52 protein-coding genes, 1 tRNA gene, 2 pseudogenes and 1 riboswitch (1 of these 56 running past the window's edge) are annotated in these 57,671 nt (G+C 43.4%); of the genes and pseudogenes, 36 read left to right on the plus strand and 19 right to left on the minus strand.

Translation table 11 applies throughout. The annotated features are described in order from the left end of the window. From tnpA (A3GW_RS10725) to A3GW_RS0103080, 5 genes and pseudogenes are all read left to right on the plus strand, one after another. Positions 1-415: pseudogene (gene tnpA, locus A3GW_RS10725) on the plus strand (IS200/IS605 family transposase); the annotation flags it as partial. Positions 416-694: 279 nt separating this feature from the next. Then, positions 695-6,019, plus strand: a complete 5,325-nt coding sequence (locus A3GW_RS11210; protein WP_018367854.1) for a KxYKxGKxW signal peptide domain-containing protein — start codon at positions 695-697, stop codon at positions 6,017-6,019. Between the two features lie 368 nt (positions 6,020-6,387). Then, positions 6,388-7,254 carry an ABC transporter permease gene (locus A3GW_RS0103070; RefSeq protein WP_018367855.1) on the plus strand — a complete coding sequence of 289 codons (867 nt, stop codon included), beginning with the start codon at positions 6,388-6,390 and terminating at the stop codon, positions 7,252-7,254. Further along, the gene (locus tag A3GW_RS0103075; protein ID WP_018367856.1) at positions 7,251-8,009 is read left to right on the plus strand and encodes an ABC transporter ATP-binding protein; all 759 of its coding nucleotides are present in this window, start codon (positions 7,251-7,253) and stop codon (positions 8,007-8,009) included. The genes A3GW_RS0103070 and A3GW_RS0103075 overlap by 4 nt, the downstream gene beginning before the upstream one ends. A 107-nt stretch (positions 8,010-8,116) precedes the next feature. After that, positions 8,117-8,189: transfer RNA gene (locus A3GW_RS0103080), tRNA-Ala, on the plus strand. A gap of 104 nt (positions 8,190-8,293) precedes the next feature. On the opposite strand, the gene gatD is transcribed toward A3GW_RS0103080, so the two are convergent. Both gatD and murT read right to left on the minus strand, forming a co-directional pair. Beyond that, complete coding sequence (gene gatD / locus A3GW_RS0103085; RefSeq protein ID WP_018367857.1) at positions 8,294-9,079, minus strand: lipid II isoglutaminyl synthase subunit GatD; 786 nt, start codon at positions 9,077-9,079, stop codon at positions 8,294-8,296. Continuing rightward, entirely contained in the window at positions 9,079-10,422 is a 1,344-nt protein-coding gene (gene murT / locus A3GW_RS0103090; protein ID WP_018367858.1) for a lipid II isoglutaminyl synthase subunit MurT, read from the minus strand. Before murT ends, gatD begins: the two co-directional genes overlap by 1 nt. Positions 10,423-10,530: 108 nt before the next feature. After that, positions 10,531-10,743: riboswitch (FMN riboswitch) on the plus strand. 163 nt (positions 10,744-10,906) lie between these two features. On the opposite strand from murT, the gene A3GW_RS0103095 reads away from it, so the two are divergent. The 3 genes from A3GW_RS0103095 to A3GW_RS0103105 all read left to right on the plus strand — a co-directional run bounded on the left by A3GW_RS0103095 (position 10,907) and on the right by A3GW_RS0103105 (position 12,995). Continuing rightward, a complete protein-coding gene (locus tag A3GW_RS0103095; protein ID WP_040798415.1) occupies positions 10,907-11,479 on the plus strand; it encodes an ECF transporter S component in 573 nt (190 codons plus the stop codon). After that, positions 11,466-12,122: a phosphatase PAP2 family protein gene (locus tag A3GW_RS0103100; protein ID WP_018367860.1), complete on the plus strand. Its 657-nt coding sequence runs from the start codon at positions 11,466-11,468 to the stop codon at positions 12,120-12,122. Before A3GW_RS0103095 ends, A3GW_RS0103100 begins: the two co-directional genes overlap by 14 nt. A gap of 153 nt (positions 12,123-12,275) precedes the next feature. Then, the gene (locus A3GW_RS0103105; RefSeq protein WP_018367861.1) at positions 12,276-12,995 is read left to right on the plus strand and encodes a hypothetical protein; all 720 of its coding nucleotides are present in this window, start codon (positions 12,276-12,278) and stop codon (positions 12,993-12,995) included. 57 nt (positions 12,996-13,052) lie between these two features. Here the strand turns inward: A3GW_RS0103105 and A3GW_RS0103110 are convergent, their stop codons facing one another. Next, positions 13,053-14,135, minus strand: coding sequence for a DEAD/DEAH box helicase (locus A3GW_RS0103110; RefSeq protein WP_018367862.1), 1,083 nt, complete (start codon positions 14,133-14,135; stop codon positions 13,053-13,055). A gap of 123 nt (positions 14,136-14,258) precedes the next feature. Between A3GW_RS0103110 and udk the strand changes: the two genes are divergently transcribed. Beyond that, complete coding sequence (gene udk, locus A3GW_RS0103115) at positions 14,259-14,882, plus strand: uridine kinase (protein ID WP_018367863.1); 624 nt, start codon at positions 14,259-14,261, stop codon at positions 14,880-14,882. Positions 14,883-14,947: 65 nt separating this feature from the next. Here udk and A3GW_RS0103120 read toward each other — a convergent pair whose 3' ends face one another. Next, positions 14,948-15,883: an Rgg/GadR/MutR family transcriptional regulator gene (locus A3GW_RS0103120; protein ID WP_018367864.1), complete on the minus strand. Its 936-nt coding sequence runs from the start codon at positions 15,881-15,883 to the stop codon at positions 14,948-14,950. 337 nt (positions 15,884-16,220) lie between these two features. Between A3GW_RS0103120 and A3GW_RS0103125 the strand changes: the two genes are divergently transcribed. Beyond that, on the plus strand, positions 16,221-19,460 hold the full coding sequence (locus tag A3GW_RS0103125; protein ID WP_018367865.1) for an LPXTG cell wall anchor domain-containing protein: 3,240 nt from the start codon (positions 16,221-16,223) through the stop codon (positions 19,458-19,460). Positions 19,461-19,545: 85 nt separating this feature from the next. On the opposite strand, the gene A3GW_RS0103130 is transcribed toward A3GW_RS0103125, so the two are convergent. Further along, the gene (locus tag A3GW_RS0103130) at positions 19,546-20,178 is read right to left on the minus strand and encodes a copper homeostasis protein CutC (RefSeq protein ID WP_018367866.1); all 633 of its coding nucleotides are present in this window, start codon (positions 20,176-20,178) and stop codon (positions 19,546-19,548) included. Positions 20,179-20,289: 111 nt separating this feature from the next. Between A3GW_RS0103130 and A3GW_RS0103135 the strand changes: the two genes are divergently transcribed. The 14 genes from A3GW_RS0103135 to radC all read left to right on the plus strand — a co-directional run bounded on the left by A3GW_RS0103135 (position 20,290) and on the right by radC (position 32,304). Next, on the plus strand, positions 20,290-20,667 hold the full coding sequence (locus tag A3GW_RS0103135) for a RidA family protein (RefSeq protein ID WP_018367867.1): 378 nt from the start codon (positions 20,290-20,292) through the stop codon (positions 20,665-20,667). Positions 20,668-20,699: 32 nt separating this feature from the next. After that, positions 20,700-21,281 (plus strand): xanthine phosphoribosyltransferase, encoded by a 582-nt coding sequence (locus A3GW_RS0103140; RefSeq protein WP_018367868.1) that lies wholly within the window; start codon positions 20,700-20,702, stop codon positions 21,279-21,281. Positions 21,282-21,463: 182 nt separating this feature from the next. Beyond that, the gene (rpsU, locus tag A3GW_RS0103145) at positions 21,464-21,640 is read left to right on the plus strand and encodes a 30S ribosomal protein S21 (protein WP_018367869.1); all 177 of its coding nucleotides are present in this window, start codon (positions 21,464-21,466) and stop codon (positions 21,638-21,640) included. A 118-nt stretch (positions 21,641-21,758) separates the two neighbouring features. After that, complete coding sequence (locus tag A3GW_RS0103150; protein ID WP_026216565.1) at positions 21,759-23,027, plus strand: bifunctional folylpolyglutamate synthase/dihydrofolate synthase; 1,269 nt, start codon at positions 21,759-21,761, stop codon at positions 23,025-23,027. A 72-nt stretch (positions 23,028-23,099) separates the two neighbouring features. Beyond that, the gene (gene murB / locus A3GW_RS0103155; RefSeq protein ID WP_018367871.1) at positions 23,100-23,999 is read left to right on the plus strand and encodes a UDP-N-acetylmuramate dehydrogenase; all 900 of its coding nucleotides are present in this window, start codon (positions 23,100-23,102) and stop codon (positions 23,997-23,999) included. A gap of 54 nt (positions 24,000-24,053) precedes the next feature. Then, complete coding sequence (locus A3GW_RS0103160; RefSeq protein WP_018367872.1) at positions 24,054-25,208, plus strand: ABC transporter ATP-binding protein; 1,155 nt, start codon at positions 24,054-24,056, stop codon at positions 25,206-25,208. Further along, a complete protein-coding gene (locus A3GW_RS0103165; RefSeq protein ID WP_018367873.1) occupies positions 25,192-25,986 on the plus strand; it encodes an ABC transporter permease in 795 nt (264 codons plus the stop codon). Before A3GW_RS0103160 ends, A3GW_RS0103165 begins: the two co-directional genes overlap by 17 nt. Continuing rightward, positions 25,983-26,759, plus strand: a complete 777-nt coding sequence (locus A3GW_RS0103170; protein ID WP_018367874.1) for an ABC transporter permease — start codon at positions 25,983-25,985, stop codon at positions 26,757-26,759. Before A3GW_RS0103165 ends, A3GW_RS0103170 begins: the two co-directional genes overlap by 4 nt. Next, on the plus strand, positions 26,752-27,819 hold the full coding sequence (locus tag A3GW_RS0103175; RefSeq protein ID WP_018367875.1) for an ABC transporter substrate-binding protein: 1,068 nt from the start codon (positions 26,752-26,754) through the stop codon (positions 27,817-27,819). Before A3GW_RS0103170 ends, A3GW_RS0103175 begins: the two co-directional genes overlap by 8 nt. A 328-nt stretch (positions 27,820-28,147) precedes the next feature. Then, complete coding sequence (locus A3GW_RS0103180) at positions 28,148-29,077, plus strand: metal ABC transporter solute-binding protein, Zn/Mn family (RefSeq protein WP_018367876.1); 930 nt, start codon at positions 28,148-28,150, stop codon at positions 29,075-29,077. Then, entirely contained in the window at positions 29,074-29,502 is a 429-nt protein-coding gene (locus tag A3GW_RS0103185) for a pneumococcal-type histidine triad protein (protein ID WP_018367877.1), read from the plus strand. Before A3GW_RS0103180 ends, A3GW_RS0103185 begins: the two co-directional genes overlap by 4 nt. Before the next feature lie 123 nt (positions 29,503-29,625). Further along, a complete protein-coding gene (locus A3GW_RS0103190; RefSeq protein ID WP_018367878.1) occupies positions 29,626-30,450 on the plus strand; it encodes a Cof-type HAD-IIB family hydrolase in 825 nt (274 codons plus the stop codon). Positions 30,451-30,466: 16 nt separating this feature from the next. Then, a complete protein-coding gene (locus A3GW_RS0103195) occupies positions 30,467-31,579 on the plus strand; it encodes an AI-2E family transporter (RefSeq protein ID WP_018367879.1) in 1,113 nt (370 codons plus the stop codon). Positions 31,580-31,620: 41 nt separating this feature from the next. After that, the gene (gene radC, locus A3GW_RS0103200) at positions 31,621-32,304 is read left to right on the plus strand and encodes a RadC family protein (protein ID WP_018367880.1); all 684 of its coding nucleotides are present in this window, start codon (positions 31,621-31,623) and stop codon (positions 32,302-32,304) included. A gap of 229 nt (positions 32,305-32,533) precedes the next feature. On the opposite strand, the gene A3GW_RS0103205 is transcribed toward radC, so the two are convergent. After that, positions 32,534-33,232 carry a gamma-glutamyl-gamma-aminobutyrate hydrolase family protein gene (locus A3GW_RS0103205; protein WP_018367881.1) on the minus strand — a complete coding sequence of 233 codons (699 nt, stop codon included), beginning with the start codon at positions 33,230-33,232 and terminating at the stop codon, positions 32,534-32,536. Between the two features lie 167 nt (positions 33,233-33,399). Beyond that, entirely contained in the window at positions 33,400-34,041 is a 642-nt protein-coding gene (locus A3GW_RS0103210; protein WP_018367882.1) for a redox-sensing transcriptional repressor Rex, read from the minus strand. Positions 34,042-34,122: 81 nt separating this feature from the next. Between A3GW_RS0103210 and A3GW_RS10735 the strand changes: the two genes are divergently transcribed. Next, positions 34,123-34,527 (plus strand): ATP-binding cassette domain-containing protein, encoded by a 405-nt coding sequence (locus A3GW_RS10735; protein ID WP_051070793.1) that lies wholly within the window; start codon positions 34,123-34,125, stop codon positions 34,525-34,527. Between the two features lie 173 nt (positions 34,528-34,700). Here the strand turns inward: A3GW_RS10735 and A3GW_RS0103220 are convergent, their stop codons facing one another. The 6 genes from A3GW_RS0103220 to A3GW_RS0103245 form a co-directional block, all read right to left on the minus strand. Beyond that, the gene (locus tag A3GW_RS0103220) at positions 34,701-34,922 is read right to left on the minus strand and encodes a DUF4649 family protein (RefSeq protein ID WP_018367884.1); all 222 of its coding nucleotides are present in this window, start codon (positions 34,920-34,922) and stop codon (positions 34,701-34,703) included. Between the two features lie 12 nt (positions 34,923-34,934). Beyond that, positions 34,935-35,282, minus strand: coding sequence for a DUF1831 domain-containing protein (locus A3GW_RS12015; protein ID WP_018367885.1), 348 nt, complete (start codon positions 35,280-35,282; stop codon positions 34,935-34,937). 3 nt (positions 35,283-35,285) lie between these two features. Next, on the minus strand, positions 35,286-36,401 hold the full coding sequence (locus tag A3GW_RS0103230; RefSeq protein ID WP_018367886.1) for a cysteine desulfurase family protein: 1,116 nt from the start codon (positions 36,399-36,401) through the stop codon (positions 35,286-35,288). Position 36,402: 1 nt separating this feature from the next. Beyond that, positions 36,403-37,383, minus strand: a complete 981-nt coding sequence (locus tag A3GW_RS0103235) for a ribose-phosphate diphosphokinase (RefSeq protein ID WP_018367887.1) — start codon at positions 37,381-37,383, stop codon at positions 36,403-36,405. Between the two features lie 237 nt (positions 37,384-37,620). Further along, a complete protein-coding gene (locus A3GW_RS0103240; protein WP_018367888.1) occupies positions 37,621-38,178 on the minus strand; it encodes a GNAT family N-acetyltransferase in 558 nt (185 codons plus the stop codon). A 10-nt stretch (positions 38,179-38,188) separates the two neighbouring features. Beyond that, positions 38,189-38,761, minus strand: a complete 573-nt coding sequence (locus tag A3GW_RS0103245; RefSeq protein WP_018367889.1) for a CYTH domain-containing protein — start codon at positions 38,759-38,761, stop codon at positions 38,189-38,191. A gap of 96 nt (positions 38,762-38,857) precedes the next feature. Here A3GW_RS0103245 and A3GW_RS0103250 point away from each other — a divergent pair, with 96 nt between their 5' ends. Genes A3GW_RS0103250 through pta form a run of 4 tightly spaced genes read left to right on the plus strand, consistent with a single transcriptional unit; the run spans position 38,858 to position 42,252 of the window. Then, a complete protein-coding gene (locus A3GW_RS0103250) occupies positions 38,858-39,526 on the plus strand; it encodes a GTP pyrophosphokinase (protein WP_018367890.1) in 669 nt (222 codons plus the stop codon). Continuing rightward, complete coding sequence (locus A3GW_RS0103255) at positions 39,501-40,331, plus strand: NAD kinase (RefSeq protein ID WP_018367891.1); 831 nt, start codon at positions 39,501-39,503, stop codon at positions 40,329-40,331. Before A3GW_RS0103250 ends, A3GW_RS0103255 begins: the two co-directional genes overlap by 26 nt. Then, positions 40,328-41,239, plus strand: a complete 912-nt coding sequence (locus A3GW_RS0103260) for an RluA family pseudouridine synthase (RefSeq protein WP_018367892.1) — start codon at positions 40,328-40,330, stop codon at positions 41,237-41,239. The genes A3GW_RS0103255 and A3GW_RS0103260 overlap by 4 nt, the downstream gene beginning before the upstream one ends. 23 nt (positions 41,240-41,262) lie before the next feature. Further along, the gene (gene pta / locus A3GW_RS0103265) at positions 41,263-42,252 is read left to right on the plus strand and encodes a phosphate acetyltransferase (protein ID WP_018367893.1); all 990 of its coding nucleotides are present in this window, start codon (positions 41,263-41,265) and stop codon (positions 42,250-42,252) included. A gap of 41 nt (positions 42,253-42,293) precedes the next feature. On the opposite strand, the gene A3GW_RS0103270 is transcribed toward pta, so the two are convergent. Both A3GW_RS0103270 and A3GW_RS0103275 read right to left on the minus strand, forming a co-directional pair. Then, positions 42,294-43,904, minus strand: coding sequence for a hypothetical protein (locus tag A3GW_RS0103270; RefSeq protein ID WP_018367894.1), 1,611 nt, complete (start codon positions 43,902-43,904; stop codon positions 42,294-42,296). A gap of 1 nt (position 43,905) precedes the next feature. Further along, on the minus strand, positions 43,906-44,643 hold the full coding sequence (locus A3GW_RS0103275) for an ABC transporter ATP-binding protein (RefSeq protein WP_018367895.1): 738 nt from the start codon (positions 44,641-44,643) through the stop codon (positions 43,906-43,908). 126 nt (positions 44,644-44,769) lie between these two features. Between A3GW_RS0103275 and A3GW_RS0103280 the strand changes: the two genes are divergently transcribed. Next, positions 44,770-45,516 carry an SDR family NAD(P)-dependent oxidoreductase gene (locus tag A3GW_RS0103280; RefSeq protein ID WP_018367896.1) on the plus strand — a complete coding sequence of 249 codons (747 nt, stop codon included), beginning with the start codon at positions 44,770-44,772 and terminating at the stop codon, positions 45,514-45,516. Between the two features lie 40 nt (positions 45,517-45,556). On the opposite strand, the gene A3GW_RS0103285 is transcribed toward A3GW_RS0103280, so the two are convergent. After that, on the minus strand, positions 45,557-46,159 hold the full coding sequence (locus tag A3GW_RS0103285) for a DUF3862 domain-containing protein (RefSeq protein ID WP_018367897.1): 603 nt from the start codon (positions 46,157-46,159) through the stop codon (positions 45,557-45,559). 142 nt (positions 46,160-46,301) lie between these two features. On the opposite strand from A3GW_RS0103285, the gene rlmD reads away from it, so the two are divergent. The 4 genes and pseudogenes from rlmD to glgP all read left to right on the plus strand — a co-directional run bounded on the left by rlmD (position 46,302) and on the right by glgP (position 52,491). Further along, the gene (gene rlmD / locus A3GW_RS0103290) at positions 46,302-47,657 is read left to right on the plus strand and encodes a 23S rRNA (uracil(1939)-C(5))-methyltransferase RlmD (RefSeq protein ID WP_018367898.1); all 1,356 of its coding nucleotides are present in this window, start codon (positions 46,302-46,304) and stop codon (positions 47,655-47,657) included. A 397-nt stretch (positions 47,658-48,054) separates the two neighbouring features. Then, positions 48,055-48,467, plus strand: a pseudogene (gene tnpA / locus A3GW_RS10740) (IS200/IS605 family transposase). Between the two features lie 258 nt (positions 48,468-48,725). After that, positions 48,726-50,234 carry a 4-alpha-glucanotransferase gene (gene malQ / locus A3GW_RS0103300; RefSeq protein ID WP_018367899.1) on the plus strand — a complete coding sequence of 503 codons (1,509 nt, stop codon included), beginning with the start codon at positions 48,726-48,728 and terminating at the stop codon, positions 50,232-50,234. Further along, a complete protein-coding gene (glgP, locus tag A3GW_RS0103305; RefSeq protein WP_026216568.1) occupies positions 50,227-52,491 on the plus strand; it encodes a glycogen/starch/alpha-glucan family phosphorylase in 2,265 nt (754 codons plus the stop codon). The genes malQ and glgP overlap by 8 nt, the downstream gene beginning before the upstream one ends. 228 nt (positions 52,492-52,719) lie before the next feature. Here the strand turns inward: glgP and A3GW_RS0103310 are convergent, their stop codons facing one another. Beyond that, the gene (locus A3GW_RS0103310) at positions 52,720-53,427 is read right to left on the minus strand and encodes a UTRA domain-containing protein (protein WP_018367901.1); all 708 of its coding nucleotides are present in this window, start codon (positions 53,425-53,427) and stop codon (positions 52,720-52,722) included. Between the two features lie 198 nt (positions 53,428-53,625). Between A3GW_RS0103310 and A3GW_RS0103315 the strand changes: the two genes are divergently transcribed. After that, positions 53,626-54,417 carry an endonuclease/exonuclease/phosphatase family protein gene (locus A3GW_RS0103315; protein WP_018367902.1) on the plus strand — a complete coding sequence of 264 codons (792 nt, stop codon included), beginning with the start codon at positions 53,626-53,628 and terminating at the stop codon, positions 54,415-54,417. A gap of 33 nt (positions 54,418-54,450) precedes the next feature. Continuing rightward, positions 54,451-56,619: a PTS transporter subunit IIBC gene (locus A3GW_RS0103320; RefSeq protein ID WP_018367903.1), complete on the plus strand. Its 2,169-nt coding sequence runs from the start codon at positions 54,451-54,453 to the stop codon at positions 56,617-56,619. An 82-nt stretch (positions 56,620-56,701) separates the two neighbouring features. On the opposite strand, the gene A3GW_RS10745 is transcribed toward A3GW_RS0103320, so the two are convergent. Both A3GW_RS10745 and A3GW_RS0103330 read right to left on the minus strand, forming a co-directional pair. After that, on the minus strand, positions 56,702-57,316 hold the full coding sequence (locus A3GW_RS10745; RefSeq protein WP_233275307.1) for a DUF2812 domain-containing protein: 615 nt from the start codon (positions 57,314-57,316) through the stop codon (positions 56,702-56,704). A gap of 132 nt (positions 57,317-57,448) precedes the next feature. Further along, positions 57,449-57,671, minus strand: the 3' portion of a protein-coding gene (locus A3GW_RS0103330; RefSeq protein ID WP_018367904.1) for a DUF5960 family protein. Its footprint extends 71 nt past the window's final position; the window shows 223 of its 294 coding nt (coding positions 72-294); the start codon falls outside the window, past its right edge; it ends in the stop codon at positions 57,449-57,451.

A 57,671-nucleotide genomic window follows, 5' to 3' on the forward strand; every position in this document is an offset into this window, starting at 1 on the left:
AGCGAAGCAGTCTAGGCGAGATATTCCACCGTTTATGTAGCTATAAAGGTGTTGAAATTATAGAAGGACATTTAATGCCAGATCATGTTCACATGCTAGTTAGTATTCCACCAAGAATCAGCGTTTCCAGTTTCATGGGCTATTTAAAAGGTAAGAGTGCTCTTATGATGTTTGATAAACACGCCAATTTGAAATATAAATTTGGCAATCGCCATTTTTGGGCAGAGGGTTATTATGTAAGCACAGTAGAACTTAACGAAGCCACGATTAAAAAATATATACAGGAGCAAAGAAATTATCCAGTGGATGATTTCTTCATGAGCTTAGAAATAAGAAGGCGAATTAACATGACATCGCACTTGATAAATTGAGTGTGAAAGAATACGAAGATCCCTTTAGGGATAATGGCAAGTAATACTAACACCTCTTTAAGAGGCGAGTGACGAGTCAAAAGCGGTTAGGCTTGAACAACGTGAAAGCCAGCGTCTTTAGGCGCTGGCTGGTGATATGGGCTTATAGCCCCTGTTCAAACCACCCGTTAGACGGGTGGTTATGATTGTTTTCGCAATTTCAGAAAAATATCAGAAAGAAATTGGAAACATTTTTATTGTTAAAATCTTATCAAAATGCTTGACTTTTAGGGCAAACGATTGCATAATGAGAAGTGAACTATAAATTAAAGGAGTTTTCTTTTATGGCACAAGAGACAAGAACCAAAGGATTCAGAATGTGGAAATCTGGCAAGCGCTGGTTATTTGCGATAGGGGCTTCAACGGCTATTTTTTTAGGCACAGGAGTGCAAGCGGTTGCTCAAGGCCCTGACGAACTCAACCAGCAGACGGACCAATTGCCACAACACATCACTGCGACGGATACTGTCAGCAATCTTGTGATTGAGCCAGAGACCAATTCATCAAAACACGGTGAGGTTTTGGATGCTCATTTGGCAGAAGAAGATGATGAGGTTGACCATATTATCGGAGATGATAGCCAAATTCCCAGTGAATTTTTACGCAGTGCTAGTCCAGTGACAGCTGTCCCAAGTTCCGTTGATGTCACAACAGCAAAGCCCGTGACGATCTATTATAAGCCAACACAGGATGAGGGGGATTACTATGCCTATGTCTGGGGCGATGGACTTGAACAAAATCAACAGGGCAAAGACGCACAGATGATAAAAGAGGGGGAACAGTATAAACTAACTGTTACTCCCAAAAAAGAGGCGACTTTCTTTAACTACATTATCAAGAAAGGTCAGGGCTGGAATAACAATAAAAAAACAGGCGATATGACCGCCACGGTTAATCCCTACACGGAGACAACTATTTACGTTGGCGATGATTTTTACTCTCAGATTTCTAACCTACAAACAGAAGCTTTTGATAAAACGTTTGGTTATGAGGACAAACGCGTTAGCGAAACAGCTCCAGATAAGTTTGAAACTGTCGGTAGTTTAGGTCGTCTAGGAGCGACATTACATGATGATGGGACTGCTACAATCAACCTTTGGGCACCGACAGCTAAGGAGGTTAAGCTCAATCTTTATAAAAAACTTGAACCAGGTGTACAAGCGGACAAAGAAATTCAGATGAAACGGGGTGAAGACGTCAATCCTGACGACCATACTAAAAATACCATTGGCGTTTGGCATTATAAGATTACTAAAGACATTCTGGATAGCCTGAACCTGACAACAGCTAAAAATCTGGCTTATGACTATACTCTCAGTCTTCCAAATGCCCACTTTATCCAAGTGGAAGAACAAGATGTGCAGATTAACGGTGAAAAGAAACGAATCAAAGTTTACCGTAACTCTGCAACGGAGAAAGTTCTCAATTACCATCATAAAGATGCTAACCAGACTGTTCTAGGTCAAAACCGTGAGGCAACTCGTGAAGAAGTAGCTGCTTTTTATGCCGGTGATGAGATAATTAGGGAAAATGGTAATATTAAAGTTTCTAAGCACGAGCATAAGATTGTCACTACACAAGACCCGTACTCAGTAGCTGTTATCCAAGGCGGTACACGGTCAGTCATTCTTGATCCAAGTAAGGTCGGTGATAAGGTAATAATCACTAAGAACAAACGTGCCAAAACAAATTCAGAAGTGAGTGTTCTGGAAGTAAATATCCGTGATTTTTCAATTGATCCATCTTCAGGAGTAGCGGAAAAAGACCGAGGGAACTATCTCGGATTTGTTCAGGAGGGGACAACAACGCCAGACGGTGCAACCATGACTGGTCTTGACTACCTCAAATATCGTGGAACCAACTACTTGCAAATGATGCCGCTTAACGATTTTGAGACGGTTCCAGAGTTGGATAAAGAGGATCCTGAAAATATCAAAATTTCTGAAAAAGAACCTGATGGTGTTCACAACAACCAGCAAAACTGGGGCTATGATCCGAAGAACTATAATGTGCCAGAGGGCTCTTACGCGACTGATCCAAAAGACCCTGAAAATCGCATCAAAGAACTCAAGCAGATGATGCAAAAACTCCATGATGCCGGCCTTAACGTCACTTTAGATGTGGTTTACAATCACCTCTATCATGGGCAAAAAAATGTCTTTGAACAAACGGTTCCAGGTTATTTCTATGCCATCAACCAGCCAGCTAATGTCATGAACAACGACATTTTTGTGGGCAATGCGGTGCGTTCTAACTCTGAGATGATGAGGCGTTATATCGTCAATTCAACAGCTTTTTGGGCAGCTGAATATGGCATGGATGGCTTCCGATTTGATGCCATGAGTGACCTTGATGTCAAGACCCTGAACGATGTCCGTGACGCTTTGAATAAGGTTGGTGAGAATATTGTCACTTACGGCGAAGGTTGGGACAGTATGGGTAAATACTTGCCTGAGGGTCAGGCAGGTAGTGATGCCCATGGTAAGAAAATCCCGACATACGGCTTCTTTGATGCAACCAGCCGAAACGCCATTGTTGGGCATGCTCATAATGAGCATTTGGATGCGGCAGGATTTGTGAATCAAGGACTCAACCCTTATATCAATAACACGCATGATGTGGCAACAAGTCTATTGGGAGGAAATCGACATAAGTACGCCAGCGCTTCTCAACAGCTCAATTATGTTGAATGTCATGATGGCATGACCTTGAGCGATATCTTGAAACGTTATAATGTCGTTGATCTTCGAGATGAAAACATGCATCTGAACCGTGTCGAGCTAGCCACAGCTATGAGTGCCTTGGCACAAGGGATTCACTTCTCACAACACGGTCAAGAGTTCTTGAGAACTAAGATGGACTCAGTAAACACTTATAATTCTGGTGACGAATACAACAAGATTGATTGGACTTTAGTGAAAAAACATGCAGATGCAGTAAACTTTTCTAAGGCAATCACTCAACTGCGTTTGGCAGAACCATTATTCCAATTATCCGAATACAAGGATATTGATGAAAAAATGGTTGTAACGAATGCTCAAAATAGTTCAGGTGTCATCACCTATGAGCTTCGTCCTGATGGTAAAGGTGAGAATATTAATGGCAAGTACCTTGTTATCTTTAATAATAATAAGGGTGATGGCGAGTCTTCACTAACTCTCGGTGGTGATGAATGGTACTATGGCGGTAAACAGGATATGGAGAACCACAAGAACCTTGAAGGCAACCGCGGTGTCATCAATTCAACCAACGATTTCAGTAAAGCCTTTATCGTTGCGACAAATGCTAAAAATCTTTATGAAAAAATCGGTCAAACGGTTGGTGAGAAAAAATTGACGGTAGATCCGCTGTCTGCAACGGTACTCTTTATCCCAGCACCTGCCAAAGCTGTGGAGTTGAAAGATGCTGAGCGCGTGATTACTTATGTTGACCGTAAAGGCAATAAAGTTGCAGATGAACACCGTCAGGCAGTAACTTATTTGACCGTTGAGGAAACAGCACCGGAGCTAAAATTTGGCTTTGAAAAATCTCAGATTCCAGTGACCACAACTGATTTGGGACATAAGGAAAACATTGTCAACAAAGTATCTAGTGAGACGCCAAAGGTCAAACGTGTCTATGTAGCAACAGATGCTTCAGGACGTGCCATTAAGGCAAATACTGAATTAAATCAGGTTCAAATCGGTGACGATGGCAAGCCAGTTGATACCGACCAAATCAAATGGAAGCTGATGACACCTGTTGCTTTTGTGGGGCAAGCACCTGAAGGTTTTAAAGACCAGACTACCTACACAACTGATAAACAAAAATGGCTCTCTCAAGCTTGGGATAACGTAGCGGAAGTTCGTCATCCGAAGGTAGAAAATCACCATGTTCAATCTGTTAGTCCAACTGAATCAGGTGACAAAGAAAAAGTGAATACTGGGTCTGTTCAACTTGGTCAAGCGACGGCAACGGTCACAGTGACCTATGCTAAGGAAAGCGTAGCTAGAATTATTTCTGAAAATGACCCTGAGAAAAAATTGCCTGTAAATGCAGCTGCAGCTAATAGTGAGTATATGGTCAAAGGCTTAGAGGGCGATGCGATTGCATTTGCAGTGACTGATGATGCCTTGAAGCGAGAAGGTTACACTTATACAGTTAATGGCAAAGCTAATTTAACAGAGGCGCTGGCTGATCTGGCGGGTGTCTTTGGTGAAGAGGAGAAAGTCTTTAGAGTCGTTTATGAGGAAAAACCTATCCCAGCCTTGATTATTCAAGATATCGCTACAATTACCATTCCAGCGATGAAGATTGAAGATACCGCAACGACCACAATCCCAGCAATGAGAATCGAGGACACGGCCACGACGACCATCCCAGCAATGAAAATTGAGGATACGGCAAAAACCATAATCCCAGCGTTGAAGATTGAAGATACGGCAAAAACTACAATTCCAGCCATGAAGATTGAGGATATGGCAACAACCACAATCCCAGCCTTGATTATTCAAGATATCGCCACGACGACGATCCCAGCCATGAAGATTGAGAATACAGCTAAGACCACAATTCCAGCGATGAAGATTGAGGACACGGCCACGACGACCATCCCAGCAATGAAGATTGAGGATACAGCTAAGACCACAATCCCAGCAATGAAGATTGAGGATACGGCAACAACCACAATCCCAGCGATGAGAATTGAGGATACGGCCACGACGACGATCCCAGCAATGAAGATTGAGGATACGGCAACAACCACAATCCCAGCGATGAGAATTGAGGATACAGCTAAGACCACAATTCCAGCCATGAAGATTGAGGATACGGCAAAAACCACAATCCCAGCCATGAAGATTGAGGATACGGCAACAACCACAATCCCAGCGATGAAAATTGAGGATACAGCTAAGACCACAGTCCCAGCAATGAGAATCGAGGACACGGCCACGACGACCATTCCAGCCATGAAGATTGAGGATATTGATAAAGATGGGCAAAAACCTCTAGCAGACCCATTTGAACGTCGACTTGTCGATACACGAACAGGTGTTACCGTTATCCTTGACAGACGTGAATCTTCTGATATTGTTGCCTTACGTGTTGTCCCCAAGATTCTATCTCCTCAGGAAACACCAGAGAGTCTAGTAGAACAGGATTATGATTTGTACGATATCGATCTTGTGAATAGAGAGGGTAAAGTTGTCAAAATGGCCTATTCTGCTAGAGTTCTCTTGCCGGTAGACCCTGATAAAATGGTTAAACAAGTTCTTTATCTACCGGAAACATCTCCTGTAAGAGCCCTTGATTTTACACTTGTTGAGTCAGGTCGATTTGTGGAGATTATAGCGAAAAGCTTTAGTCAATATGCTGTCATTTATCATTCTCAAATAGTATTAAATAATCAAGAAGATGATGAAGCTCGTAGCATCCAAGAACCAACAGAACAGATTATTGTGCCAGCTTTAGCTCGTCCAACAGCAATAACTGTTGCCGATAGCACTGGTGTAGCATCGACATTGCCAAGCACGGGAGACAATGACTCTGCAATTTCTCAGCTAATTGCTGGTGTTGCTTTAACAATACTTGGCTTGGTTGGAGTTTCTCGTCAAAAGCGAGAGAAGTAAAGAATTGCTAAAGAGATGACTTTAGCTGAGTATGAGAGGAGACGAAATACCGTCTTCTCTTTTGCTATACTCAAAGTTTTGAGGAGTCTGGGGTTAATTTAGCTATTATAATCACAATCTTTGACTGATATAATATCTGTTAACGTGGTATCAACGTATCAGCTGCCTAAGATATTTTTTAATGAGCTAGCTAGAGCGTTTTAATCAGAGGTTTTGTGAGTTTGTTTCGGAGTCTCTAATCGATTTACCAGTGGTCTCATGCGGTTTTTGAGGTAGCATCTAATCAGTTATTATTGTGATTTTGCTTTTCTGGTCAGATTGTGATACACTGATGGTAGAATTTATTCGTTAAACAAGAAAGGTAAATAATGATTATTTCAGCAGTTTCTCAAGGGCTTTTATGGGCTGTTCTAGGTTTGGGTATTTTTATGACCTACCGTATTTTGAACTTTCCTGATATGACGACAGAGGGCTCCTTTCCGCTGGGAGGTGCAGTTGCTGTAACGCTCTTGGTGCAAGGTGTTCACCCATTATTAGCCACGTTTGTGGCAGTGCTAGCGGGCTGCTTAGCTGGTCTGGTGACGGGGTTGCTCTATACTAAAGGTAAAATCCCCACCATCTTGGCTGGGATTTTAACCATGACAGCTATTCATTCCGTGATGCTGTTTATCATGGGCAGGGCTAACCTCGGTCTTCTGGATGTAGAGACGCTTCAGTCAGCTCTGCCATTTTCCCAAAGCATCAACCTCCTCATCATGGGGCTTATCGTTGTGGCCTTGGTTATTGCTGCTCTCATCTTTTTCCTCCATACTCAGCTGGGCCAAGCCTATGTGGCGACGGGAGATAATAAAGAGATGGCGCGGAGTTTTGGGATAAACACTGACCGTATGGAAGTACTGGGCTTGGTGTTATCAAATGGCGTGATTGCGCTGGCTGGAGCGCTGATTAGTCAACAGGATGGCTATGCTGATGTGGGTAAGGGAACTGGTGTCATTGTTATTGGGCTAGCTTCCATTATTATCGGTGAAGTGCTCTTGGCTGGTAATCTGACCCTACTTGAGCGACTTTTAACGATTGTTGTAGGGTCAATCTTCTATCAGTTGTTGATTGCCCTAATTATTACCCTGGGCTTTAATACCAGTTACCTGAAATTCTTCTCGGCGCTGGTTCTGGCTATCAGCCTGATGGTGCCTGAATGGCGCAAGCTGGTGCTGAAAGGAGGACGTGTCAAATGACAACAATTCTATCCCTGAAACAAGCCACCGTGGCTGTGGATAATGGACTTAACCAGAAAAAAATTATTCTCAATCAGGTTGATTTGGATATTGACGAGCAGGATTTTATCACCATTTTGGGAGGTAATGGCGCTGGAAAGTCGACCTTGTTTAACGTGTTGTCTGGGACCTTGCCCTTGACCAGCGGTCAGATGTTGGTCAGAGGAGAAGATGTGACGCGACTTCCTGCTTATGAGCGGGCACGTTACTTGTCTCGGGTCTTTCAAGATCCAAAGCTGGGGACTGCCCCTCGGATGACAGTTGCTGAGAATTTGCTGATTGCCCTAAATCGTGGTGAGAAAAGGCAGCTTGTCCCGAGGCAACTTGACCAGCAACGCGAAAATTTCCAATCGCTGCTCGCTCAGGTTGGCAATGGCTTGGAGAACCATCTGGACACGGCAACAGGGCTCCTATCAGGTGGTCAACGACAGGCACTCAGCCTTTTGATGGCGACCCTCAAACGACCCGACCTCTTGCTCTTGGATGAACATACGGCAGCCCTTGATCCAAAAACTAGTCAGTCCTTGATGAGATTGACGCAACGCTTTATCGATGAGGGCAACTTGACCGCACTCATGATTACCCATCAGATGGCAGATGCTTTAACCTATGGCAACCGTCTCTTGGTCATGAAGGACGGGAAAATTATCAAAGACTTGCGTGCAGAAGAAAAGAACCGTATGACAATGGCAGACTATTATCAGTTGTTTGATTAGAACAGACTTGATGATGGCAATTAACTAAAAAATGACTGAAACTATTGACAGTTACCATTATATTTGATAGAATAAATGAGTTAGATGTCCGAAAGCATTTATTCGATGGGGCCTTAGCTCAGCTGGGAGAGCGTTTGGCTGGCAGCCAAAAGGTCAGGGGTTCGATCCCCCTAGGTTCCATGATAGACTGGGTGACCCAGTTTTTTTATGGTTTCATTAGGTTGCTTGGCTCATAAAAACGCCTAACATCAGGTTATTACAACCAATGATGTTAGGCGTTTTTGCTAGTTTTTATCAACCTTACGTTTCATGTCTTCGTATTCTTCTGGTCGTTCGAGACTGAGAATATCCTCATAACTGGCTAGTTGAATATCTTGACCGTAGCGGTTTTTAAGAGCAGTGACGACAAGACGATAGGCCAGGTTGGTGTTGCGAGAGAGGATGGGACCGTGGAAGTAGGAGCCGTAGACATTCTTGTACTGAACACCTTCCCCATCATGTTCATCATTGTTTCCGATACCGTAGAGGACCTTGCCAAGTGGTTTTTGATCATCGGCTAAAAAGGTTCGCCCCTGATGATTTTCAAAGCCATAGTAAATCTCATCAAAGTCTTCGTTATAAATCTTAATATCGCCGATGTAGCGGTTGTCGGTCTGGTTGAGGGTGTAGTGTCCCATGACCCCAACGCCATCAATTTTGACACCATTAGCTTGGATATAGTATTGCCCTAGAAGCTGGAAACCACCGCAGATAGCCACGACCACCTTGTTTTCTTGGATAAAGGCGTCAAGCGCTTCTTTTTTCAGGGGTAAATCCTTAGACACGATGGACTGTTCGTAGTCTTGACCACCACCGAAGAGGGCGATGTCATAGTGGTCCTTGTCAAAAGGATCTCCCAGCGACACGATGTCCGCCGTCACCTTAGCCCCCAGCTTTTCACCGATGTATTTGAGCATGAGGATATTGCCATAGTCCCCGTAGGTATTCATCAGATCCCCGTAGAGGTGGGCGATGTTGAGCTCGTAGGTGTAGTCACGAGTGTCGGGAGAGCTTGTTGAGGTGTAAACCATTAGTCTTTCTCCTTTCTGACCGCTTGTTTTTGGGCTAATAGCTCGCGCAGCTCCAGCATGGCGGTATAGGTCGCAAGGATATAGGCCTGCTGACTATCCTGCCTTTCGATGGCGCTGAGCAGGTCTTCTAGCGTTTTTCTAGCAGTGATTTTCTCTGCTGGGTAGCCAGTTACCCGTAAGCGCCTAGCGATTTCTGGGTACCGAACGCCACCAGCATTTATTTCAGTGATGGGCATCTGGTTAATCTGTTCAAAATCGGCATCCCAAATCCAGCTAGTATCAATCCCATCGGCATAATTGGCGTTAAGCAAGACAGATAGGCTAAAGGTATAAGGAGCTAGTTTAATCATCTCCAGCGCCTGACTAGCCCCAACAGGGTTTTTAATCAAAACAAGGGTGCAGTCTTTATCACCGATTTTAAAGGTTTCTTGGCGACCGAAAACAGCTCGTGATTTATCAAAGCCAGTCTTGATAACCTCAGGGGATATGCCTAGATGCTCTGCTATGGCAACGGCCGCTAGGGCGTTGTAGATGTTGTAGAGCCCGCCGACATTGATGGTGTAGTTTTGCCCATCGATGATAAAGCTAGAGGAGACATGAGTCAGATCGGTTAGCTCGGTCAGGGCATAATCCAGTGCTGGTCGCTCAAAATCGCAGTTAGGACAGGTATAGTCGCCCAAGTTAGCGTAGGTGTTGAGACGGTAGTTGATAATGCTGTCACAGTGCGGACAGAGAATGCCTTCAGTGTTAAAATGTGCCCGCTTTGGCTCTGTTTTTGTCGTGTCAAAACCGTAGTATTTGATAGGGTTGTTGATAGGACGAGAGTTGAAGAGTGGGCTGTCACCATTCGCCAGAACTCTTGCTTGAGGAGCTTTAGCGATGCCATCCAAAATCATCTGATAAGTGGTGTAAATTTCGCCATACCGATCCATCTGATCACGAAAGATATTGGTCATGACAATCAGGCTTGGGGTGATGTGGTCAGTGATTTTTGATAAACTTGCTTCGTCAATTTCCAGTACCGCAATTTTCCGACCAGAAGCACTCGGTCTAGCCGTTAAAAAAGTTGACGTGATGCCGGTAATCATATTGGCACCGCTTGGATTGGTCACCACTTGTCCAAATGCTTCCTTAAGGATACCAACCGTCAAGGCAGTGGTCAGGGTTTTGCCGTTGGTGCCTGTAATGACGATAATCTCATAGTCTTTGGCGAGGTGTTTAAGAATGTTGGGGTCTAATTGCAGAGCAATTTTACCAGGCAGGGTAGAGCCACGACCTAGCTTACTCAGCATAAAGTGAGCTGCTTGTCCAGCAGTCTTTGCAAATACAGTTTTCATGTTCATGTGTTTTATTGTACCATAAAGCACCAGAGCTGTCATGCGGAGAAGATAGGATTAAACTACTAATTAGTTCTAAATGCTTGCCAAGTTCTCTTTTTTCTGTTATGCTTAAATAGTCTTCAGGGCAGGGTGTAATTCCCGACCGGCGGTGACTGGTGAGTAGACTGCCTTCTAAACCGTATTTTGACCTTTCTGGTTGTGCGATTGGTGTACACAGAGGTGTTAAACGTTTAGGGAACAGTCAATCATCAGAAGTCCGTGAGCGCAAGCTGATGTGGTGCGATTCCACAACCGACAGTATAGTCTGGATGGGAGAAGACAAGGAGTTTTGTTTGAAGCAGGGCTGTATAAGCTTTACCTTTTTGGTGAATCTGTGTCAATTTTTTTGATATTGGATACATCAATTAGGAGAGCAGATGTTGTTCTGTATCGACACCGACCTCTTTGTGACTTCTTTCAATTGTCAAAAATTGGAGGAATTTTTTATATGTTAAACACACGACGTCTGACGTTCATTGCGATTTTAGGGGCACTGTCTTTTGTGCTTATGTTTTTCAGCTTTCCGATTATCCCAGGGGCGGATTTTTTGAAAGTTGAACTGAGCGTGTTACCGGTCTTGCTAGGCTTATTTCTAATGGATGTGAAAGCGGCTTACCAGATACTGATTTTACGCACCGTGCTAAAGCTCTTACTCAATAATCATGGTGTTAATGATGTTATCGGTCTACCGATGAACATCGTCGCTCTTGGGCTATTTGTGACTTGCTTTGCCGTCTTCGCCCGTCGTCGTCAGTCGACCAAATCCCTGCTATTAGCAGGGGGTATTGGGACGCTTAGTCTGACAGCCGCCATGCTCTTTTTAAACTATGTGTATGCCATGCCTCTTTATGCGACCTTTGCAAATTTTGATATCGCCAAGCATATCGGAACAAGCACTTATTTAGTTGGAATGGTCTTACCCTTTAATCTGGTTCAAGGTGCCTTGTTCACCTTAGCGACGGTCATCATATTACTGCCCCACAAACGCTTATTTAGAAGGATAATGGATGATGCTCAATAAAACGACGTATTATGCGAAAGCCTCGTTTGCCCTGTTAATTGTGGTATTTCTGGGCTATGTGGTTAAATTCTACCCCAATCAGCTGGTTGAGGCGGACAGTGCGATACAAGGTGCTGTGCGTGGCAATCTGCCTCAGATTTTAACCAGCTTTTTCTCTTATGTGACCGTTCTTGGTAATACCCTAACTCAGGTTATTTTGGTTAGCGTACTGACAGCCATACTTTATTTTTGGAAGAACTGGCGCGCTGAGGCGATTTGGGTCTTGGCTAGCGGTCTATCGGCAGGCATTTTAATTCCGACATTGAAACTTATCTATGCACGTCCACGTCCTAGCTTGTCGCATTTGGTAGCGGCAAGTGGCTATTCCTTTCCGAGTGGTCATGCAACAGGGGCAATGCTGATCTTTGGCAGTCTGCTTGTTATCATCTCGCAACGTATGCCCAAGGGATGGTTCAAGATCTTGGTGCAAACAGGTCTGATGATTTTGATTGTTCTTGTTGGTTTATCAAGAATTTACCTAGGTGTGCACTACCCTAGTGATGTGCTAGCCGGTTTTGTGCTTGGCTTTGGGGTGCTTCATCTGCTCTATCCGACCTATATGACATGGCGCTTCAAGTGGCGTTTTACCGGTCAATCACGCTAAGCCGATAAGCTAAACGATTGAAAAGATAGAGACTGATATTTTAATCACTGTGTTAAACGATGAGATTTGGACAGATTTAGCCAAATCTCTTTTCTTTTGATTCGTTTTCAAGATAATGGTATAATAAAAGAAAACGGTATCAGGAGGTGTCGCATGAAAAAATATGTATGGGCAATCGAACTTGCTCTTATCGTAGGTATCTTGTGGTGGTTTAGTTTACCAAAGGCTACTGACATAGCTTTGCGCTTGGAGCGAGATCGTGCGGAACAGTTTTATCCAGTAGCCTATGCCGATTGGGTAGAGCTAAATGGTCATCAGTTTTATCTAATTAGCCCGTTTGGAGAGCATTCACCAACAAATAACTTACAGGTGATACTGAGTGCAATCTCTACACAAGAGGAGCTGCCGTCGAACCAGATTAAGGTGATTCGTGGGGATTATCAGGAGACCGAGCTGGCTGGTATCCGCTACCTCGTTTTCAATGAGAGTGTTTATGACATCGGAGGTTCAACCCCGCGTCTTATCAGCAGTCACCCTATTAGCAAACAGCACCATATTGAAAAAAATCAGGGTCTTTTTACCCTGACTGATTTATTCAAGGGCTATCAGACTTATGTGACTGACGCTGTAGCTAAAGCATTAGAAAACCATCCCAGAAAAGACGAGTTATTAACCAAGCAGTTTGACTGGTCTCCTCTGGAAAAGTATGAGAAAAATGGGATTCAAACAGATGGCTATACCATCAGAAACGGCTATAAGGTGTTTGATATCGGTGTTAGCCTTCCCTTGTCGGCATTTCACGATGTCATTGACCCATCTTATCTCAAGGGGAATGACTTACTTGATTATCAGACCTTACAAAACAGGCAATAAACGATAAGAAAAGGCAGACTAGCCTGATTGTAAAGCCATCAAGGCAGTCTGTCTTTTTTAAGCCTTATACAATTTTTGGTCTTTGAGGATAAGCTCGCTAACTGAGGCAAATTTTTTCAGTTGCTTTAGTTCTTCTTGGTGGCTAATCAAGGTGATGACTAGACCTTCCTTACCCATGCGACCGGTACGCCCAGCACGGTGAGTATAGGCCTCCTTATCCCGAGGAACCTCGTAGTTGATAACCAGCTCAAGCCCTTCGATATCAATTCCTCTGGCAACCAAGTCAGTCGCCAACAAGAGAGCGATGTCATGCTGTTTAAACTTGTCTAAGATGACCTTTCTGAACTTGACATTAACGTCACTGGCAAGGGAAACAGCTGAGCTACCGAGATAGGTTAGTCGCTCCTCGCAAGCCCCTAAATCGGATAAGCTGTTAAAGAACACCAAGCCACGGCAGTCTGGAATATTAGCAAATTTGCGCAAAATATCAAGCCGATCGCGCTTATCAAGCATCATGTAGTGGTGGCTGATGGTGTCCAGCTGCTGATGAGATAAATCAATAATCACAGTGCCTTTTGCCAATGCCGTTTTTTCGATAGCTTGCGTGGCAGAGACATAAATCATCTGATGGTCGCGCGGGGCGTAGGTGATGATTTTTTTGACAAACTGATACTGGCTGTCTTGCAAGAGGTCATCAAACTCATCTAGGATAATGGTGTTGATTGACATCATTTTTATTTTTTTCAGCTTAATCAACTCAAAGATTCGACCTGCCGTACCGATGAGAATCTCCGGTCCTTTTTTTAATCGTTCAATTTGTCGTTTTTGGCTGGAACCAGATAAAAATAGCTGAGCGGTCAATCCTAATGGTTCTGCCCAGGTTTTGGTGACTTCAAAAATCTGCCCGGCTAGTTCAGAGTTGGGTGCCAAAATCAGCAACTGTTGACTTTTTTTAGGGCTTAGTCTCAGTAAACTTGGTAAGAGATAGGCTAGGGTCTTGCCTGTTCCTGTCGGACTCACCGCTAGTAAATGTTGACCGTCTTTAATGGGGGTAAAGACAGCTTCTTGGATGGGGGTTAGTTGGTGAAACTGAAGTTCAGCCAACTGGTCTTGCCAAACCTTTGGGAAATTCGATAACATGATGCTCTACTTTCTTTTGTCAGTTGCCCTCATTATACCATAAAAAACCTAGCTAGGGGCTAGCGACTTTTGTTAAAATAAGGTAAAATAGGTTTAGACGACTAGAAGGACGAAGGAGACAAGATGCGACAAAAACCTATTATTATCGGTGTGACAGGTGGATCTGGTGGTGGAAAAACAAGCGTTTCTCGTGCGATTTTAGCTAATTTTCCAGATGCCAAAATCGCCATGATTGAACATGATTCCTACTATAAAGACCAGGCCCACTTAACCTTTGAAGAGCGGGTGAAAACCAACTATGACCACCCCTTAGCCTTTGATACGGACTTGATGATTGAGCACCTAAAAGAGTTAATCGCTGGTCGTCCGGTCGACATCCCGATTTACGACTACACCATGCACACAAGGAGTGACAAATCCTATCGTCAAGAGCCACAAGATGTTTTTATTGTTGAAGGGATCTTGGTGTTAGAAGACAAGCGACTGCGCGATGTCATGGACATTAAACTGTTTGTGGACACAGATGACGACATTCGGATTATCCGTCGGATTAAGCGCGATATGGAGGAGCGTGGGCGCAGCCTTGACAGTATCATCGAGCAGTACACGACAGTGGTCAAACCCATGTATCATCAGTTTATCGAGCCAACCAAGCGCTACGCCGACATCGTCATCCCAGAAGGCGTGAGCAACCTGGTGGCAATCGACTTGATTAACACAAAAATCGCAACGATTTTAGGAGAGTAATAATAGCGGTATCGCCCCTGATTGTCAATCAATCGAGGACGCTACCGCTTTTTGTGTGGCAAGTATTAGTAAGGATCAAAAGGAATGCCTGTTTTGTTAAGAGAGTGAACCACTTCAACATAATTATTCATATACTTTATGGCGTAGGGGCTATAGTAGACCTCGCCAAATAGTTTCAGAGTATTTACAATGGTTTTGGCCAGTTCTAATCCCTCTATCTTATTTTGGCGGATGAGGTGAGAGGCTTTGAACATGGCTAGGAAAAATTTTTCATCCCAAAAATTGATGTATTTATCGTCTCGAAACATATTCTCCATCCTAGCGATTAGCTGGTCGGCATATTGGAAGGATTTTTTTCTTGATAGGTAGCCAACAGTATAGTTAGCAATGATGAAACGAGATGCCCAGTTGTCCTTGACTTTAGGGGGATTAGCTTCAAAATCATCCAAGAATTTATGAATATGAAAATGAACAAACTCGGGTTCAAACAGTCTCAGGCATTGATAAAATAGACTCTCTTCCAGCACTCCCCAAGTTTCAACTTTTTCAAAATGCTCAAAAATAAGTGAAAACCTAGTTTCTTCTTTATTGATAGGTACTAGATTTCCCTTTCGAGAAGAAATGGCCAATTCAGTGGCTAGTCCGATTAGTTTTGACAGTTTAGGATTTTCAGGAATATCAATCTCCAGCTGTTCAATAACATCTGCTAAGGTATGATAATGACCAGTATTCTGAATATTATTCATCTCAGTTGCCTGTTTACTCAATAAGTCCATGACTGTACACCCATCATAGAGCGTCAGCAAGTCTTCCCAGTCTGCACCAATGGCGAGCAATAAACGATTAAGATTATCGACGCTTGTAGACGTTTCTTCCTTTTCAAACCGCCGTAAAGCTGCCGGTGTCATAATTGCACCATTGCGACAGGCTTCTTTGATGCTATAACCACGCTTTTCTCGGAGTACCTTAAAAGCTGATCCAAAGGTATGCTTTTGTTCCATAAAACCTCCAAATTTTAGTCCATACAAATCCGAAATAAGTTTACTTGCCATCAAAAAGAGAGTGCTTTCATTTGCCATCAGTATATCATAATTTTTAAAAAATCACTAATAAAGATACAAAAGTTTCTTTTGCCATTGAAAACAATGGTTGTAAGCGATATTTTCAATGTTGAGGAAAAGATAGTATCCTTTTTTACAAATTGATTATATTTAGATGTAAAATGAGGTGAAGGTGAATCTGGGAAGTTCTCTGATTTGTAACGGTCATAGTTGTCGCCAACAGACAATGAAAGAGGCTGTCAGTCATCTCAATAACTATCATCATGGAGGTAGAGGAATGAAGAAAAAACATTTTCTCTTTACATCAATGGCCATCGCAGCGATTTTGTCTGCTAATGTGGCTCAGGCAGAGGAGCTAGCCAAGTCCTCTAACGATGCGGACAAGGAGCTGGTGATTAGTGATGCTCAACCAAAGGCTTCTGAGGCAGAAACTGGAACGACAAGAGCTAAGGCGGTCGCAGGGCCAGCTAGCACTCAACAAGACCAAGAGGATAAGCAAAATCCTCAGCCAGATCAGGCAAGTCACTTACCAGAAGGGGCAGCCCCGCATTCCGTAGCGACGAGCAGTACATCTCCAGCATCGATTGTACTGGTAACGGAGACGGCTGCTAAGCCTAAGGTTAGCGAAGTAGTGACATCACAGACAGAGTTTTTTACACCTGATGTTAATGGGACATCTGTTGACGTTTCGACACCCTATCTTCGTTTAGAAAAACTGGATCATCCAGTCGTGGTGACCCAGCACCTGATTAACGAGGAAACAGGTAAGGTCAGCGCATCGTCTACTGTTGCCCAAAATGGGGTCGTTAATCCAAACCTTGACGCAGACAAACAGGATTTGAGACCGTATGTATCATTTCAGTATAAGGATTTAGCTGTTGGGCGGTATCGGTCAGAGTTTACCTTTACTGATTTGGAGGACAGGGTGCTGGGCATTGACAGTGCCAGTCAGGATAAACTGGCTAGCTACCCTATCATTGAGGTGAAAGCCTTAGAGTTTGTTGAGCCGACCCTCCTCAGTGTCACAGCGGATAAGGCTAGTGTTAAAAAGGGTGAAACGGTCACCTACACCTTCACCTTTGACCGCTCAGCTTTTAAGTCTGATAAGTCTATCAAGATGAATTATAAAGTTGATCAAGGAGACAATCAGGCCCACTCTTATTCTCATTATGATCATATCTACAGCGATGGTCGAATGACGGTCTCTGTTACAGGCTGGCTTCCAGGAGATATTAGTCTCTCCTTTGCTGAATCGGACAGCTACAGTATCTTTGATAATCAGAGCGATGACTATAAGCAAGTGGCGAGCATTAGTCAAGAGATGAAAGATAAGATTAAGACCTTACTGCCAAAAGTCGTCGTCCTTGATGAAGAGCAAGAAAAAAACACAGGTGTCAAAAAAATCAGCCTCCTACATGTCAAGGCAGACGGCACTGAGCTTGTTTTACCACCGCACAGGGATCGCACAGATGATTTCCGTCCTAACTACCAGCTCATCACCCTAGCAGTAGGGGATAAGCTGGTCTACGATATTGAGCTCGAAGACGGTAAGGCTGGTGGAACGGCTTCAGCTAATTTTTATTTCGGAGGTGCACCTAAAAAAACCGAAGACGGCAACTATGAAAAAAATTATGATGTGAGCTACTTTACTGCTTATGAGCACATTGAAAAAACCACACCTAACTTCCGCTTAGAGCTGCCAATTACTGCCAATTACTACGGCACGCTAAATAGTGGCTATATTGACATTTATAGCAACGACAAGCGTTTGGATGATGCCTACGAAAAACTCGACGCTTACAGTGGCTATCTCTTTAGTGTCGACAACCCTAAACCAAGTGTCAGCTTTACTGCTGTCGCCCCTGAACGTGAGGTCTACTACCTAGGAGAGTTCCCAACCTTAACCGCTAAACTCTCAGAAACTATCGACCTGAATCAAGTTGATGCTATCGAGCTTTGGCTAGCAGGTAACACAACCAGTTATAGCGATGTCCGCCTATCCCCTGTCACAGTGTATAAGGACATCACGGATGCTGATGGCAAGCGGATAGATGGGGAGTGGGTGCTGTCCGATGAGCGTCTCTTCTCAACTACTGATTACCAAAATAAGAAAGTCGGTATAGTTTCCTATACCAAGGCTGTTGTTCGTTTCAAAGACGATAGTAAAGTTGAGGTTGAGTCCTTCCCAGGACTGAACTATCGGATCAGCGATGAGAAAAAGTACATCGAGAGTGGCGCGGGTGCTTTCTTAGTATCAGGTCAAGATAAAGCTCACACCCTGTCATCCAGCCCCATCTGGACAGAACTGGGACGAGTTCCAGAAGCCTTGCAGAACCGAGCTCTGAGAACTCATAAGGTTTTACTACATGATTCAGCAGGTCGCCTTGTGAAGCCGACAGAGACTGACTTGATATTCTATGACTATGACTTGACATCGGAGAGTGATGTTTACTACTATCTGCCCCTCTCTGGTCAGCTGACCAAACTCACTCCTAAGCCTTATCATAACAAACGGTATTCTGTGCCTGTCACTGAGACAACAGGGGTCTATGTCATTGCTGACAAAAAAGGAGCAGAGACGATCAATACCCATAACCAAAGTAAAATTTTAACCCAGTCTGATACAGATATCTATGTCCGTGTGACGGAGAGTGACATTAACGCTGTTGCCTCAATCAAGGCAGAAAAGGTTACAGAGACTAGTATTTTAGAAAAATTACCTGAAGAAATCAAGCCTCAAGACATCGATCTCTTTGATATCAAGACTTTAGATAAGGACGGGAAATTCGTCCAAATTAAGGCAGAAGCAACGGTAACACTGCCTGTAATCCCTGGACGGAAAGTGACGAAGATTATTTACTTCTTGCCTGAAACAGGAGCAGTAGAAGAGCTAGCTCATGAGTGGCATCAAGAGCTCAATCAAGTTATCTTTAAAGTTAGTCATTTTTCAAACTATGGTGTCGTTTATGAAGCACAAGCGAGTCAGCCAGAACCAGAAACACCATCTCCTAAGCCAGAAGAGACAACACCACAACCAGGAGTAGTTCCACCTAAACCAGATGGGACAACACCACAACCAGGAGTAGTCCCACCTAAACCAGATGGGACGACACCAAAACCAGACGTAGTATCCCCTCAACCAGGAACACCTACCTCAAGACCAGAAGTGACGACTGTTCTGTCAAAAGAGCGTCACAAGCTCTTGCTGACTGTTGATCAGTCCCAGCTCACTGACCAGCAGAAAGGTCAATTAGCAGAGCAAATCGCTTTTGCTGAGACTGAGCAAGAACTGGCAAAAATCAAGGTAGAAGTTGAGAAATTAGTGGCACAAGGCACAACCTCACCAGTCGATGGCAAGCTGAAGGCTCTCTCATCAGAGGCACCTCGTCCTAGCACCTCAGAGGCTAAGACAGGTCTGCCAAAAACTGGAGAACAGTCTCACTTTGTGACTGTGGCAACTGGTATCGGTTTGCTCTTGAGCAGTTTAGGTTTGGCTAATCGTCGGAAACGTTGCTAAGCGACCTAATAAGTTAGCTTAAACTAGTGAAATGACCTTGCCTCTTTGAAGAAGCAAGGTCATTTTGGTATGCTTTGTTGGCTGGTTACAACAAACCAGTGCCGTGGACTTGGTTGGTGCCTGTCTGTGCGAGCAAGTCAGCATAGTTGGTTTTGTTGACACCGCCACCGAGGAGAATCTCGATGCGACCGTCAGCGTGGCTAATCAAGGTCTTGATATGATCGATGTTGTCAAAAATGTTGCGACGTTTTTCTGAACCATGAAGGAGAAGGCGCTTGAAACCGAGCTCAATCAGCTGGTCGAGGGCTGTTGTCTGCTCTGCTATTGGTACCAAATCAAAAGCCATATGAAAGACCATGTCTACCCCTTGGCAAGCGGGCAAGAGTTGCTCGATAGCCTCTGTGTCGATGCGGTTATCCGGCGTCAGACAGCCAAAGACTAGAGCGTCGCTCTCTAGCTCAACCGCGCGGAGGATATCCTCCTCCATGATACGGAGCTCGATGTCGTTATAGACAAAGTCACCGCCGCGAGGGCGAATCATGGTTGCGACAGTAATCTGGTTGTCGTGGAGGAAACGAGCAGCTTCCTTGATGACACCGTAGCTGGGAGTTGTTCCCCCAACAGCTAGGTTATCACAGAGCTCAACACGGGTGATGTCCGTTCCGACCAGGCGGTGGAGGTCAGTTAGGTTTTCGGCGCAAAATTCTTTTGTAATCATCTTAGTCTCCTTATTTTTAGTGATAATTCATTATAACATAAGGCGTTAACGGTTGCAATTTTCGGCTATTTTTTGTAGAATGAAGACAGAAAACAGGAAAGTGAGATAACGATGAGAACGATTAACACCCCTCATGCACCAGCAGCTATCGGTCCTTATGCCCAGGCTAAGGTCGTCGGCAATTTGCTCTTTACCAGCGGTCAGATTCCCTTGTCAGCAGAGACAGGAGAGATTGTCGGCACAACCATCGAAGAACAGACCCAACAGGTTCTAAAGAACCTGGAAGCCATTTTGACTGAGGCGGGGACAAGTTTTAATAAGGTTGTCAAGACCACTTGTTTCTTGGCAGATATGGCTGATTTTGTGGCGTTTAACAGTGTTTATGAGACGGCTTTTACAGCAGAAGTACCCGCTCGCTCTGCCGTTGAGGTCGCTCGTTTACCGCGTGATGTCAAGATTGAGATTGAAGTGATTGCAGAGATTGGGTAAACTCTAAAAGGCTACGAGCAGAGGAGGGGATGATGAAATTATTAGAAGAACGTATTTTAGCGGATGGTCGTGTTTTAGGGGAAAACATTTTGAAGGTTGATAGCTTTTTGACCCACCAAGTGGACTACCAGCTGATGAAGGCCATCGGTCAGGTCTTTGCGACTGCCTATGCTGAGTGTGGGATTACAAAGGTGGTGACCATCGAAGCCTCAGGGATTTGCCCTGCCCTCTACACTGCTGAGGCGCTGGGTGTTCCCATGATTTTTGCTAAAAAGCATAAGAACATCACCATGACTGAGGGCATCTTAACGGCTGACGTTTATTCCTTCACCAAGCAGGTGACCAGCACTGTCTCGATTGCAGGTCGGCTCTTATCCGCCGAGGATAAGGTCTTGATTATCGATGATTTTTTGGCAAATGGCCAAGCTGCCAAGGGGCTTGTCGACATCATCAGTCAGGCTCAAGCTAGCATAGCTGGTGTCGGCATCGTTATCGAGAAATCCTTCCAAACAGGCCGCCAAGTGCTGGAAGATTTAGGTGTTCAGGTGACATCTCTGGCTCGGATTGAGCGATTTGAGGACGGTCAGGTGGTCTTTGGACCAGCAGATGCTTAGGGATGCATGATGATACTAGATGCAAGAGTTAGAGATAGTCATGTGGCATGCTTGGTAGAAATTTTTGGCCTCATCTAGACTCTTTATAAAAAAGTCTACAAATCTCTTGACAGCTCTGCTATTTTTCGGTAGAATAGCTAAGAACGTGAAAATGTTACATTATCTTGAGGAGGTGAAAAAATATGTCAAAAACAGTTGTCCGTAAGAATGAGTCACTTGACGACGCACTCCGTCGTTTCAAACGTGCGGTTGTGAAAGCTGGTACTCTTCAAGAGGTGCGTAAACGTGAGCACTATGAGAAACCGTCTGTGAAACGCAAACGCAAATCAGAAGCTGCTCGTAAACGTAAGAAATTCTAATGTTTAGCGAGCGCAAACAATGACTGTGATAGAGGCTGGGACTTAAGTCCTCGCCTCTATCTTGTTTTTTAGCGCTGGATGATTTGGGTTTATAGAGACTTAAAAAGGAAGAGGAATGATCAATTTTCAAGAGGCTTTTGAGTGGTTGAAAACGAGCTTAAGTTTTGGGATAACGCCAGGTTTAGAGCGTGTCCAGTGGCTATTAGAGCAACTCGGCAACCCTCAACATCAGCTAGCTGCCATCCATGTGGTTGGGACAAATGGCAAGGGTTCAACGGTTAACTATCTAAGACATATCTTTCAGGAGGCAGGGTATACTGTCGGCACCTTCACCTCGCCGTCTATCATGGATTTTAGAGAGCGAATAGCGGTTAATGGTCATATGATCAGTCGTGAGGATTTTGCTAAAGCAGTTGAGCTCCTTCAGCCAGTAGTGTCTCGTTTGGAAAGCGAGACGGACTTTGGTCCTGTGACGGAGTTTGAGCTAATAACCCTAATCATGTTTATTTACTTTGCTCGCTTACATCCAGTGGATTTAGTGGTGATTGAGGCGGGCTTGGGTGGTCGGTATGACTCGACCAATGTGTTTACCCCGCTGGCAGTTATTTGTACCTCTATTGGTCTTGACCATCAGAATTTTCTAGGAGATACTCATCTGGCGATTGCTGGCGAGAAAATTGGTGTGCTAAAGAAGGGAGTACCTCTGATTTTCGCTGAAAGTCGTTCGGAGGTGCGCCAGCTTTTTTACCAAACCGCTAATGATTTGAGTAGTCCTGTCTATGAAAAGGGCAAGCATTTTGACCTCACAGAGACTGACACAGGCCTTACCTTTTCTGACGAAGAGGGGCAATTAACAAATCTCCTATTGGCCATGCCAGGTCAACACCAGGTATCAAATGCTAGTCTAGCGCTGATGACCAGCCGCCTGTTGGCAAAGACTTACCCAAATCTTACTGATGAGCACATCAAAAATGCTCTGGCCAAGAGCTTTTGGTTGGGACGGACGGAATTTATCTTCCCAAACCTCATGATTGATGGCGCCCATAATGATGAAAGCATCAAGGCTCTAGTCGATGTCTTACAGCAAGATTATGCTGACAAGACGATTCATATTCTCTTTGCGGCCATAGATACCAAGCCTGCTCACTCTATGTTGCAGCAGCTACAGGGATTTGCTGACCTGACCGTCACGACATTTGATTATCCCAAGGCCTATGCCCTAGAGGCTTACCCTGAAGCCTATCCCCGTGTAGCGTCTTTTGAAAAATGGCTAGCGCGGTTGGAGGAAGCAAGAGAAGAAGATCTTTTTGTCATTACAGGCTCACTTTATTTTATTGGTCAAGTGAGACGACATCTTTTATCACCTCAAGGCTCGTCAAATGCTTGAGCTTTTGGTATAATAGATAAGATTGCTCTATTTGTGCAATTAGTTTGACACGGAAAAGAATAATAACGACACATGAAACAACACATCATAGACACCTTAGCAGGTATCGATATTCGGTTTGACGAGCCACTGAAACCCTATACCTACACAAAAGTCGGTGGTCCGGTTGACTACCTTGCATTTCCTAGAAACAAATTTGAGTTGGAACGCCTCGTTCGCTTTGCCAATCAGGAAAACATTCCTTGGATGGTTTTGGGAAATTCAAGCAATATCATCGTTCGCGATGGGGGTATTCGTGGATTTGTCATTATGTTTGATAAATTCAATACAGTGACGGTTAATGGCTATGTTATTGAAGCAGAAGCAGGAGCCAACTTGATTGAAACGACCAAAGTTGCTCAGTTTCACAGTTTGACTGGCTTCGAGTTTGCCTGTGGCATTCCTGGCAGCATCGGTGGGGCGGTTTTCATGAACGCAGGTGCTTACGGGGGTGAGATTGCTCATATCCTCTCATCTGTCAAGGTGATGACCAAATCAGGTGAGATAAAAACCCTTGATGCTAAGGATATGCGTTTTGGCTATCGCCAGTCGCTTATTCAGGAAACGGGCGATATCGTTATCTCTGCTAAGTTCGCCCTAAAACCAGGTGATTACACATTGATTAGTCAAGAGATGGCGCGATTAACCCATTTACGCGAACTCAAGCAGCCACTGGAGTTTCCGTCCTGTGGGTCTGTCTTTAAGCGACCAGTCGGACATTTTGCAGGTCAGCTCATCATGGAAGCTAATCTCAAAGGGCACCGTATCGGTGGTGTTGAAGTCTCAACCAAACATGCAGGATTTATGGTTAATGTGGCTGATGGCACTGCCCAAGATTATGAACAGTTAATTGCCCATGTGCAGGCTGTCGTGAAAGAACGAACAGGCATTGCGCTTGAGACAGAAGTACGAGTGATTGGAGAAAAGGGATAATCCTCTTGAGTGGATTAGTCCGATAGAAATAAGACAAAGTGAGGAAAACAGGCAGTGACACAACCGATTATCGCCTTTAAGAATGTCACCAAGACATTCGAGGACAGTGGTACGCAGGTGCTGAAAAATATTAATTTTGAACTAGAAGAAGGGAAGTTCTATACCCTTTTGGGGGCTTCTGGTTCAGGAAAATCAACCATACTGAACATCATTGCAGGACTTCTTGACGCGACTAGCGGTGATGTCTATTTGGATGGCAAGCGGATTAACGATGTCCCAATCAACAAGCGGGATGTCCACACCGTTTTCCAAAACTATGCCCTCTTCCCCCACATGAACGTCTATGAAAATGTGGCTTTTCCGCTCAAGCTGAAAAAGGTGGACAAGGATGAGATTGACCGCCGTGTGGCAGAAGCCCTGAAAATGGTGCGTCTGGAGGGCTATGATAAGCGACCTATTCAGAAATTGTCTGGCGGTCAGCGCCAGCGGGTAGCCATCGCCCGTGCCATTATCAATCAACCGCGGGTGGTGCTCCTAGATGAGCCCCTATCAGCTCTTGATTTGAAATTGCGGACGGAGATGCAGTATGAGCTCCGTGAGCTCCAGCAGCGTCTAGGCATCACCTTTGTGTTTGTCACCCATGATCAGGAAGAGGCGCTTGCCATGAGTGACTGGATTTTTATTATGAACGAAGGCGAGATTGTCCAATCAGGAACGCCAGTTGACATCTACGACGAGCCCATCAACAACTTTGTGGCAACTTTCATCGGCGAATCCAATATCTTGCCTGCTACCATGATTAAGGACTATTTGGTGGAATTTAACGGCAAGCAATTTGAAGCTGTGGACGGAGGGATGCGCCCTAATGAACCTGTTGAGGTGGTCATCCGTCCAGAGGATTTGCAGATTACCCTGCCAGAAGAGGGCAAGTTGCAGGTTAAGGTTGATACCCAGCTCTTTCGAGGGGTTCACTATGAAATTATCGCCTATGATGACCTCGGTAACGAATGGATGATTCATTCGACCAGAAAGGCTATTGTCGGGGAGGTCATTGGGCTAGACTTTGAGCCAGAAGACATCCACATCATGCGTCTCAACGAGACAGAAGAAGAGTTTGATGCTCGTATCGAGGAGTATGTCGAGGTCGAGGAGGTTGAGGACGGTCTCATCAATGCTATTGAGGAGGAACGTCATGAAGAAAACCTCTAGTTTCCTGGCTGTGCCTTACTACCTTTGGCTGGTTCTCTTTGTTGTTGCGCCTGTTGCCTTGATTTTTTGGCAGTCACTCTTTGATGTGCAAGGGAACTTTGGACTTGCCAACTATCAGACCTTTTTCAGCAGTAACACCTACCTGCGGATGAGTTTTAACTCGGTCTTCTACGCTGGTGTCATCACCCTGATTACCCTAGTCATCGCCTATCCTTTAGCTTACCTCTTGACCAAGCTCAAGCACAAGCAACTCTGGCTCATGCTGGTTATCTTGCCGACTTGGGTTAATCTCTTGCTAAAAGCTTACGCTTTTATGGGGATTTTCGGTCAGCAGGGAGGAATTAACAGCTTTTTGAGCTTTATTGGGATTGGTCCCCAGCAGATCTTGTTTACGGATTTTTCCTTCATTTTTGTGGCTAGCTATATCGAGCTGCCCTTTATGATTTTGCCGATTTTTAACGCCTTAGACGACCTTGACCAGAACTTGGTCAATGCCAGTCGAGATCTTGGCGCTAACGAGGTGCAGACCTTTAGCAAGATCATCTTTCCCTTATCGCTTAATGGCGTCCGATCAGGGGTTCAATCGGTTTTTATCCCAAGTCTGAGCTTGTTTATGTTGACCCGCCTGATTGGTGGTAACCGAGTGATTACGCTGGGAACGGCTATTGAACAACACTTCTTGACCACGCAGAACAAGGGGATGGGTTCAACCATCGGAGTCGTTCTGATTGTGGCTATGATTTTGACCATGTGGGTGACAAAGGAGAGACGGAAATGAAAAAATTAGCAAATCTTTATCTGGGTTTAGTCTTTGTCACTCTCTATGCCCCTATTGTTTACTTGATTGTTTATTCTTTCAATGCTGGGGGGGACATGAATGCCTTTTCTGGGCTGACCTTGGAGCACTACGGTACCATGTTTGGCGACAGTCGGCTCATGTTGATTTTGGTGGAGACCTTTTTCCTGGCTTTTCTGAGTGCTCTCTTAGCGACGGTGATTGGCACCTTTGGGGCTATCACCATCTACCAGCTGCGACAGTCGTCGCAAAATGCTCTTCTGGCTGCTAATAACGTGCTCATGGTTGCGCCTGATGTCATGATTGGAGCGAGTTTTCTCTTGCTCTTTACCTTTTTAGGGTTTCAGCTGGGGATGGTCTCTGTCTTGCTGAGCCATGTGGCCTTTTCGATTCCTATCGTGGTGCTCATGGTTCTGCCGCGTTTGAAAGAAATGAATGCTGACATGATTAACGCTGCCTATGACCTTGGGGCAAGCCGTTTTCAGATGATGAAAGAAGTCATGTTGCCTTATTTGACCCCAGGGATTATAGCCGGCTACTTTATGGCCTTTACTTACTCGCTGGATGATTTTGCGGTGACCTTCTTTTTGACAGGAAATGGGTTTTCGACCTTGGCTGTGGAGATTTACTCTCGGGCGCGTAAGGGGATTTCACTTGAAATCAATGCCCTGTCAACCATCGTCTTTCTCTTTAGCATCTTGCTGGTGATTGGCTACTACTTTATCTCTCAAGAGAAGGAGGACAAGCATGCGTAGATTATATGCCTTTTTAGGGGGTGTTATCGCCATCGTCGCTCTGCTATTTTCCATCAGTCTCGTGATGAAAAAGACCAATGATACAGGCGGCAATAAGCTAGTGGTCTATAACTGGGGGGACTACATCGACCCTGAGTTGTTGGAGCAGTTTACTGAAGAGACAGGCATCCAGGTGCAGTATGAGACCTTTGACAGTAACGAAGCCATGTACACTAAGATCAAGCAGGGTGGGACAACCTATGATATCGCGGTGCCGAGTGACTACATGATTGACAAGATGCGGCGCGAGGACCTTTTGGTCAAGCTGGATAAGTCTAAACTGGAGGGGCTAGAGCACATCGGTCAGGAGTTTTTGGGCAAGAGTTTCGATGAAAGTAATGACTACTCCATTCCTTATTTTTGGGGAACGGTAGGGATTATTTACAATACTAGCCTGATTGATGAGGAAATCGCTCACTGGGAGGATCTCTGGAATCCTGACTTTGAAAACAGCATTATTCTGGTGGACGGGGCGCGTGAGGTCATGGGCTTCGGGCTGAACAGCATGGGCCATAGTCTTAATTCAAAGAACATGGCAGAGCTGACAGCTGTTGCTGAGCGGCTCAACCAGCTGACACCAAACATCAAGGCCATCGTGGCTGATGAGCTCAAGGGGTATATGATTCAGGGGGATGCAGCTATTGGCGTGACCTTCTCAGGAGAGGCCAGTGAGATGCTGGATGCCAACGAGGACTTGGTTTATGTGGTCCCAAGCGAAGGCTCCAACCTCTGGTTTGATAATCTTGTTATCCCTAAAACGGTCAAACACGAAGAAGAAGCCTATGCCTTTATCAATTTCATGTTGCGACCAGAAGTGGCCGCCCAGAATGCGGAGTATATCGGTTACGCCACACCAAATACCAAGGCAAAGGCACTTTTGCCTGCTGAGATTACTGAGGACGAGGCCTTTTACCCTAGTCAGGAAACCGTTGAAAAGCTAGAAGTTTACGATAACCTTGGTCAGAAATGGCTGGGCATCTATAACGATTTGTTCCTACAATTTAAGATGTATCGGAAATAGGACTAGCAGCAAAACCAATTTTATCTAGCTGCTGAAATCTATTAACAGCCTAAGGTTAAGATCGCATCGAACACTTGATTAAGTTTATTAAGGGTGATCCGTTTAGAACGAGATTTGTGACGACATTGCTAGCTAGCCTTGTCGTCACCAGTTTAACCTGTAGCCCTTTCCCTATCCAAAAAAGAACAGGATTACTAAACAGCAGCTCAACAAGATTGAGATGGTTAGCCATCACCATCCTCTAGTTGGGCTGTTTTTCTGATTGACATTTGTTTGGGGAGCTGGTACACTATTCTTAACTGGTAGTTTACTGATTAAGGAGAAGATGATGGCATCCCGCGTGCGCTGGTTTTTTTATTTGGTTAGTTTAATTGCTTTAGTTGGTTGCAGTGCTCAGCCAGATCAGAATATTGAGAAAAAAGGGCTAAAGATTGTCACTAGTTTTTACCCCATGTACGCCTTGGTCAGTGAAGTATCTGGGGACATTAACGATGTTCGCATGATTAACTCAGCAGCAGGTATCCACGATTTTGAGCCTTCTGTGAGTGACGTCCGAGCCATTTATGATGCCGATGTTTTTATTTACCACTCCCACATTTTAGAGAGTTGGGCTGGTCGATTGGACCCCAATTTGAAAGGTTCCTCGGTTCGTGTGTTAGAGGTATCCAAAACCTTGCCACTAGAGCGGGTTGAGGGTTTAGAAAAGTTTGTTGTTAAGGAAGGGATGGATGACAGTAGCCTCTATGATCCACATACTTGGTTAGACCCTGTCTTGGTTGGTCAGGAAGCCCTGGCCATAGCAGAGCAACTCAGTCAGATTGATCCCAGCAATCGTCTCGTTTATGAAGAAAATGCTCAGGCTCTCAAAGATAAGGCTGATGTTCTGGCTGAGACATTCCAGCAGCGATTTGAGAGTAGTCGACAAAAAACCTTTGTTACCCAGCACACGGCGTTCTCCTATACTGCCAGACGCTTTGGTTTGAAACAACTTGGTATCACGGGCGTGTCTGCTCAAGAGCCTAGTCCTCGTCAGCTGGCGGAGATCAAAGAATTCATCACAACCTACGGGGTTAAGACGATTTTTGTTGAACAAGGAGTTTCGGACAAATTAGCAAAATCCTTGGCAACCTCAACAGCAGTTCAATTTAAGGAGTTGAACACCTTGGAAGCAGATCCTAAGAATGATTTGACGTTTTTAGAGAATTTAGAGGCTAATTTGACGATTTTAGCAGATGTTTTAGCGACGGAGGAAGAATGAAATATAATTTGTTTAAGTTTTTACCATTGGTTTGCTTGCTGGTGTTGACAGCTTGTTCTCAAGAGTCAGCTAATCATCGTGTCTCCTATGTTGAATCAACAGCAACCAGCTCAGCTATTTCCCAGGAGAAGGACAGTCAGTTAAGTCCAGAAGACGTGGCAGAAGCTGAAGGGAATCACGCAGAGCAGATTGTGGTGCAGGTGACAGATGAGGGGTATGTCACAAGTCACGGTGACCACTACCACTTTTACAATGGTAAGGTAGGTTTTGAAGCGTTGATTAGTAAAGATTTAGTACTAAATGATCCTGCCTATGTCTTAAAGCAAGAGGATATCGTTAGTGACGTGGCTGATGGGCATATCATCAAGGTTGGTGATCAGTATTACCTTTACCTAACTCAGGAAACACCAATACATGTACGATGAGCCAAGCAGATAAATATTAGTGTTTATGGTGTGCCAACTGGCACGCTTTTTTCACTTGTGTGGTATAATGTTAGTTAACTAAATAGCTATGTTAGTTGTATGAGTTGAAAAGAAGGATAGAGTATGGTTAAGGTAATTGCAACAGATATGGATGGCACATTTTTAGATCATAGGGGACTTTATGATCGTGAACGATTTGAAACAGTCTTAAAAGAGCTAGATCATCAAGACATCCGATTTGTTGTGGCTAGTGGGAATAATATGGGACGTTTGTCCTTGATGTTTGAGGGTTTTTTAGATAGGATTGCCTTTGTTGCAGACAATGGGTGTCATGTGATTGATCGTGGTGAAGAGCTGGTGCGCAGGACAATGGACAGGCAGTTAGTTGCTGATTTTCTAGCTTATTATCAGGACAAGCAGTCTGATTATTGCATTTCTATCACCACTGCAAACGGTCTTTATCTGTTGGAAAATGCTCATTTTCCGTTTAATCATTTCGCTATCGAAGCTGAACAAATGGCGCTCTTTTTATCTCGCATCAAACGTTTGACCAGTTTTTCTGAGTTGCCTGATGAACCGATCTTAAAACTGGGTATGATGTTACCAGAAGAACAGTGTGATGACATCATTACGGGCTTTAACACTCATTTCTCAGGAAATTTGACTGCCACAACCAGCGGATATGGATCAGTTGACGTTATCGAAACAGGTTTACACAAGGCTTGGGGTCTGCAACATCTCTTGGATAAATGGGGTGTTTCAGCAGAAGACCTCATGGCATTTGGTGATGGGGGCAATGATATTGAAATGCTTCAACTGGCTCATCATTCCTATGCAATGGACAATGCTCCAGATGCAGTGAAAGAAGCAGCTCATTTTCTAGCGCCAAATCATCGTGATCATGGCGTTCTGAGCGTTATTGAACGAGAAGTGCTCACTAAAATTTAAGTGTGAAGGAGATGCTATGAATTTTAATAAATCAGTTGTGCTAACTGTTTTTCTATCTTTTTTATCTTGCTTTTTGCTATGGACCTATTGGTCAAGTGCGGCAGGCTTAGTTGATACAGGCTTCAAGGCTGCACAGCCCTTCTTGCTAGGAGCTGGTATTGCTTATATTGTCAATATTGTCATGAAAGCCTATGAGAAATTATGGCAGATTCTTTTTAAACAAAAAGCCCCTAAGTGGCGACAGTCGGTCTCTCTTTTACTGTCTTATCTCAGTTTCATCTTACTCGTGTTCATCATTTTTAGCGTGGTTTTGCCCGATTTGATTTCAAGTATTAAGACCTTACTAACAGTGGATATTGACCATATTAGAGAGGTGATTGCTGATCTGCAGGAGAAACCGTGGGTGCAAGAGTTGCTTGAAAAAACGGGTGCGAATACGGATTTGAGCCAGCAGATTGCTAATTATAGTCAGCAACTCCTGAATCAGGTCTTAAACATTTTAACCAGCATGTTGACGTCTGCTACCTCCATTGCGAACACTGTCATGACTGTTTTTATCAGTTTAATTTTTTCCATCTATGTTCTGGCAAGTAAAGAGAGTTTGGGACGCCAGTTTTCCTTGCTGATTGATACCTTCACCGGAAAATTTGCTAAGACCATTTACTATTTGATTGGCATCTTTGACCAGCGGTTTCGTGGCTTTTTTGTCAGTCAGAGCTTAGAAGCGGTGATTTTGGGGAGTTTGACCTTTATAGGCATGAGTCTCTTGAAACTCCCTTATGCAGGGACGATTAGCCTTCTGATTGCCTTTACAGCGATTATCCCGGTTGTTGGTGCTTATATTGGAGTAACCATCGGGACCATCCTGATTTTGACCCAGTCTGTTCAACAGGCGATTATCTTTGTTATTTTTGTAGTCTTGCTCCAACAATTCGAGGGCAACCTTATCTACCCACGTGTGGTGGGCGAGTCAATCGGTCTACCTGCCATTTGGGTGCTGGTTGCGATCACTATCGGTGGTGCTGTTGCAGGGATTTTAGGTATGCTAGTTGCTGTTCCGGTCGCAGCTAGTTGTTATCAAATCTTGAAAGATTACATTCATAAAAAAAATAAGACCACCTTGTCTTAAAATCAGTCCTCCATTGCGAATAATCGTGTGGAGGAATTTTTATGTATTCTGTTGAATTTGCGCAGGCCCCTTTACTACCCAGAGAGCGATTGTTAGCTTACGGTGCTGAACAGCTGAGCAATCAAGAGTTGCTAGCTATCTTGCTGCGAACAGGCACACGAGGCGAACCTGTTTTTAATATTGCTAATCAAATCCTGGCGCGCTTGACCAATCTGGCTGATCTAAAAACCTTATCTGTTCAAGAATTACAAGCCTTGCCAGGCATCGGGCAAGTCAAAGCGATTGAGTTCAAGGCGATTATCGAGCTTGCTAGCCGCATCAAAGATGCTGAATTTACTCGCCTAGATCGTGTTCTCAGCAGTCAAGGGTTAGCTAAGAAAATGATGGCAGAGCTAGGAGATAAGAAGCAGGAGCATTTAGTAGCTCTTTATCTGGACAGTCAAAATAAGATTATCCATCGCGAGACCGTTTTTATTGGTGGTGTGAGGCGTTCCGTTGCTGAACCGAGGGAAATTCTCTACCATGCTTGCCGTAGCATGGCGACGTCAGTCATTGTTATTCACAATCACCCATCCGGTGTCTGCAGACCTAGTCCTGAGGACAAACAATTCACCCAAAAATTAAAACGCTGCTGTGATGATTTGGGGGTTATTCTGCTAGATCATCTGATTGTGGGTAAACGACAGTATTATAGCTTTAGAGAAGAAGGAGATGTTTTAAACTAAACAAGAAACCTTTTGAACCTAATTAGTCTTATCGTGATACCCTTTCAAAGTGGCTGGTGTTCTTCAACTGTCAAGTCTCATCCCTAAAATCTGGAAGGGGATCAGACGTAATAGCCAGTAAAAGCAGCCAATAAGGCTGTTAAGTCATGGTCCTTACGCTTTTTTATCTTGACTAATCTAACTGCCATTGAAAAAAATGTGACTGAATAGATAATCCAGTCACAGGTATTTATAATTGGTTAACGACGTAATCAAACAACCGCTCGTCTTCTTGGCTGACCTCGTGCAGCAACTCGGGGTGCCACTGGACGCCTAGGAAACGGAAATTCGGCAGGCTAGACTCGACAGCTTCGATAGTTTGGTCATCCACAGCACGTGCCACCACGCGTAAGCCATCAGCGAGCCTGTTAATGGCTTGACGATGATAAGAATTGATGTGCGCACGTTGCCCATAGACCTTGCCCAGCAAAGAATCCTGTTCAATCGCAATCTGGTGTGTCTTGACATGAGGCAAGTCACTTTGCCAGTGGCTAGCAATATCTTGATGGAGATTGCCACCAAGAGCGACATTGACCAGTTGAGTACCACGGCAAACCGTAAACAGAGGTTTCTGGTGTTGTCTGGCTAACGCGATGATTTTCAACTCGCAGAGGTCACGTTCCAAACTGTAGTCATTTTCAAAGGCATCTTTTTCTTGCCCGTAGAATTTAGGGTCAATATTTTGCCCACCAATGAGAATGAGTTTATCAACCAACTGCACATAAGTTGATAGAAGATCGTCTTGTGTGGTCATTGGAAAGACGAGAGGAATACCGCCAACTTTTTCAACCCCTTTAGCAAACCCTGTTGGGACATAGGTCCACGGAATATTATCAAGTGCGGTGTTGAGGCGTTGATTGGCAAAAATACCGATGAGAGGTTTTGTCATAAATTATCCTTATCTTGTGAGTTATTTGTCCAGTATAGCATAAGAGTTGACGTCTGTAAAATAGCGATTTATGATAACAGTGATAGGAAAATATAAACTAAAAAGGAGTAGGACGCTCTTATCAGCCTTGGGGTGATAGGCGTCACACTCCTTTTGTCAGGAGAGGCTTAACTCTCTTTTTGACGGTTCATAAAGTAGAGCAAGGTTTGAAGTTCGCTCGTTAAGTCCACATACTGGACAATCACGTCATCAGGGACATCGAGATTAACTGGTGAGAAAGACAGGATGCCTTTAATACCAGCATCGACTAAAATATCTGCAATTTCTTGTGACTTCACACTTGGAACAGTCAAAATAGCAGTCTCAATATCTGTGCCCATCAGATGTTTTTTGATGTCTGAAATCCCGTAAATCGGAACATGGTCACCAATGGTTCCTCCGACCATTGGATTCTCGTCGGTATCAAATGCCATGGTAATTTTCATCTTGTTGCGGTCATGGAAACGGTAGTGCAAGAGAGCCCTACCGATATTTCCAACACCGACAATCAACACGTTTGTCACGGCCTTGTCGTTGAGAATATCTGCAAAGAAATCGGTCAATTTTTTGACATCATAGCCAAAACCACGGCGCCCCAGTTCACCAAAGTAAGAGAAATCACGGCGAACAGTCGCAGAGTCAATCCCCATAGCTTCGGCAATTTGCTTAGAGTTGGCGCGTTCGATTTTTTCAGCATTAAATCGTTTGAAAATACGGTAATACAGAGACAGTCGTTTAGCTGTCGCATTTGGAATCGTCTTATCTGACATCACAAGCTCCTTAAACATAATCTATGTCCTATTATAAATAAAGTTTGTGAAAAAAGCAACGTTAAAATTCACAAAGTTGTATTGGTAATTGAACATGTCGAATGTTTACCTTATCTGACCTTGCTAGAGAACTTGAAACTCTTAAAACACCTCTCTCCCAAGATTACAGACGAGAGCATCGACTACTGGATTGATTATTATGGTCTAGGAAAATTTAAGACAATCGCTTATAAAAATCTCTCCTTGGGAACCAAGCAAAAGCTAGCGCTTATTCAAGCTTTTATCCATCAGCCAAAGATTTTGCTCTTAGATGAGCTGATGAACGCTTTGGATGAGCAAAGTGTAGCCTTGACAAAGGACCTTATCCGTTCTTATGGACAAGCAGCTGACCGATTGGTCATTATGACTTCCCATATCTCAGAAAATATTTCTGACTTATGTCACGTTACTTATTTACTTCGAAATGGCAAACTTTATAGACAGTAAAAATAAGCGATATAGAACTAGGTCAGCTAAAAAAACGTCGTTGTCAAAGCCTTGCACGGTCTAGTAGGACAGTCTAAATCTTAAAAGATGGAAGCATAGGGTACTGTGTTTTGTTTAAATATCGAATAGGATTAATGTTAAATAGGCTGGGACAAAAAGTCCCAGCCTATTTACTAATTATATTGACTTCTGTCCAGTTTCATCAGGTAGAAGTAGAGGTCGCCAAATTGACCAGTATAGTCGATGTCATGACCGTTTAAGGTAACTTTGGTGACCTTGTAATGGTCAGCTAATGGTGCAGAGCAGGTCAATTGAGAACGCTCATAGTCCTCATAGCTGTCATATTTGAGCTCAAAGGGTTGTTGTGACGAGTTGAGGTAAGTAATAACTAACATGTTGTCACCTTTCTATTGTTCTGTTTTAGTAAAAATACCACGTTCCACTAAGCTATCCATCAAAAAGTAGAACTTGTCTTGATGCATTTTGTGCTCAGGATTTTTGAAAATATTAACCAAACGAAGACCAGAACGGTCAGTGATGTTCAGCTTGGCTCCGGTCAAATCAGCATTGATGATGAGCTTGAGCGGAAAACCATTACCTGAATTGGGCAACTCCTCCAACAAACGGGTGAGTTCATAATTGCCGACTTTGGTTTGGGTAAAGGTTGTGTCTCGTAAGGTATAGGGCTTGACCGCTGGGTTGATGGTATAGCGGTACTTGCAATCTTTTAATGAAATAGTTTGTTCAAAAGCCATAAGTTATCCAATTACTTTCTTTAAGGTAGTGGCAAAAGCGGTTATCTCTTCTAAGGTGGTGTGATGAGACAGGCTGATGCGGATTGACTGTGTGATTTTTGGGGACTTGTCACCGTATAGGGCGATTAAGACATGGCTGGGTTCGACATTCCCAGCAGTGCAGGCTGAGCCACTTGAGATGGCAAAACCTGCCAAATCCATTTGGGTGAGCAGCAGGGCGTTGTTAGCTCCATCAATTGATAAGTTAATCACGTGTGGCAAGGCCTCGTCAGGACTGTTTAACGTGATGCGCGGATGATTCAGTTGTTGCAATAATTCCTGTTTGAGATGGTGAACAGTAGCTAGATGTTGCTCTAGTTGTTCCGTGCAAGCTGCTAGGGCAGCAACCATCCCTGAGATGCCGATTAAGTTTTCAGTTGAGGCTCTGCGACCGGCTTCTTGATTGCCACCGTGTAGGAGTTTGTCAAATGCCTTTGTTTTAGCATAGAGAAAACCGACACCCTTTGGCCCATAAAATTTATGAGCAGAAGCAGAGAGGAAGTCAATCGGTAAATGATTTAGGGAAATCGGTAGTTTACCAACGACTTGAACAGCATCCACATGAAAAACGGCTTGATGGTTGGCTAAAAGGTTGCCTATTTCACGGATAGGATTGAGATGCCCAGTTTCATTATTGGCCCACATGATGCTGACTAAAATGGTATCAGGTCGTAAGGCTTCCTCAACCTGTTGAGGAGAAATCGTACCGTCCTCAGATGGTGGTAAGAGCGTTACGTCAAAGTCAAAACGTTCCTGTAGATAAGCCAAGACATCAAGTACAGCATGGTGCTCCATCTGACTGGAAATGATATGTTTACCTTTGTTTTGATTAGCTAAAGCATAGCCTTTGAGGGCGAGGTTATTGCTTTCTGTTCCACCAGAGGTGAAAATAAACGCATCAGCATTAGCGCCAAGCAACTGTGCAAGTAACTGCCGGCTTTCCCTTAGTAATTTGCTTGCCTGTCGTCCAAGAGCGTGTAAGCTAGATGGGTTGCCAAAAGTTTCAGACATGGTGGTCGTCATCGCTTGGATGGCAGCTTCTGACAAGGGGCTGGTTGCGGCATAATCTAGATAAATCATCTTAGTAATCCGTATCCTCATCGTCATGGTAGACAAAGAGAGGGCTGAGTGGTTGACGTTCGTGGATGCGGATAATGGCATCGGCAATGAGCTCACTAGCCGTCAAATAAGTGATGTGTTCTGGCACTTTTTCTTTTGTCTTAACAGAGTCGGTCACTAAGATTTCTTTAATCGGAGCAGCATTAAGAATTTCAGCTGCACCGCCAGCAAACAAGCCATGGCTAGCCACAGCGTAAATTTCTGTCGCTCCACCACGTTCGACAATTTTGGCAGCTTCCGCAAAGGTCTTACCAGTATTCAAAATATCGTCAATCAAAATAGCTTGCTTACCAGCAACATCTCCGATGATATAGCCTTCTTCACGCATCGCATCATCTTGAGCATAGTCGATAATGGCTAAAGGTGCTTCAAGAACTTCAGCCAGTGCCCTTGCCCTACGGATACCAGAGTTTTTAGGACTTACCACGACCACCTCATCGCCCCTTAGCCCCATATCGATGTAGTGTTTGGCAAATAGCGGAGCAGTTAGGAGGTTATCTACTGGCACATCAAAAAATCCTTGGATTTGCACGGCGTGCAAATCAAGTGTTAAGACGCGATCGACACCAGCCTTAACCAGCATATTAGCAACAAGCTTGGCAGTAATCGGTTCACGGTCTTTGGCGATACGGTCTTGACGAGAGTAGCCAAAGTATGGCAAAACCACGTTAATCGAATTGGCACTGGCTCGCTTGCAGGCATCAATCATAATCAAGAGTTCCCAGAGGTAGTCATTGACAGGACTGTTGGTCGACTGGATGATGTAAATATCGTCTCCGCGGACACTTTCTTCAATGTTAATCATGATTTCCCCATCGGAAAATTGACGCGAAGATAATTTCCCCAAGGGAATCCCTGCTGCGGTAGCAATTTTTTCAGCAATCTCAGGGTTTGAGGTCAGGGAGAAAAGTTTTAATTGTTTATCAGCATAGCGCTCTGCCATAGTCAACTCCTTTTGTTTCGATTAGTTTTATTTTACCAAAAAAATCTGATTTTGTCTTATCTTTTCTTGGGAGAAGATGACAAACACACGAAGAAAAAGACTTGCACCACAGGTGACCTGGCAAGCCTTTTACTAGAACATATTTAGAAAAATTCATGATATTTGGCAGACAAACGTATTGCGTAAGCACTTGTGATATCACGTTGTCCTGTTAGGAGCAGGAGCTTGTGCTGTATCTCAAGACCTCTGAACGTCTTCTGCAAGGATAGCATACAGCGCCAGTGTGACAAGCACTCCTTTGACTAACCGTACTTGTCGCATCACACCTTCATGCGTCATCCCTAGTTTCTCCATCACGCGCCCAGAAGCAGGATTGCGCACATCATGAACAGCCTGGATGCGGTTAAGCCCCATCTCATTAAAACCAAAGGCAAGCAGGTCTTGTCCAGCTTCTGTAACGTAGCCCTTGTTCCACCAGTGTTTACCGATACAATAGCCGAGCTCTGCCATGCTGTCTCGTTCAGAGACGGCCACAAAACTAAAGGTGCCAATAAGCTGTCCAGTTTCCTTGATAACCATGCCCCAGTTATAAAAATCGGGCCTGTCGTACTGTTTGGTCCAGAGAGACAGGAGTTCTCGAGTGTCTGCTAGACTGGCGTGGGTGTCCCAGGTCACGAAGCGTGCAACGTCCTCATCGCTAGCCCAGTTTTTGTACATCTGTTCAGCGTCAACTAGGGTCAATGGTCTGAGTAATAACCGCTGCGTTTCAATCTCAGAAGTTCCTAAATGATGCATAGCTGTCCTCCTAGTATTTCTTTTTCAAGGTGCTAGCAAATCGTGCTACTTTACTTTTGGCGTACTTGAAGTTGATTTGGTGTTTGTCTAAGAAACGTTCAAAATCAGCTAGTCCTTGCTCAGCATCAGTCACCTCAAGTTCCAGCTCATAATCTTTGATGTCAGCGTAAATATTGCTGTCAATAGCGAGCAAGCCGATGTCCAAAGGAACCTCTCGCCGTCTGGTGGTCAAATGCCCCAAGATAGAGAGTGCATCTAAAGGAACCTTTTTTTCTAATAATTTGTCTCTAATCAGTCCATCAGGTATGATAAACTCTTGTTTAAGGGACTTGACAGTCTCTAAGTCCAGCGACTGGTTAAATTCGAGATTTCCAATATCTTGAGGAATTTTCAAGGTTAACTCAGCACGGTCAACGTAAGTTCTTATGCGAAGCGACAGGCGTTTTGACTTGAGGATAAAGTCTGCACTGTCTATGTAGTAGTTTGTTTGTTGAATCGGTTTGAATTGCTGATACAGGCCATCTAGTCGTCTGAACTCATCGATGGTCAGCAGTGTCTTGTATTCAATTTCTAAATTGGTCATCACTTTCCTCTCGAAAATAGCTAATCTGTGGTATAATAAAGTGTTACGTTCATTTTACTACAAAATGAAGCTCTTGTACATGAAAGGAGTGTCGAGATGTTTGAATGGGAAGAATTTTTAGATCCATATATCCAAGCGGTGGGGGAATTAAAGATTAAATTAAGGGGGATTCGCAAGCAGTTTCGTAAGCAGGGCTTACATTCGCCTATTGAGTTTGTGACGGGTCGGGTCAAGTCTGTGGAGAGTATCGTCGAAAAGATGGAGCGCTATGAGGTTGACCTAGCTGACATTTCAGAAGGTATCGAGGACATTGCTGGTTTACGTGTCATGGTACAGTTTGTTGACGATGTTTACAAGGTTGTTGAGCTCCTTCGTCAAAGGCAAGACATGACGGTGATTTTAGAAAAAGACTACATCGCTAATATGAAAGACAGTGGCTATCGTTCTTATCACGTGATCGTCACCTATCCTGTCGAAACCATAAAAGGTCGGCGTGAGGTCAATGTTGAAATTCAAATCAGGACCTTATCGATGAACTTTTGGGCGACGATTGAGCATTCCTTGAATTACAAGTACCAAGGTAATTTTCCAGATGAAATTCGCCACCGTTTGGAGGTGACCGCTCGAATTGCCCGTGAGTTGGACGATGAAATGAGTAAAATTAGAGACGATATTAGAGAGGCTCAGTTGCTCTTTGACCCTGTTGTGGGAACATTGAGTGATGGGGTTGGAAATAGTGATGATACAGACGAATTCTACCGTTAAACGTGTGGCAATCATTGCCAACCATAAATTTCAAAGCAAGAAAATTGCCAACAAATTATTTACAACACTCCGTGAGGATGAGCGGTTTTACCTGACAAAAAAATCACCCGACATCGTTATTACTATCGGTGGTGACGGGGTTCTGTTATCGGCCTTTCACACGTATGAAAATGAGTTAGACCATGTGCGATTTGTTGGTATCCATACTGGTCATTTGGGATTTTACACAGACTATCTGGAACATCAGGTGGATGAATTGATTACCACTTTGCGCGAGGATACAGGGGAGAAAATTTCTTATCCAGTTCTTCAAGTTTCCATCGCCTTAGCTGATGGTAGGCGCATTCGCGGACTTGCTCTCAATGAGTCAACCATTAAGCGGATTGAAAAAACCATGGTCGCTGATGTGCTTGTTCATAATGTCAAATTAGAGCGTTTTCGTGGTGATGGGCTATTAGTGGCTACTCCGACTGGTTCTACAGCTTATAATAAATCACTCGGTGGTGCAGTTCTTCATCCGACTATTGAGGCGCTTCAACTGACTGAGATTGCTAGTATTAACAATCGGGTTTACCGTAGCATCGGTTCATCGATGATTGTGCCTAAAAAAGACCATATTGAGGTCTATCCTAAAAAAACTGGGCGCTACATCGTTTCTGTCGATAACAAAACCTATACCTATAAGGACATTGTTAAAATAGAGTATCAGATAAGTCCTCAAAAGGTTCATTTTGTTTCGACCCCTTGGCATACCAGTTTTTGGCAACGGGTTAAAGATGCCTTCTTAGGAGATTTGGATAGATGAGATTCACCTTTACCGCGGATAGGATCTGTCAAGTCAAGACCTTTCTAAAGGCGCAAGATATTTCCCGAAGCCTTTTGGCAAAAATCAAGTTCCGAGGTGGTGGGATTTGGGTCAATGGGCAAGCACAAAATGCGATTTACCAACTATCCATCGGAGATGTGGTAACAGTTGATATTCCTGATGAGGTAGCTTTTGAAAATTTGGTGGCTATCGAGCACCCTCTGACCATCGTTTATGAAGATGACCATTTTCTAGCCATTGATAAACCTGTTGGCTATGCGTCCATACCGAGTGCCATTCACAGCAACACCATCGCCAATTTTGTCAAATATTATCTGGTAAGCCAAAATTATCCTAATCAGCAAGTGCACATCGTGACCAGATTAGATCGTGACACCAGTGGGCTCATGCTCTTTGCCAAGCACGGCTATGCGCATGCTAGGCTGGACAAACAGCTCCAGTCCAAAACTATCCAAAAGCGGTATTACGCCCTCGTCGAAGGAGAAGCAGAACTTCCAGATGAGGGTGATATTTTAGCACCGATTGCTCGTGATGAGGAATCTATTATCACCAGACGGGTTCATGACTCTGGCAAGCCAGCCCATACTAGCTTTCAAGTGATTGGGCGTTATGGAGCGGTAAAGTTGGTGGATATTCAACTCCATACCGGGCGTACACATCAGATTAGGGTACATTTTTCTCACATTGGTCACCCTTTGCTGGGAGATGATTTGTATGGAGGAAATTTATCCTATGGCATTCATCGGCAGGCCTTGCACTGTCATTCCCTGAGTTTTTTTCACCCCTTTGAGGAGAAACAAATCAATCTGAGCTCAAACTTGACAGATGACATGGAAAAGGTTATTATAGAAACTGTTGGAAAGCGGATACCCACTGACCAAAGATAAAACATAGGAACAAGGAGTTCGAGATGGAAATTCGGAATTTATTTGGTGAATTAAAGCAGAAAATTGTTGGTAAGCACATCAAGATTGTCTTCCCTGAGGGCAATGACCATCGTGTGGTTCGTGCCGCAGCTCGTATGAAATTTGAAGGTCTGGCTGAGCCAATTATCCTTGGTAATCCTCGGGATGTTCATAGCTTATTGACAGACCTTGGCTTTGCTAACCCTGGTATCGAGATTATCAACCCAAATGACTATGCTGATTTTAATCAGATGAAAGAGCTTTTTGTTGAGATTCGTAAAGGCAAAGTCAGCCCAGAAGATGCTGAAACGATTTTGCGTGATGTGAACTATTTTGGCGTGATGCTAGTGCAAATGGGCTTGGCAGACGGGATGGTTTCTGGTGCTATTCATTCAACAGCGGATACGGTTCGTCCAGCCCTACAAATCATTAAGACAAAACCAGGTATCTCACGGACTTCAGGCGTTTTTCTGATGAACCGTGAAAATACTAATGAACGTTACATTTTTGCTGACTGTGCGATTAACATTGATCCAAATGCTCAAGAATTAGCTGAAATTGCAATCAGCACAGCTGATACTGCAAAAATCTTTGACATTGACCCTAAAGTTGCTATGCTCAGTTTCTCAACGATGGGAAGTGGTAGCGGTGCTCAGGTTGAAAAAGTTGCTGAAGCGACTCGTCTGGCAAAAGAATCTCGCCCTGACTTGGCCTTGGACGGTGAACTCCAGTTTGACGCAGCTTTTGTTGAGGCTACAGCTAAACTCAAAGCTCCTGATAGCCCAGTTGCCGGTCAGGCAAACGTCTTTATCTTCCCAGACCTGCAGTCAGGGAACATCGGCTATAAGATTGCGCAACGCTTGGGAATGTTTGAAGCCGTTGGTCCAATCTTACAAGGTCTTAACAAACCAATTAATGACCTATCACGCGGATCAAGTTCAGAAGACATTTACAAGCTGTCAATCATTACCGCAGCACAAACCTTAGATAACTAAAAAAAGAAGTGACCTCACTTCTTTTTTTAGTTATCCATGGTTTATTCAAATGTTTTCCAGAAACCGCGACCGACAAACCAATAGGCGATGAGTAGAATGACGAAAGCGAGGGCGGTCAGTCCTGCGCTAATCAGGTGAGCTGAGACAAAGCTACTCATAATGATTGAGCCAATGATAATGAACATTCCAAGAAACATAACCCCAAGCATGGTAAAAGCGACAACCCACTGACCATGGCCACGGCTAAAGAGCTGGTTAATGTTTTGCCAGTTAAGGTCTAAGAGCTTGTAATCTCGTCGGTAAGCCCTTAGACCGACTAAATAAGCGGCTGCCAAATAACCAATGGTGTAAGCAAGGATGAGGAGTGGGGATAGTCTGAGTATCAGTCCACCTAGAATATGAAGTGCGAGAATTGGAACGATTTGAACCAAGAGAAGGGTATAAAATTTTGACTGTAAAAAGCTAATAAAATTAATCGGTAGGGTGCGGATAAAGTTTAGATTTTCCCGTTCGAGGGAGATCCCTACAGACAAGAGGCTTGTCGCACCAGTTGTCAATGCGCCTAGCATTAAACCTAAAATCAAAGCAGTGCCATAGTAACTCGGCGCAATAACTGAAAAATCAGTACCCTTAGAGCCGACAATGGGCATCAAGCCGCTAAACCCGACAATCAAAGGCATCAAGAAAGCCTGCATGAGCAAGTTGCCGTCTTTTATCGTACTAAGATGATGACGAACGATGGCCTCTTTTAGGCTGTATTCTTTTGAGTTTGTTCGTTTTTTGCGTGTCACCTGCCCTTGGTTGGCACTGATTTTTAGCATTTGGTCAAAGTATGTCGGAATAACTCGTTTTAGAATATAGATGACCAAGGCAAGCAGGAGGGCATTAGGTAGCCAGAAGTGCAGGACACTATCGAGGCTAAATGGGTTTGACACAACATGATAAAATCCAATAAAGTAAGGAATCTTAGCCGTGATTAGACCACCGTCGTCAGACAGACGAACACTAGTTGAGCTACTTTGCACTAAAAAAATTAGACCAACAGACAGAAGAGTTGATAGCACAACTAGACCTGTTGAGATGATTTTTTTATGGCGACTTTTTTCAAGGACTTGACCAATTCTATCCAGAAGAAGGAGTGACACCGTATTGATGGCCAGTAGCAAGAGTAAAAACATAGGAAGTGTCAATACTATTGCAATGACTGGCGAGCCAATCTGCCAGTAGGCGATGGCTAGTAGAGACAAGAGAGGAATGAGGTAGGTCAGAATAGCAGGCTGAGCGGCTAGTAGCTTAGCCAGATAGACTTCCTCTGACTTGACCGGTAAAGAGAGGTAAAGCTTGGTGTCTTTACTGTCGTAAAAGACGGCAAACAGGCTGTTAAAGCCAGTTCCCAGCGCAATCAAGCTAAACAAGGCGAGTTGTATTGAGAAATAGCCTGGTGACTTGCTGTAATCAATACCGATAAACATGGTTGAATAGAGGACAAAGAAAACAAGGCTGAGTATGAGGAATTGGTTACGAACGCCCCTAATTGCTGAAAACTTTTTCTTTGGTTTTTGGGCTTGCTTGGCTTGAACCTGTGAGGTGACTTGAGGATGAGCAGCGAGGAAGTTAATATTTAGAAGTTCTTTGACATTGTTCCAATTCATCTCAGCTACCTGCACTTTCTTGCTGACGACCAGCCAGCTCCAGATAAATGGTCTCTAAGTCCTTGTCTGGGTAAGTTTGGCGCAAGTCGTCCAAGGTTCCAACAAAGATAAGTTGCCCTTTTTTCAAGATCCCTATACGGTCACACAGCTGCTCTGCTACTGATAAGACATGGGTTGAAAACAGTACGGTATGTCCAGCTTGGGCATGTTCTTTCATGAGATGTTTGAGGTCAAATGAAGCTTGTGGGTCTAACCCAGTCAAGGGCTCGTCTAAAATCCAGATGTCAGGATTTGGAATAAGGGCACCGATGATGATTGCTTTTTGCCGCATCCCATGCGAAAAGCTATCGATGAGATTATCCTGCTTATCAGTCATGTCAAACAGAGCACAAAGGTCACTAATACGCTGCTCTGCCATGTCCTTAGACACTCCATAAATGCTCGCTAAAAACTGCCAATACTCACGCGCTGTCAGATGTAGAAAGATGTCAGGTGAATCGGGCACGTAGGCAATCCGTTTTTTAATGGCGTCGCGGTGCTGGGTCAGGAGCAGGTCATCAACATAAATCTCCCCATAAGTAGCCTGAATAATAGAGGTCAAGAGACTGATCGTTGTAGTTTTGCCAGCACCATTGTGACCGATAAGTCCAAAAATTTCTCCGTTGTTAATGGTTAGATTAAGGTCAGATAGTGCCTCAAATTCTCCATAAAGTTTAGACACATGGTCAAAACGAATCATAACATCATCTCCTTTAGATTTAATAGTTCAAATTTATTGTACTGCTATCTCAAAACAAAGTCAAGCCGCAGTCAACGCTTTCACGAAAAATGTGGTATAATACATCGTAGAATGGGAGGATATGACATGACAAGTATTTTAGTAACAGGCGCTTCCGCAGGTTTTGGGCGTGCCATTTGCCATAATTTGGTGAGCGCTGGCTATACAGTTGTTGGTGCAGCGAGGCGTTTTGATAAATTGCAGAGCTTAAAAGCAGAACTAGGAGAACGATTTATTCCAATTCAGATGGACGTGAGTGATAAGGCTTCTGTGACGGCTGCGCTGTCGGAACTGCGTGAGCAAGGCGTGGTGATATCAGGCTTAGTAAACAATGCTGGTTTAGCCTTGGGGCTTGATAAGGCACAGGAAGCAGATTTTGCTGACTGGGAAGTCATGCTAACAACAAATGTTGTTGGTATGACTTATCTGACGCACCAGCTCTTGCCTACCCTTGTTGAACAGAAGGGCTATATCATTAACATTGGCTCTATTGCAGGTACTTACCCTTATCCAGGTGGGAATATTTATGGGGCGACCAAGGCGTTCATGAAACAGTTTAGCCTGAATTTAAGGGCGGATTTATCAGGTACGGGCGTTCGTGTGACCAACCTTGAACCTGGTCTTTCAGGAGGTACAGAATTTTCGACTGTTCGCTTCAAAGGTGATGCCCAACGTGCACAGGAACTTTATGACGGCACAAACAGTCTCCAACCTGAGGATATCGCGCAGATGGTCACATGGTTGTTTCAACAGCCACCACATATCAACATCAACCGTTTAGAAGTTATGCCAACTAGCCAAAGTTTCTCTCCATTAGCTGTTTACAGACAGTAAAAAAAGAATGCTGGATATGCCAGTATTCTTTTTCTAATGATTAGTCAGAGAGACCTTGTTGATTTTTCGTTTTGAGTGCATTGTTCTCAAAGAGGAGCTGAAGTTGCGCTTGATTGTCTGTTTTCAAGCCGCTTACCCAGAGTGCTTGGAGTTCTTCCTTGTCAGAGGATACTCCTTGAGAGAGGACATCAGGTTCACCTAAGAGGTCAACTGCTTGTGTATAGGTCATGCCTTCTTTAAGCTGTTCAAAGGTTTTTGCATCAATCTTGGGATCTCTGATAAAGTAAAAATTAGAGATTGAACGTGCGATGGCGCTGTCTTGGTAGAGTTGGACAAGGACTTCAACATGTTCAAACTGCCAGCGGTACACATCAAGCGTGACATCGCCAGCAGGTGCTTGTTCGTGGGAAACAGGTTCTCCAAATAATTCTTTAAGTTTTGCGAGATTTGTCCCGCCTTTAAATTCTTGATCTGCTTTGGCAAGACTAATGTCATTAAATTTGAGTCGAATATCAGAGTGCTTGGCTACAATTTGTTGAGATTCAACAGGAGAAGTTGTTTCATCAGTCTGATTGGTTTTTGAACAGGCCATTAACCCAAGCGACAATATAGTAACAATCATCAGATTAAAAAAGCGTTTCATAAAAAATTCCTTTATCCTCTAAACTATAGAGATATTATAACATAGAACTTATTGTTTGTCACTTGTTATAGGAAAGGCTAAATATGGTATAATTGGAGTGACGAGATGTTGCTCCAATTTTTATGAATAGAAAAGAGAAAAGATGCTACAAAAAAACGATGTGATTGATGTTGAAATTGTCGACTTGACCCATGAGGGGCAAGGCGTTGCCAAGCATGATGGGCTAGTCTTCTTTGTGGACAATGCCCTCCCAGGTGAGCGGATTGCCATGCGGGTCTTGAAGGTCAAAAAATCGGTTGGCTTTGGTAAGGTGGAGACCTATCACAGCCTGTCCCCCCACCGCAATCAGGCGCTTGATACGACCTATCTACGGACGGGGATTGCAGATCTGGGGCACTTGACCTATGACCAGCAGTTGGTGTTTAAGACCAATCAGGTCAAGGCTGCTCTGAACAAGATTGCAGGGATTACGAATGTTCCTATTTTGGATACTCTCGGTATGGCGCAACCTCTGGCTTATCGCAACAAGGCAGCTATTCCTGTCCGCCGTGTCAATGGACAGCTTGAGACAGGCTTTTTCCGAAAAGGGTCGCATGACCTCATGCCGATTGAGGATTATTATATCCAGCATCCAGAGATTGACCGCTTGATTAAGGCGACGCGAGACTTGCTTCGTCGGTTTGACATCAAACCCTATGATGAGGCGACGGGAGCTGGACTGGTTCGCCACCTCGTGGTCCGTCGTGGCTATGCGACAGGGCAGCTGATGTTGGTGATTGTGACGACCCGTCCCAAGATTTTCCGTGTTGAGCAGCTCATCGAGCGGCTGACAGCTGACTTCCCTCATCTCATTTCCATTATCCAGAACATCAATGACCAAGCGACTAACGTGATTTTTGGTCAGGAGTTCATCACGCTCTACGGTCATGATACGATTGAGGACCAGCTCTTGGGCAATACCTACGCTATTTCAGCCCAGTCCTTTTATCAGGTTAACACGGAAATGGCTGAGCAACTCTACCAGACGGCAATTGATTTTTCAGAGTTGAGCACAGATGATGTCGTTATTGATGCCTATTCTGGAATTGGCACCATCGGTCTCTCCTTAGCAGGTCAGGTCAAGGCTGTTTACGGGGTCGAGGTCGTGGACAAGGCTGTCGCAGACGCTATGAAAAATGCTCAGAACAACGGCATCACCAACGCCCATTATGTCTGTGATACGGCTGAGGCTGCAATGGCAAAATGGCAGAGTGAGGGGCTTCGCCCCAAGGTCATTATCGTCGATCCACCACGAAAAGGGTTAACAGAAAGCTTTATCCGTGCCAGCTCTGCCATGTCCCCAGAAAAAATCACCTACATCTCCTGCAATCCAGCCACCATGGCGCGTGATATTAAGCTTTACCAAGAACTCGGCTACCAGCTGACCAAGGTGCAACCAGTGGACTTGTTCCCACAGACGCATCACGTCGAGGTAGTTGGTCTGCTGGTGAAAGCCTAGAAACCTTTGAACGAAAGCCTATTAAAAGCCTTGGAGACAAGGCTTTTTAGCTTTGGGTGGGGAAGTATTAGAGCGACGACCTCAGTGGAAGTAGTTATGATGCTGGTGAATTTGAGAGATATTTATTTCCGTAGACACAAGGTGGGGACATGGGTAAAGGAGTACGAGGGAATAGATGTCCCCCCCTCTCTCTTAAATCACCGCTATGGTCGACAGAAGTAAGAGTATAGAAAATGATACAATTTTATCCTCAAGAACCGTTGAAATAGCTTGATTTCAAGGGTTCTATGATTATGTGACTTTAGTCCGTTTCGCTCCGCAGGTGCGAAACAAATAAACCACCCGCTATGCGGGTGCGCATCGAAGGTTATACCAAAAAAACTCCAAACGCGATACAATAAAGGTGTTCAAGCCTAAAGTAAAGCGAAAAGTCATTTATAATCAATATCGAAGCAGTTTAGGAGAGATATTCCGTCGTTTGTGTGGCTATAAAGGTGTTGAAATTATAGAAGGACATTTAATGCCAGATCATGTTCATATGCTAGTTAGTATTCCACCAAGAATCAGCGTTTCCAGTTTCATGGGCTATTTAAAAGGTAAGAGTGCTCTTATGATGTTTGATAAACACGCCAATCTTAAATACAAGTTTGGAAATCGCTATTTTTGGGCAGAGGGTTATTACGTGAGCACGGTAGGACTTAATGAAGCCACCATAAAAAATAGATACAGGATCAAGAAAAACATGATATCGCACTTGATAAACTGAGTGTGAAAGAATATGAAGATCCCTTTAGGGATAATGGTAAGTAGTACTAGCGCCTCTTTAAGAGGCTAGTGACGAGTCAAAAGCAGTTAGGCTTGAACAAAGTGAAAGCCAGCGTCTTTAGGCGCTGGCTGGTGATGTGGGCTTATAGCCCCTGTTCAAACCACCCGTTAGACGGGTGGCCATGATTTTAGTAGAATACACAAGTTTTACGTAAAAGTTTAAAATATTACGGAAAACCTATTGACTAATGCAAACATTTGCGTTAAACTATATTCGTAACCGACAGAAAGGAAAACGTTTTTATGACAAATCGTACCAGTGGAATTTTGATGCATATTACCTCACTTCCAGGTAAGTTTGGTATTGGTACTTTTGGACAGTCTGCCTATGATTTTGTAGATTTCTTGGTGGAAACCAAGCAAACCTACTGGCAGATTTTACCACTAACAACTACAAGCTATGGAGATTCTCCTTACCAGTCTTTCTCTGCTATTGCAGGAAATACACACTTGATAGACTTTGACCTATTGGTTGAAGACGGCTTATTGGCAACAGAAGATTTCCAAGATGTAAATTTTGGAGATAATCCTGAAAAAGTAGACTATGCTCTTATCTATCAAGTTCGCCGACCAATTTTGGAGAAGGCGGTTCAAGCATTTTTGCAAGATGATAAGAAGAAAGCTGCTTTTCTAGAGTTTGAAAAGGCTAACTCATCTTGGTTGACAGATTATGCTGAGTTCATGGCTATCAAGGAATACTTTGGTAATAAAGCTCTCCAAGAATGGGAAGATAAAAAAGTTGTAGCTCGCAACGAGGAAGCTCTTGATAAGTACCGCTTAGAATTGGCAAATCAAATCGACTACTACAAAGTCACACAGTATTTCTTCTTCAGCCAATGGAAACAATTGAAAGAATATGCCAACAAACACCACATCAAAATCATCGGAGACATGCCAATCTATGTTTCTGCTGATAGCGTTGAAGTGTGGACAAAAACCCAACTATTCAAATTGGACAGTGAACGCAAGCCGCTTTATGTAGCAGGTGTACCAGCTGATAACTTTTCGGCAGATGGTCAATTATGGGGAAATCCTATTTATGATTGGCCAGAACATGAAAAAACAGGCTATAACTGGTGGATTTATCGTATCCATGAAAGTTTCAAACTTTATGATGTCCTTCGGATTGACCATTTCAAAGGTTTCTCAGACTTCTGGCAAGTTGATGGTAAGGCAGAAGTAGCTAAGGTTGGTACCTGGGAACCAGGTCCTGGCTACAATCTCTTCAAGGCTGTCAAAGAAACACTTGGAGACCTTCCAATCATTGCAGAAGACCTTGGAAACATTGACGCTAAAGCACGCAAATTGCTTGCAGATTGTGGCTATCCAGGTATGAAAATCTTAGAATTTGGTTTCTTTGATGTAACAGGTAAGAGTATCGATGCTCCACACCGTTGCATTCCAAATTCAGTCGCCTACACTGGAACTCACGATAATGAGGTTGTCAATGGCTGGTACAACAATCTTGATCCAGAACAACAAGAATACGTGGACGCCTACAGCAACCGTAAGCCGATTGAAAAAGTTAGCCAAGCTATGCTCCGTATGCTGTTTGCAACAGTGAGTGATACAGCTATTGCAACCATGCAAGACGTCCTAGACTTGGGTGAAGAAAGTCGAATGAATATGCCGTCAACTATCGGTGGAAACTGGGAATGGCGCATGAAAGCTGAAGACTTGACCCAAGAACGCAAAGACTTCTTGACCAAAATGACATTACTATACCAACGAGGAAATGAAAACCATGACTAAATTTACAACATTTGCAGAAACAAACACTTCGAAGAAATTAGCTGATTTGACAAATGAAGAAATCTATCTTCAATTGTTAAACTACGTAAAAGAAGCTGCAGCTACAAAACCAAAAAACACAGGAAAACGTAAAGTTTACTATATCTCAGCGGAGTTCCTTATCGGTAAACTCTTGTCAAACAACTTGATTAACTTGGGCGTGTACAAAGACGTTCAAGAAGAATTGGCAGCAGCTGGTAAATCATTGGCTCAAGTTGAAGATGTTGAACCAGAACCATCACTTGGTAACGGTGGTTTGGGACGTCTAGCTTCATGTTTCGTTGATTCTATGTCAACACTTGCCATCAACGGTGAAGGTGTTGGTCTGAACTACCACTGTGGTCTTTTCCGCCAAGTATTTAAGAAAAATGAGCAAGAAGCAGAGCCAAACTTCTGGATCGAAAATGATTCTTGGTTGATTCCAACAACTATCAGCTATGATGTTCCATTCAAAAACTTCACTTTGAAATCAAAATTGGATCGTCTTGATATTCTTGGCTATAAAAAAGAGACTAAGAACTACCTCAATTTGTTTGATGTTGAGTCAGTAAACTATGACTTGATTACAGATGCTATTTCATTTGACAAGACTGATATTAAAGAAAACTTGACACTCTTCTTGTACCCAGATGATTCTGATAAGAATGGTGAATTGCTCCGTATCTACCAACAATATTTCATGGTATCAAATGCTGCTCAACTTTTGATTGATGAAGCAATTGAGCGCGGTTCAAACTTGCATGACTTGGCTGACTACGCTTATGTGCAAATCAACGATACTCACCCATCAATGGTGATTCCTGAGTTGATCCGTCTTTTGACTGAAAAGCATGGTATTGAATTTGCGGAAGCAGTTGCCATCGTTAAGAATATGACTGGTTACACAAACCACACTATCTTGGCGGAAGCACTTGAAAAATGGCCACTTGAGTTCCTTGAAGAAGTGGTGCCACACTTGGTTGATATCATCAAAGAATTGGATGCCCTTATTCGTGCAGAAATTAAAGACCCAGCAGTCCAAATCATTGATGAATCAGGTCGTGTACACATGGCTCACATGGATATCCACTTCTCTAACTCAGTGAACGGTGTAGCTGCGCTTCACACAGAAATCCTCAAAAACTCTGAATTGAAAGCTTTCTACGAGCTTTACCCAGAAAAATTCAACAATAAAACAAACGGTATCACTTTCCGCCGTTGGTTGGAATTTGCCAACCAAGACCTCGCTGACTACATCAAAGAATTGATCGGCGATGAATACTTGACAGATGCGACTAAACTTGAAAAATTACTTGCCTTTGCTGATGACAAGGAAGTTCATGCCAAGTTGGCTGAAATCAAGTTCAACAATAAGTTGGCTCTCAAACGTTACCTTAAAGACAACAAAGGTATCGAGCTGGATGAAAATTCTATTATTGATACACAAATCAAACGTTTCCATGAGTACAAACGCCAACAAATGAATGCCTTGTATGTTATCCATAAATACCTTGAAATCAAGAATGGTAACCTTCCGAAACGTAAAATCACTGTTATCTTCGGTGGTAAAGCAGCTCCAGCTTATATTATCGCTCAAGACATCATTCATTTGATTCTTTGCTTGTCAGAGTTGATCAACAATGACCCAGAAGTAAATAAATACCTCAGTGTTCACTTGGTAGAAAACTACAATGTGACAGTTGCTGAAAAATTGATCCCTGCAACAGATATTTCAGAACAAATCTCATTGGCTTCTAAAGAAGCGTCAGGTACTGGTAACATGAAATTCATGTTGAACGGTGCATTGACACTTGGTACCATGGACGGTGCCAACGTTGAGATTGCTGAGTTGGCTGGTATGGACAACATCTATACATTTGGTAAAGATTCAGATACCATCATCGACTTGTACGATAAGGCTGGATATGTATCTGCGGACTATTACAATGGCGATGCCAATATCAAACGTGCAGTTGACTTTATCGTTAGCGATGAGGTAAAAGCACTTGGTAACGAAGAACGTCTTGGTCGTCTGCACCATGAATTGATTTCGAAAGACTGGTTCATGACCTTGATTGACTTGGCTGAATACATTGAAGTAAAAGAACAAGTCTTTGCAGATTACGAAGATCAAGATTCATGGAACAAGAAAGTTGTTCACAACATTGCCAAAGCTGGATTCTTCTCATCTGACCGTACTATTGAACAGTACAATCAAGACATCTGGCACAGTAACTAATTGAATTCCAACAATTAGTAGGAAAGTTGATTGAACCACTCCAAAACTTATCAGATCAATTCTTCCTATGTGTTGAAGAATAAAAACTACCAGTTTTTATCATTATTGGTGCTCTCCTTAGTATATAAATGCAAAGAATGTCTCTGCAAAAAAGCGGAGACATTCTTTTTATAACTATAAAATTCTAGAAGTTTTATACACTTGGTCGAAAAAATCGAAAGTTTCCTTTTACCGTTTCGCCATTGATACAAAGCTTACCTTATCAGGCCGATAGCTAATAGTCCCATACTGGAAAGCTTGACCATTTGAAAGATAGGTGATGCTAGTGACTACGACGACCATGTCATAGTCCCCTAAATCCATCAATTGTTTTTCTTCTTCGTTTGCAAAACGGAAGGAGATTTCACGTCTGGAATGAGAAATTGTTAAATGGAGTTCTTCTTCTAAGTAGCGGTAAATAGAGCTTTCGGCAATTTCTTTACTGAGATATGGAACGACCCTACGGTCGAAATAGGAAATGTCATATTCCAACCGCTCACCGTCAATTGTCCGTACCCGACTCACTCGATAGAAATCTACCTTATCATCAACTTCGAAAGTTGACATTAAATCTTCTTGGCCTTGAATAATATAAAGCGATGTAAGCTGGGTCTGAATTTGGTGCTGTGATTTTTTGTTTAATTCGCCCACTGTTTTAATTTCAGAAAGATATTGGTCCTTCATTAGACCATGTTCGATAACAATAGAAGATTTCCCCTGTTTTTTTTGAATATAACCATCCATTTCAAGAAGAGATAGTGCTTTGCGAATGGTGTCCTTGGAGTAGGAGTACACTTCCATTAATTCATTTTCTGTCGGTAGGGCCTGTCCGGTTGACCAAACCTGCTCTTCGATTTTTTTCTTAATATCTTGATAAACTTTTTTATACTTACTCATAGTTTCCTGTCTTTCTACCCATTAGTATATCATAAAAGAGCCAGAAAGGGGCAATACATCTATTTTATTTAGTAGAATACACAAGTTTTATGTAAAAGTTTAAAATATTACGGAAAATCTATTGACTAACGCAAACGTTTACGTTATACTATTTCTATAAAAGAAAACGGTTATGCATTTTCAGAGAGAGGGGGAGCAATGAAATTACTAACAATTAATGTCCATGCCTGGTTAGAAGAAAGGCAGGATGAAAAACTAGATGTTTTAGCCAAAACAATAGCTGAAAAGGCTTATGATGTCATCGCTCTTCAAGAGGTCAATCAGCTCATAACTGCTGATTTGGTAACGAAAGACTTGAAGGCGGATAATTATGGCTTGATTTTATTAGAAAAATTAAGAGCCTTGGGACAATTTGACTATTCATATTATTGGAGCAACTCACATATCGGCTACGATAAGTACGAAGAAGGGATTGCCTTTCTTACCAAGTTGCCAGTTTATGAAGTGGATCCATTTTATTGTAGTCAGAGTAAATCTGTTGATTCCATCCTATCACGAAAAATTATGGGCTTGACGGTCTTCTATCAAGACCAGTTGATCGACCTGTATTCTTGTCACATCAATCTTCCAGGGAGTGAAGAGGAAGACCAGCTTGATAACATTCGTACGATTGTGGAACGGACTGGCAATAGACGTTTTAAGATTCTCATGGGAGATTTTAATACCGATGCCTTCTCAGATCGAGAGGTCTACGAAGCGATTACAGAGCTCGGGCTTTATGATTCATACAATCTAGCGATGGAAAAAGACCAGGGGATTACGGTTGAAAAGGCTATCGATGGCTGGGCTGGTCACAGTCAGGAAAAACGATTGGATTACATTTTCTTAAATCAGAAAAAGGAAGTTTTATCCAGCTTAGTGATTTTCAATGGAGAGAATCATCCGATTATTTCAGACCATTTTGGTGTGGAAGTTGAAATTAATGTATAAAATGGCACAGAGCCAAAAAATAAAGGAGAAAAAATGAAAAAATTTCTTAGTTTCGAATTTTGGCAAAAATTCGGTAAGTGTTTAATGGTCGTGATTGCAGTTATGCCTGCAGCAGGTCTGATGGTTTCTATCGGAAACTCTATTCCGTTAATCAGCCCAGAATCAGAACTCTTGATTCGTATCGGGAATATTATCGCCCAAATCGGTTGGGGGATTATCGGAAACCTTCACTTGCTCTTTGCCTTGGCTATCGGTGGTAGCTGGGCTAAGGAAAAAGCTGGCGGTGCCTTCTCAGCAGGTCTTGCCTTCATCCTTATTAACTTGATTACAGGTCACTTCTTTGGAGTGAAGACTGATATGCTTGCAGATGCAGCGGCAACCGTAACCACTGTTTTTGGAACAGAGATTCCAGTTTCAGGCTACTTCGTCAATATCTTGGGTCAACCTGCTCTGAACATGGGTGTCTTCGTTGGTATCATCGCTGGTTTTGTAGGGGCAACTACCTATAACAAATACTACAATTACCGCAAATTACCTGATGTTTTGACCTTCTTTAACGGTAAACGCTTCGTACCATTTGTGGTTATCTATCGCTCAGTTCTTGTAGCGCTAGGATTAGCTATCTTTTGGCCAGTTGTTCAAACAGGAATTAACAGCTTTGGTAAGTGGATTGCAAGCTCACAGGATACAGCACCAATTCTTGCACCTTTTGTTTATGGTACCTTGGAACGTTTGCTTCTTCCATTTGGTTTGCACCACATGTTGACCATTCCAATGAACTATACGTCACTTGGTGGTACTTATGACATCTTGACAGGTGCACAAGCAGGTACACAAGTATTTGGACAAGATCCGCTCTGGTTGGCTTGGATTACAGACTTGATCAACCTCAAAGACGCTGGTGATATGGCTCAGTACAATGATCTTCTTGCAAACATTACTCCAGCCCGTTTCAAAGTTGGTCAAATGATTGGTTCATCAGGGATTTTGATGGGATTGACTTACGCTATGTACCGCAATGTGGATGAAGATAAAAAACATAAGTACAAAGGTATGTTTATTTCTTCAGCACTTGCCGTATTCTTGACAGGTGTAACAGAACCAATTGAGTTTATGTTCATGTTTGCAGCAATGCCACTCTATGTCGTTTATGCTTTTGTACAAGGTGCGGCTTTTGCCATGGCTGACATTGTCAACTTGCGTATGCATTCATTTGGTAATATCGAATTCCTTACACGTACACCGATGGCGATCAAAGCTGGTATCGGTATGGATGTTATTAACTTTATCTGGGTAACAGCCCTCTTTGCGGTTGGTATGTACTTCATTGCCAACTTTATGATTAAGAAATTCAACCTAGCAACAGCTGGACGCAATGGTAACTATGATACAGAAACAACGGATGTGGTTTCAAACTCAAACGTAGATACTGCGGATGCCAATTCGCAAGTGGTTCAAATCATCAACTTGCTTGGTGGTCGTGATAATATCGCAGATGTGGATGCTTGTATGACTCGTCTTCGCGTTAGTGTTAAAGATGTGGCACAGGTTGGAGATGAAAATGCTTGGAAACAGGCTGGTGCTATGGGCTTGATTATCAAAGACTCAGGTGTTCAAGCAGTCTATGGACCAAAAGCAGATGTTCTCAAATCAGACATTCAAGACTTACTAGAATCTGGCGTAGCCATCCCTCGTACGGAAATTGTTGCGACAGAAGAAGTTGCTCCTGAGACTCAGTTCAAAGGTGTGACGGAGACAGTTTACTCTGTTGCTGAAGGGCAAGCCATTGCCATCACAGAAGTGAAAGATCTGGTTTTCTCACAAAAAATGATGGGTGACGGTTATGCAGTTGAGCCTAGCTCCGGCAATGTTTACGCACCAGTTTCAGGTATCGTAACCAGTGTCTTCCCAACCAAACACGCTGTCGGGATTTTGTCTGACAAGGGTGTAGAAGTCTTGGTGCACGTCGGTCTAGATACGGTTGCACTAAACGGTGCCCCATTCTCAGCTAAGGTAACAGATGGCCAACGCATTGAAGCAGGAGACTTGCTCCTTGTCGCAGATCTGGATGCCATTCGCTCAGCAGGACGTGAAACAACCATCGTTGTTGCCTTCACAAACACTGCTGAAATCAAATCTGTCAGCCTTGGAAATCTTGGGCAAGTAAGTAAAGATAGTCAAGTTGCGACAGTTGAGTTGTAAAAAGTAAAAAAAGATTGAAAAGATGATTGCAGTCAACCCTTTTCAATCTTTTTCTTTTGGATAGTATGCCATCAGTATTTTTCTAATTTCTTCGCTTCTTTTTTACCTTTTTCAGCGATATGGAGGAAATAAATAGACCAAGCAAGGAAAAATAAGGGAATAATGCCGCTTCTAAACATTGCGAATGGGGTTTCAAAGAGAAAACCAAACTAAAAACTGGTACAGTTCGTTCCCATAGTCCTGGAGTTAGGTACCAGGATTTAGGATTCCAAAGTGTGTATCCATTTTGGAGTCCAACTTGGTAATGGATAAAAAATAAAGTCAGAAATAATCCGAAATAGGAGTAGGCATAATTTTGGTGGCGTGAATAGAATGCTTTTTTCGATTCGGTATCAGAAAAAATTTCAGTGCTTGAAGCTTCGATTGTTTGTTGAAAATAATGGATGCCACATCTACGACTACCTTGTATAGGTTGCCAACCACAGTCTTCAAATAGAGAGAGGTAATTTGAATATTCTCCTTTTGCAATATGTTCATGAAAATCAAGGCGTACGGGATGAGGGGGGCGACTACATTTTTCAAAATGATAGGCTGCTATCCACGGAGTTACTTTGACAAGCTGATAACCTTCGGATTGAATCGAATTGATCCAATGTTCTTCCTCTTGTAAACTGGTGAATAATTTGTGTCTTATCATGGCTTCCTCCTTAAAAACCTATGCTAAACTAGCTTGGTTTTTTATTTGATTATGTGACTTTAGTCCGTTTCGCTCCGCAGGTGCGAAACGGACTAAAGTCACATAATATGAAAAGGAGCGCACGGCTCCTTTTTAGTTTATAGAGTTAACGGTCTTTAGGTAAACATATTTTCTGATGAGCTTATTGTTCTCGATAGGCTCAACGTTGAATAAGAAGTAGTGGTCCCGATTATCTCTCGCATTTTCCTTATTCAATTTGAAGTATGGCTGTTGTGATTTAGCCATGCTTCTCATGATATCATCTGTTAGGAAAGTCAAAGGTGTGTTTAAAGCTGAGTATCGGTAGAAGTCAACT

This window comes from Streptococcus entericus DSM 14446 (genome assembly GCF_000380025.1).
GTDB lineage: Bacteria > Bacillota > Bacilli > Lactobacillales > Streptococcaceae > Streptococcus > Streptococcus entericus.

Coding starts and splice junctions, on each gene's coding strand:
- A3GW_RS0103170 (WP_018367874.1), top strand. CDS start 25,983: ATGAAAAAATTAGCAAATCTTTATCTGGGTTTAGTCTTTGTCACTCTC.
- A3GW_RS0103195 (WP_018367879.1), top strand. CDS start 30,467: ATGAATTTTAATAAATCAGTTGTGCTAACTGTTTTTCTATCTTTTTTA.
- A3GW_RS0103255 (WP_018367891.1), top strand. CDS start 39,501: ATGATACAGACGAATTCTACCGTTAAACGTGTGGCAATCATTGCCAAC.
- A3GW_RS0103320 (WP_018367903.1), top strand. CDS start 54,451: ATGAAAAAATTTCTTAGTTTCGAATTTTGGCAAAAATTCGGTAAGTGT.
- A3GW_RS0103095 (WP_040798415.1), top strand. CDS start 10,907: ATGTTAAACACACGACGTCTGACGTTCATTGCGATTTTAGGGGCACTG.
- A3GW_RS0103175 (WP_018367875.1), top strand. CDS start 26,752: ATGCGTAGATTATATGCCTTTTTAGGGGGTGTTATCGCCATCGTCGCT.
- udk (WP_018367863.1), top strand. CDS start 14,259: ATGCGACAAAAACCTATTATTATCGGTGTGACAGGTGGATCTGGTGGT.
- A3GW_RS0103180 (WP_018367876.1), top strand. CDS start 28,148: ATGGCATCCCGCGTGCGCTGGTTTTTTTATTTGGTTAGTTTAATTGCT.
- A3GW_RS0103275 (WP_018367895.1), bottom strand. CDS start 44,643: ATGATTCGTTTTGACCATGTGTCTAAACTTTATGGAGAATTTGAGGCA.
- malQ (WP_018367899.1), top strand. CDS start 48,726: ATGACAAATCGTACCAGTGGAATTTTGATGCATATTACCTCACTTCCA.
- A3GW_RS0103190 (WP_018367878.1), top strand. CDS start 29,626: ATGGTTAAGGTAATTGCAACAGATATGGATGGCACATTTTTAGATCAT.
- A3GW_RS0103110 (WP_018367862.1), bottom strand. CDS start 14,135: ATGTTATCGAATTTCCCAAAGGTTTGGCAAGACCAGTTGGCTGAACTT.
- A3GW_RS0103210 (WP_018367882.1), bottom strand. CDS start 34,041: ATGTCAGATAAGACGATTCCAAATGCGACAGCTAAACGACTGTCTCTG.
- A3GW_RS0103260 (WP_018367892.1), top strand. CDS start 40,328: ATGAGATTCACCTTTACCGCGGATAGGATCTGTCAAGTCAAGACCTTT.
- murB (WP_018367871.1), top strand. CDS start 23,100: ATGAAACAACACATCATAGACACCTTAGCAGGTATCGATATTCGGTTT.
- A3GW_RS0103205 (WP_018367881.1), bottom strand. CDS start 33,232: ATGACAAAACCTCTCATCGGTATTTTTGCCAATCAACGCCTCAACACC.
- A3GW_RS0103105 (WP_018367861.1), top strand. CDS start 12,276: ATGAAAAAATATGTATGGGCAATCGAACTTGCTCTTATCGTAGGTATC.
- A3GW_RS0103135 (WP_018367867.1), top strand. CDS start 20,290: ATGAGAACGATTAACACCCCTCATGCACCAGCAGCTATCGGTCCTTAT.
- A3GW_RS0103240 (WP_018367888.1), bottom strand. CDS start 38,178: ATGCATCATTTAGGAACTTCTGAGATTGAAACGCAGCGGTTATTACTC.
- A3GW_RS0103245 (WP_018367889.1), bottom strand. CDS start 38,761: ATGACCAATTTAGAAATTGAATACAAGACACTGCTGACCATCGATGAG.
- pta (WP_018367893.1), top strand. CDS start 41,263: ATGGAAATTCGGAATTTATTTGGTGAATTAAAGCAGAAAATTGTTGGT.
- A3GW_RS0103140 (WP_018367868.1), top strand. CDS start 20,700: ATGAAATTATTAGAAGAACGTATTTTAGCGGATGGTCGTGTTTTAGGG.
- A3GW_RS0103250 (WP_018367890.1), top strand. CDS start 38,858: ATGTTTGAATGGGAAGAATTTTTAGATCCATATATCCAAGCGGTGGGG.
- A3GW_RS0103185 (WP_018367877.1), top strand. CDS start 29,074: ATGAAATATAATTTGTTTAAGTTTTTACCATTGGTTTGCTTGCTGGTG.
- A3GW_RS0103070 (WP_018367855.1), top strand. CDS start 6,388: ATGATTATTTCAGCAGTTTCTCAAGGGCTTTTATGGGCTGTTCTAGGT.
- A3GW_RS12015 (WP_018367885.1), bottom strand. CDS start 35,282: ATGGCTTTTGAACAAACTATTTCATTAAAAGATTGCAAGTACCGCTAT.
- A3GW_RS0103230 (WP_018367886.1), bottom strand. CDS start 36,401: ATGATTTATCTAGATTATGCCGCAACCAGCCCCTTGTCAGAAGCTGCC.
- A3GW_RS0103130 (WP_018367866.1), bottom strand. CDS start 20,178: ATGATTACAAAAGAATTTTGCGCCGAAAACCTAACTGACCTCCACCGC.
- gatD (WP_018367857.1), bottom strand. CDS start 9,079: ATGGTTTACACCTCAACAAGCTCTCCCGACACTCGTGACTACACCTAC.
- A3GW_RS0103120 (WP_018367864.1), bottom strand. CDS start 15,883: ATGGAACAAAAGCATACCTTTGGATCAGCTTTTAAGGTACTCCGAGAA.
- A3GW_RS0103220 (WP_018367884.1), bottom strand. CDS start 34,922: ATGTTAGTTATTACTTACCTCAACTCGTCACAACAACCCTTTGAGCTC.
- rlmD (WP_018367898.1), top strand. CDS start 46,302: ATGCTACAAAAAAACGATGTGATTGATGTTGAAATTGTCGACTTGACC.
- rpsU (WP_018367869.1), top strand. CDS start 21,464: ATGTCAAAAACAGTTGTCCGTAAGAATGAGTCACTTGACGACGCACTC.
- A3GW_RS0103125 (WP_018367865.1), top strand. CDS start 16,221: ATGAAGAAAAAACATTTTCTCTTTACATCAATGGCCATCGCAGCGATT.
- A3GW_RS0103310 (WP_018367901.1), bottom strand. CDS start 53,427: ATGAGTAAGTATAAAAAAGTTTATCAAGATATTAAGAAAAAAATCGAA.
- A3GW_RS0103270 (WP_018367894.1), bottom strand. CDS start 43,904: ATGAATTGGAACAATGTCAAAGAACTTCTAAATATTAACTTCCTCGCT.
- A3GW_RS0103075 (WP_018367856.1), top strand. CDS start 7,251: ATGACAACAATTCTATCCCTGAAACAAGCCACCGTGGCTGTGGATAAT.
- A3GW_RS0103100 (WP_018367860.1), top strand. CDS start 11,466: ATGATGCTCAATAAAACGACGTATTATGCGAAAGCCTCGTTTGCCCTG.
- A3GW_RS0103280 (WP_018367896.1), top strand. CDS start 44,770: ATGACAAGTATTTTAGTAACAGGCGCTTCCGCAGGTTTTGGGCGTGCC.
- A3GW_RS11210 (WP_018367854.1), top strand. CDS start 695: ATGGCACAAGAGACAAGAACCAAAGGATTCAGAATGTGGAAATCTGGC.
- A3GW_RS0103235 (WP_018367887.1), bottom strand. CDS start 37,383: ATGGCAGAGCGCTATGCTGATAAACAATTAAAACTTTTCTCCCTGACC.
- A3GW_RS0103285 (WP_018367897.1), bottom strand. CDS start 46,159: ATGAAACGCTTTTTTAATCTGATGATTGTTACTATATTGTCGCTTGGG.
- A3GW_RS0103315 (WP_018367902.1), top strand. CDS start 53,626: ATGAAATTACTAACAATTAATGTCCATGCCTGGTTAGAAGAAAGGCAG.
- radC (WP_018367880.1), top strand. CDS start 31,621: ATGTATTCTGTTGAATTTGCGCAGGCCCCTTTACTACCCAGAGAGCGA.
- A3GW_RS10745 (WP_233275307.1), bottom strand. CDS start 57,316: ATGATAAGACACAAATTATTCACCAGTTTACAAGAGGAAGAACATTGG.
- glgP (WP_026216568.1), top strand. CDS start 50,227: ATGACTAAATTTACAACATTTGCAGAAACAAACACTTCGAAGAAATTA.
- A3GW_RS0103165 (WP_018367873.1), top strand. CDS start 25,192: ATGAAGAAAACCTCTAGTTTCCTGGCTGTGCCTTACTACCTTTGGCTG.
- murT (WP_018367858.1), bottom strand. CDS start 10,422: ATGAACATGAAAACTGTATTTGCAAAGACTGCTGGACAAGCAGCTCAC.